General features: G+C 71.6%; 54 protein-coding genes and 1 pseudogene (1 of these 55 cut by a window edge). 31 read left to right on the top strand and 24 right to left on the bottom strand.

Going from position 1 to position 56,440, the window contains the following annotated elements; genetic code table 11:
- Positions 1 to 380 carry the 3' portion of a pyridoxamine 5'-phosphate oxidase family protein gene (locus tag AB0G28_RS03290; RefSeq protein WP_361082471.1) on the top strand. The gene continues 277 nt to the left of window position 1, outside the view, so only the last 380 of its 657 coding nucleotides appear in the window; its start codon lies off the left edge, out of view; it ends in the stop codon at positions 378 to 380.
- Here the strand turns inward: AB0G28_RS03290 and AB0G28_RS03285 are convergent.
- On the bottom strand, positions 352 to 1,761 hold the full coding sequence (locus AB0G28_RS03285; protein ID WP_361082469.1) for a HAMP domain-containing sensor histidine kinase: 1,410 nt from the start codon (positions 1,759 to 1,761) through the stop codon (positions 352 to 354). The genes AB0G28_RS03290 and AB0G28_RS03285 overlap by 29 nt on opposite strands.
- Positions 1,758 to 2,471: a response regulator transcription factor gene (locus AB0G28_RS03280; RefSeq protein WP_361082467.1), complete on the bottom strand. Its 714-nt coding sequence runs from the start codon at positions 2,469 to 2,471 to the stop codon at positions 1,758 to 1,760. The genes AB0G28_RS03285 and AB0G28_RS03280 overlap by 4 nt, the downstream gene beginning before the upstream one ends.
- A 148-nt stretch (positions 2,472 to 2,619) precedes the next feature.
- Here AB0G28_RS03280 and AB0G28_RS03275 point away from each other — a divergent pair, with 148 nt between their 5' ends.
- The 6 genes from AB0G28_RS03275 (at position 2,620) to AB0G28_RS03250 (ending at position 7,487) form a co-directional block, all read left to right on the top strand.
- Entirely contained in the window at positions 2,620 to 3,966 is a 1,347-nt protein-coding gene (locus AB0G28_RS03275; protein ID WP_361083128.1) for a ferredoxin reductase family protein, read from the top strand.
- Between the two features lie 10 nt (positions 3,967 to 3,976).
- Positions 3,977 to 4,495, top strand: coding sequence for an FMN-binding protein (locus AB0G28_RS03270; protein WP_361082465.1), 519 nt, complete (start codon positions 3,977 to 3,979; stop codon positions 4,493 to 4,495).
- Complete coding sequence (locus AB0G28_RS03265) at positions 4,492 to 5,232, top strand: FAD:protein FMN transferase (RefSeq protein WP_361082463.1); 741 nt, start codon at positions 4,492 to 4,494, stop codon at positions 5,230 to 5,232. Before AB0G28_RS03270 ends, AB0G28_RS03265 begins: the two co-directional genes overlap by 4 nt.
- A gap of 62 nt (positions 5,233 to 5,294) precedes the next feature.
- Positions 5,295 to 5,675: a VOC family protein gene (locus AB0G28_RS03260; RefSeq protein ID WP_361082461.1), complete on the top strand. Its 381-nt coding sequence runs from the start codon at positions 5,295 to 5,297 to the stop codon at positions 5,673 to 5,675.
- Positions 5,672 to 6,496 carry a class I SAM-dependent methyltransferase gene (locus tag AB0G28_RS03255; RefSeq protein ID WP_361082459.1) on the top strand — a complete coding sequence of 275 codons (825 nt, stop codon included), beginning with the start codon at positions 5,672 to 5,674 and terminating at the stop codon, positions 6,494 to 6,496. The genes AB0G28_RS03260 and AB0G28_RS03255 overlap by 4 nt, the downstream gene beginning before the upstream one ends.
- Positions 6,497 to 6,509: 13 nt before the next feature.
- Positions 6,510 to 7,487 carry an asparaginase gene (locus AB0G28_RS03250; RefSeq protein ID WP_361082457.1) on the top strand — a complete coding sequence of 326 codons (978 nt, stop codon included), beginning with the start codon at positions 6,510 to 6,512 and terminating at the stop codon, positions 7,485 to 7,487.
- Positions 7,488 to 7,551: 64 nt separating this feature from the next.
- On the opposite strand, the gene AB0G28_RS03245 is transcribed toward AB0G28_RS03250, so the two are convergent.
- The 4 genes from AB0G28_RS03245 to AB0G28_RS03230 form a co-directional block, all read right to left on the bottom strand.
- Positions 7,552 to 8,031 carry a cysteine dioxygenase family protein gene (locus tag AB0G28_RS03245; protein ID WP_361082455.1) on the bottom strand — a complete coding sequence of 160 codons (480 nt, stop codon included), beginning with the start codon at positions 8,029 to 8,031 and terminating at the stop codon, positions 7,552 to 7,554.
- 186 nt (positions 8,032 to 8,217) lie between these two features.
- A complete protein-coding gene (locus AB0G28_RS03240; protein WP_361082453.1) occupies positions 8,218 to 9,234 on the bottom strand; it encodes an NAD(P)H-dependent glycerol-3-phosphate dehydrogenase in 1,017 nt (338 codons plus the stop codon).
- Complete coding sequence (locus AB0G28_RS03235) at positions 9,234 to 9,956, bottom strand: lysophospholipid acyltransferase family protein (RefSeq protein ID WP_361082451.1); 723 nt, start codon at positions 9,954 to 9,956, stop codon at positions 9,234 to 9,236. Before AB0G28_RS03235 ends, AB0G28_RS03240 begins: the two co-directional genes overlap by 1 nt.
- A 492-nt stretch (positions 9,957 to 10,448) precedes the next feature.
- On the bottom strand, positions 10,449 to 11,378 hold the full coding sequence (locus tag AB0G28_RS03230; protein ID WP_361083126.1) for an o-succinylbenzoate synthase: 930 nt from the start codon (positions 11,376 to 11,378) through the stop codon (positions 10,449 to 10,451).
- Between the two features lie 74 nt (positions 11,379 to 11,452).
- Between AB0G28_RS03230 and AB0G28_RS03225 the strand changes: the two genes are divergently transcribed.
- Entirely contained in the window at positions 11,453 to 14,245 is a 2,793-nt protein-coding gene (locus tag AB0G28_RS03225; RefSeq protein ID WP_361082449.1) for a BTAD domain-containing putative transcriptional regulator, read from the top strand.
- Positions 14,246 to 14,352: 107 nt separating this feature from the next.
- Here AB0G28_RS03225 and AB0G28_RS03220 read toward each other — a convergent pair whose 3' ends face one another.
- Positions 14,353 to 15,198, bottom strand: coding sequence for a DUF72 domain-containing protein (locus AB0G28_RS03220; protein ID WP_361082447.1), 846 nt, complete (start codon positions 15,196 to 15,198; stop codon positions 14,353 to 14,355).
- Positions 15,199 to 15,653: 455 nt separating this feature from the next.
- Entirely contained in the window at positions 15,654 to 16,415 is a 762-nt protein-coding gene (locus AB0G28_RS03215) for a DUF4253 domain-containing protein (protein ID WP_361082445.1), read from the bottom strand.
- Positions 16,416 to 16,617: 202 nt separating this feature from the next.
- Between AB0G28_RS03215 and AB0G28_RS03210 the strand changes: the two genes are divergently transcribed.
- Positions 16,618 to 17,268: a hypothetical protein gene (locus AB0G28_RS03210; RefSeq protein ID WP_361082443.1), complete on the top strand. Its 651-nt coding sequence runs from the start codon at positions 16,618 to 16,620 to the stop codon at positions 17,266 to 17,268.
- Here the strand turns inward: AB0G28_RS03210 and AB0G28_RS03205 are convergent.
- The gene (locus AB0G28_RS03205) at positions 17,265 to 18,911 is read right to left on the bottom strand and encodes a DNA repair helicase XPB (RefSeq protein WP_361082441.1); all 1,647 of its coding nucleotides are present in this window, start codon (positions 18,909 to 18,911) and stop codon (positions 17,265 to 17,267) included. The genes AB0G28_RS03210 and AB0G28_RS03205 overlap by 4 nt on opposite strands.
- A gap of 88 nt (positions 18,912 to 18,999) precedes the next feature.
- On the opposite strand from AB0G28_RS03205, the gene AB0G28_RS03200 reads away from it, so the two are divergent.
- Positions 19,000 to 19,632, top strand: coding sequence for a hypothetical protein (locus tag AB0G28_RS03200; protein ID WP_361082439.1), 633 nt, complete (start codon positions 19,000 to 19,002; stop codon positions 19,630 to 19,632).
- Here AB0G28_RS03200 and AB0G28_RS03195 read toward each other — a convergent pair.
- Together AB0G28_RS03195 and AB0G28_RS03190 are read right to left on the bottom strand one after the other, a co-directional pair.
- The gene (locus tag AB0G28_RS03195) at positions 19,629 to 21,014 is read right to left on the bottom strand and encodes an FAD-dependent monooxygenase (RefSeq protein WP_361082437.1); all 1,386 of its coding nucleotides are present in this window, start codon (positions 21,012 to 21,014) and stop codon (positions 19,629 to 19,631) included. The genes AB0G28_RS03200 and AB0G28_RS03195 overlap by 4 nt on opposite strands.
- Before the next feature lie 58 nt (positions 21,015 to 21,072).
- Positions 21,073 to 22,038 carry an ABC transporter substrate-binding protein gene (locus tag AB0G28_RS03190; RefSeq protein WP_361082435.1) on the bottom strand — a complete coding sequence of 322 codons (966 nt, stop codon included), beginning with the start codon at positions 22,036 to 22,038 and terminating at the stop codon, positions 21,073 to 21,075.
- 187 nt (positions 22,039 to 22,225) lie between these two features.
- On the opposite strand from AB0G28_RS03190, the gene AB0G28_RS03185 reads away from it, so the two are divergent.
- The 6 genes from AB0G28_RS03185 (at position 22,226) to mdlC (ending at position 30,891) form a co-directional block, all read left to right on the top strand.
- Positions 22,226 to 24,961, top strand: a complete 2,736-nt coding sequence (locus tag AB0G28_RS03185; protein ID WP_361082433.1) for a nitrate- and nitrite sensing domain-containing protein — start codon at positions 22,226 to 22,228, stop codon at positions 24,959 to 24,961.
- A gap of 12 nt (positions 24,962 to 24,973) precedes the next feature.
- Positions 24,974 to 25,651, top strand: a complete 678-nt coding sequence (locus AB0G28_RS03180; protein ID WP_361082431.1) for a copper homeostasis protein CutC — start codon at positions 24,974 to 24,976, stop codon at positions 25,649 to 25,651.
- Between the two features lie 478 nt (positions 25,652 to 26,129).
- On the top strand, positions 26,130 to 26,381 hold the full coding sequence (locus tag AB0G28_RS03175) for a hypothetical protein (protein ID WP_361082429.1): 252 nt from the start codon (positions 26,130 to 26,132) through the stop codon (positions 26,379 to 26,381).
- Between the two features lie 43 nt (positions 26,382 to 26,424).
- Complete coding sequence (locus tag AB0G28_RS03170) at positions 26,425 to 27,378, top strand: hypothetical protein (RefSeq protein WP_361082427.1); 954 nt, start codon at positions 26,425 to 26,427, stop codon at positions 27,376 to 27,378.
- A gap of 167 nt (positions 27,379 to 27,545) precedes the next feature.
- Positions 27,546 to 29,195, top strand: a complete 1,650-nt coding sequence (locus AB0G28_RS03165) for a S53 family peptidase (RefSeq protein ID WP_361082425.1) — start codon at positions 27,546 to 27,548, stop codon at positions 29,193 to 29,195.
- 109 nt (positions 29,196 to 29,304) lie between these two features.
- Entirely contained in the window at positions 29,305 to 30,891 is a 1,587-nt protein-coding gene (gene mdlC / locus AB0G28_RS03160) for a benzoylformate decarboxylase (RefSeq protein WP_361082424.1), read from the top strand.
- 10 nt (positions 30,892 to 30,901) lie between these two features.
- Here the strand turns inward: mdlC and AB0G28_RS03155 are convergent.
- From AB0G28_RS03155 to AB0G28_RS03135, 5 genes and pseudogenes are all read right to left on the bottom strand, one after another.
- Positions 30,902 to 31,476 (bottom strand): annotated as a pseudogene (locus AB0G28_RS03155) (dihydrofolate reductase family protein).
- Between the two features lie 109 nt (positions 31,477 to 31,585).
- The gene (locus AB0G28_RS03150) at positions 31,586 to 32,446 is read right to left on the bottom strand and encodes an ABC transporter ATP-binding protein (RefSeq protein WP_361082422.1); all 861 of its coding nucleotides are present in this window, start codon (positions 32,444 to 32,446) and stop codon (positions 31,586 to 31,588) included.
- Positions 32,447 to 32,468: 22 nt separating this feature from the next.
- Positions 32,469 to 33,302, bottom strand: a complete 834-nt coding sequence (locus AB0G28_RS03145; protein WP_361082420.1) for an ABC transporter permease — start codon at positions 33,300 to 33,302, stop codon at positions 32,469 to 32,471.
- On the bottom strand, positions 33,299 to 34,069 hold the full coding sequence (locus tag AB0G28_RS03140) for an ABC transporter permease (RefSeq protein WP_361082418.1): 771 nt from the start codon (positions 34,067 to 34,069) through the stop codon (positions 33,299 to 33,301). Before AB0G28_RS03140 ends, AB0G28_RS03145 begins: the two co-directional genes overlap by 4 nt.
- A 1-nt stretch (position 34,070) precedes the next feature.
- The gene (locus tag AB0G28_RS03135) at positions 34,071 to 35,078 is read right to left on the bottom strand and encodes an ABC transporter substrate-binding protein (protein ID WP_361082416.1); all 1,008 of its coding nucleotides are present in this window, start codon (positions 35,076 to 35,078) and stop codon (positions 34,071 to 34,073) included.
- 713 nt (positions 35,079 to 35,791) lie between these two features.
- Here AB0G28_RS03135 and AB0G28_RS03130 point away from each other — a divergent pair.
- The 6 genes from AB0G28_RS03130 to AB0G28_RS03105 all read left to right on the top strand — a co-directional run bounded on the left by AB0G28_RS03130 (position 35,792) and on the right by AB0G28_RS03105 (position 42,624).
- A complete protein-coding gene (locus AB0G28_RS03130; RefSeq protein ID WP_361082414.1) occupies positions 35,792 to 38,944 on the top strand; it encodes a nitrate- and nitrite sensing domain-containing protein in 3,153 nt (1,050 codons plus the stop codon).
- A 20-nt stretch (positions 38,945 to 38,964) separates the two neighbouring features.
- Positions 38,965 to 39,426 carry a roadblock/LC7 domain-containing protein gene (locus AB0G28_RS03125; protein ID WP_091318528.1) on the top strand — a complete coding sequence of 154 codons (462 nt, stop codon included), beginning with the start codon at positions 38,965 to 38,967 and terminating at the stop codon, positions 39,424 to 39,426.
- A gap of 25 nt (positions 39,427 to 39,451) precedes the next feature.
- Positions 39,452 to 40,234, top strand: a complete 783-nt coding sequence (locus tag AB0G28_RS03120; protein WP_361082412.1) for a DUF742 domain-containing protein — start codon at positions 39,452 to 39,454, stop codon at positions 40,232 to 40,234.
- Entirely contained in the window at positions 40,215 to 40,823 is a 609-nt protein-coding gene (locus tag AB0G28_RS03115) for an ATP/GTP-binding protein (RefSeq protein WP_003085371.1), read from the top strand. Before AB0G28_RS03120 ends, AB0G28_RS03115 begins: the two co-directional genes overlap by 20 nt.
- Before the next feature lie 403 nt (positions 40,824 to 41,226).
- Positions 41,227 to 41,643 carry a roadblock/LC7 domain-containing protein gene (locus AB0G28_RS03110; protein WP_361082410.1) on the top strand — a complete coding sequence of 139 codons (417 nt, stop codon included), beginning with the start codon at positions 41,227 to 41,229 and terminating at the stop codon, positions 41,641 to 41,643.
- A 6-nt stretch (positions 41,644 to 41,649) separates the two neighbouring features.
- The gene (locus AB0G28_RS03105; protein ID WP_361082408.1) at positions 41,650 to 42,624 is read left to right on the top strand and encodes a DUF742 domain-containing protein; all 975 of its coding nucleotides are present in this window, start codon (positions 41,650 to 41,652) and stop codon (positions 42,622 to 42,624) included.
- Positions 42,625 to 42,691: 67 nt separating this feature from the next.
- Here AB0G28_RS03105 and AB0G28_RS03100 read toward each other — a convergent pair whose 3' ends face one another.
- From AB0G28_RS03100 to AB0G28_RS03090, 3 genes are read right to left on the bottom strand one after another with little or no spacing between them, the layout of a single operon-like run.
- Entirely contained in the window at positions 42,692 to 42,931 is a 240-nt protein-coding gene (locus AB0G28_RS03100; protein ID WP_361082406.1) for a hypothetical protein, read from the bottom strand.
- Entirely contained in the window at positions 42,928 to 43,278 is a 351-nt protein-coding gene (locus AB0G28_RS03095) for a hypothetical protein (RefSeq protein WP_361082404.1), read from the bottom strand. The genes AB0G28_RS03100 and AB0G28_RS03095 overlap by 4 nt, the downstream gene beginning before the upstream one ends.
- Positions 43,279 to 43,335: 57 nt before the next feature.
- On the bottom strand, positions 43,336 to 45,573 hold the full coding sequence (locus tag AB0G28_RS03090) for a helicase-associated domain-containing protein (protein WP_361082402.1): 2,238 nt from the start codon (positions 45,571 to 45,573) through the stop codon (positions 43,336 to 43,338).
- A gap of 89 nt (positions 45,574 to 45,662) precedes the next feature.
- Between AB0G28_RS03090 and AB0G28_RS03085 the strand changes: the two genes are divergently transcribed.
- Together AB0G28_RS03085 and AB0G28_RS03080 are read left to right on the top strand one after the other, a co-directional pair.
- Positions 45,663 to 45,842, top strand: coding sequence for a hypothetical protein (locus tag AB0G28_RS03085; RefSeq protein WP_033261580.1), 180 nt, complete (start codon positions 45,663 to 45,665; stop codon positions 45,840 to 45,842).
- A gap of 104 nt (positions 45,843 to 45,946) precedes the next feature.
- Entirely contained in the window at positions 45,947 to 47,335 is a 1,389-nt protein-coding gene (locus AB0G28_RS03080; protein ID WP_361082400.1) for an NAD-dependent malic enzyme, read from the top strand.
- A gap of 48 nt (positions 47,336 to 47,383) precedes the next feature.
- Here the strand turns inward: AB0G28_RS03080 and AB0G28_RS03075 are convergent, their stop codons facing one another.
- Entirely contained in the window at positions 47,384 to 47,794 is a 411-nt protein-coding gene (locus AB0G28_RS03075) for a PIN domain-containing protein (RefSeq protein WP_361082398.1), read from the bottom strand.
- Positions 47,782 to 48,048, bottom strand: coding sequence for a type II toxin-antitoxin system Phd/YefM family antitoxin (locus tag AB0G28_RS03070; RefSeq protein ID WP_361082396.1), 267 nt, complete (start codon positions 48,046 to 48,048; stop codon positions 47,782 to 47,784). Before AB0G28_RS03070 ends, AB0G28_RS03075 begins: the two co-directional genes overlap by 13 nt.
- A gap of 82 nt (positions 48,049 to 48,130) precedes the next feature.
- Here AB0G28_RS03070 and moaC point away from each other — a divergent pair, with 82 nt between their 5' ends.
- Together moaC and AB0G28_RS03060 are read left to right on the top strand one after the other, a co-directional pair.
- Positions 48,131 to 48,601, top strand: a complete 471-nt coding sequence (gene moaC / locus AB0G28_RS03065) for a cyclic pyranopterin monophosphate synthase MoaC (RefSeq protein ID WP_091318516.1) — start codon at positions 48,131 to 48,133, stop codon at positions 48,599 to 48,601.
- The gene (locus AB0G28_RS03060) at positions 48,598 to 49,527 is read left to right on the top strand and encodes a molybdenum cofactor biosynthesis protein MoaE (RefSeq protein WP_361082394.1); all 930 of its coding nucleotides are present in this window, start codon (positions 48,598 to 48,600) and stop codon (positions 49,525 to 49,527) included. The genes moaC and AB0G28_RS03060 overlap by 4 nt, the downstream gene beginning before the upstream one ends.
- Positions 49,528 to 49,669: 142 nt before the next feature.
- On the opposite strand, the gene AB0G28_RS03055 is transcribed toward AB0G28_RS03060, so the two are convergent.
- The 3 genes from AB0G28_RS03055 to moaA all read right to left on the bottom strand — a co-directional run bounded on the left by AB0G28_RS03055 (position 49,670) and on the right by moaA (position 52,569).
- The gene (locus tag AB0G28_RS03055) at positions 49,670 to 50,302 is read right to left on the bottom strand and encodes a transglycosylase family protein (RefSeq protein WP_361082392.1); all 633 of its coding nucleotides are present in this window, start codon (positions 50,300 to 50,302) and stop codon (positions 49,670 to 49,672) included.
- Positions 50,303 to 51,299: 997 nt separating this feature from the next.
- Positions 51,300 to 51,560, bottom strand: a complete 261-nt coding sequence (locus tag AB0G28_RS03050) for a MoaD/ThiS family protein (protein ID WP_361082390.1) — start codon at positions 51,558 to 51,560, stop codon at positions 51,300 to 51,302.
- Between the two features lies 1 nt (position 51,561).
- Complete coding sequence (moaA, locus tag AB0G28_RS03045; RefSeq protein ID WP_361082388.1) at positions 51,562 to 52,569, bottom strand: GTP 3',8-cyclase MoaA; 1,008 nt, start codon at positions 52,567 to 52,569, stop codon at positions 51,562 to 51,564.
- Positions 52,570 to 52,706: 137 nt separating this feature from the next.
- On the opposite strand from moaA, the gene AB0G28_RS03040 reads away from it, so the two are divergent.
- The 5 genes from AB0G28_RS03040 to AB0G28_RS03020 are packed head-to-tail and all read left to right on the top strand — an operon-like array spanning position 52,707 to position 56,332.
- Entirely contained in the window at positions 52,707 to 53,186 is a 480-nt protein-coding gene (locus AB0G28_RS03040) for a MarR family transcriptional regulator (protein ID WP_361082386.1), read from the top strand.
- Between the two features lie 33 nt (positions 53,187 to 53,219).
- Positions 53,220 to 53,621: a helix-turn-helix transcriptional regulator gene (locus AB0G28_RS03035; RefSeq protein WP_361082384.1), complete on the top strand. Its 402-nt coding sequence runs from the start codon at positions 53,220 to 53,222 to the stop codon at positions 53,619 to 53,621.
- Positions 53,621 to 54,442, top strand: coding sequence for a molybdate ABC transporter substrate-binding protein (modA, locus tag AB0G28_RS03030; RefSeq protein WP_361082382.1), 822 nt, complete (start codon positions 53,621 to 53,623; stop codon positions 54,440 to 54,442). The genes AB0G28_RS03035 and modA overlap by 1 nt, the downstream gene beginning before the upstream one ends.
- A gap of 58 nt (positions 54,443 to 54,500) precedes the next feature.
- Positions 54,501 to 55,268: an ABC transporter permease gene (locus AB0G28_RS03025; protein ID WP_361082380.1), complete on the top strand. Its 768-nt coding sequence runs from the start codon at positions 54,501 to 54,503 to the stop codon at positions 55,266 to 55,268.
- A complete protein-coding gene (locus AB0G28_RS03020) occupies positions 55,265 to 56,332 on the top strand; it encodes an ABC transporter ATP-binding protein (protein WP_361082378.1) in 1,068 nt (355 codons plus the stop codon). The genes AB0G28_RS03025 and AB0G28_RS03020 overlap by 4 nt, the downstream gene beginning before the upstream one ends.
- Positions 56,333 to 56,440 lie beyond the last annotated feature (108 nt).

Here is a 56,440-nt window from a genome sequence, read left to right as displayed (position 1 = left end):
CGGTGAACAACCACTCGATGAACTACCGCAGCGCCGTGATCTTCGGGGAGGCGAAGCCGGTCGTCGAGCGCGAAGCGAAGATGCACGGCCTGAAGGTGCTGACCGACCACCTGGCCCCCGGCTCGTGGGAGCACGCGCGCGAGGTCAACGCCAAGGAGTTCGCCGCGGTGAGCGTCCTCGCACTGGACCTGGCGGAGGCGTCGGTGAAGATGCGCGCCGAGGGCCCGGACGACGAACCGGACGACGTCGGCGCCGACAGCGCCTGGGCGGGCGTGCTGCCGGTGCGGACGGTCTTCGGCGCGCCCGAGCCGTCGGCGGACCTCTCCCCCGGCTGGACGACGCCGCCGCACGTCACCGCGCGAGCGGCAACCGCACGGTGAACGTGGTCCGGCCCGGCCGCGACTCGACGCCGACCGTGCCGCCGTGGGCCGCGACCAAGGACTGGACCACCGACAGCCCGAGCCCGGTGCCGCCGTTGCCGCGCGTGCGTGAGTCGTCGACGCGGAAGAAGCGGTCGAAGATCCGCTCCTGCGCGGAGGGCGGGATGCCGGGACCGGTGTCGGTCACCCGCACGACGGCTTCGCCACCCGAAGCGGTCACTTCGACGTTCACCGACGTCCCGGGCGGGGTGTGCACGGCCGCGTTGGCCAGCAGGTTGTCGAGCACCTGCCGCAGCCGCACCGGATCGGCGTCCACGAGCGCCGTCGAGAGCGACGACGTCAGGGGGTGGTCGGGCCGGCCGGCGGCGAACGCGTCGGCCGCGTCGCCGGCCAGCTCGGCCAGGTCGGTGCGCTCGGGCCGCAACGGCGTCTCGGCGGCCCGCGCGTCGAGCCGGGCCAGCAGGAGGAGGTCGTCGACGAGCACGCTCATCCGCGCCGTCTCCTCGCGGATCTTCGTCAGGTGCGCTTCCCGCTCTTCGGGCTCGTTCGCCGCCGCGTAGCGGAAGAGGTCGGCGTACCCGCGGATCGACGTCAGCGGGGTCCGCAGCTCGTGCGACGCGTCCGCGACGAACCGGCGCAGCCGCTCGTTCGCCTCGGTCTTGGCGGCCAGGGACGTGTCGATGTGGGCGAGCATCACGTTGAACGCCGTCCGCAGCTCTTCGACCTCGGCGCCGCCGCCGGTACCGGCCGCGCGCACCGGCAGGGCGGGGTTCGCCGTGAGGTCGTGGGAGGCGATGTCGTGCGCGGTGCCCGCCATGTCGGCCAGCGGGCGCAGGCCGCGGCTCAGCACCAGCCGTCCCACGATCACCAGCACGGCCAGCGCGAGCGCGAACGCGCCGACCTCCACCCAGATCAGCTGCCGGACCGTGCCGTCGAGGTCCTTCTGCGGCGCGGCGGACAACAGCACCGAGTCGGTGTCGACCGGGCATGCGCGCACGCGGTACGGGCCGTCGCCGGGCAGGGAGATGGTGCGGGTGACGTCGCCGCCGACCGCGTCGGCGGCGATCTTCGCCAGCTCGCCGGCATCGCCCGGCAGCTTCCCGCCGGGCTCGGGAACGGCGACGCCGCCCTGGACCTTGTAGAGCGCCGAGTACCACGAGTACACCGACTGCGGTGAGCCGTGCGTCTCGCGCAGCTGCGGCAGCTGGGTGTTCTGGCTCTTGGACAGCTGCTCGTCGAGCCGCCGGTCGAGGTAGCCGTGCATGATCCCGACCGTCGTGACGCCGACCGCCGCGAACACGACGAGCGCGAGCGCGCCGAGGCCGAGCGTGATCCGGGTGCCCAGCCGCGTGCGCTGCCAGGCCCCGTACCAGCGCCTCACCGGTGGGCCTGGCGCACGACGTACCCGACGCCGCGCACGGTGTGGATCAGCGGTTCGCCGTCACCCGCGTCGACCTTGCGCCGCAGGTGCGAGATGACCAGTTCGACCACATTGGACCGGCCGCCGAAGTCGTATTCCCAGACGTGGTCCAGGATCTGCGCCTTGGTCAGCACCGCGGGCGAGCGGCGCATGAGGTAGCGCAGCAGCTCGTACTCGGTCGGCGTCAGCTCGGCCGGGACGTCGCCGCGGCGGACCTCGCGGGTGTCCTCGTCCAGGGTCAGGTCGCCGACCCGCAGCACGGCCCCGCGCGCCTCGGCCTGGTGCGCGAGGCCCGAGCTGCGCCGCAGCACCGCCCGCAGCCGCGCCATCAGCTCTTCGACCGAAAACGGTTTCACGAGGTAGTCGTCACCCCCGCGGGTGAGCCCGGCGATCCGGTCGGCCGTCGCGTCCTTCGCCGTGAGGAAGACCACGGGCACGGCGTCGCCGTTCTCCCGCAGCCGGTCGAGCACGGTGAAGCCGTCGAGGTCGGGCAGCATCAGGTCGAGCACGACGATGTCCGGCCCGAACTCCGCGGCCCGGCTCAGCGCGGCCTGCCCGGTGCCGGCCGTGACCGCCTGCCAGCCCTCGTACCGGGCGACGGTGGCGACGAGGTCGGCGATGTGCGGCTCGTCGTCGACGACGAGCAGGCGCACGGGTTCGGAGGGCTGCACCACCCCATCTTCACCCGGCGCGGGCCCGGCGGGCGACCGGAGGGCACCGGCCGACAGGAATCCGACAGCCGGTACCCAGACTCGCCACAGGACGGGCGGCGAGGCTGACCTTCGTGAACCGAACCGAAGGGGGATCCGTGTGACCACCATGACGCAGACCGCCGAGGCCGCGCGCCCGGCGATCCGCCCCCGGATCGCCGCGAAATCCGGCCTCTTCCTTTTTCTCGGCGCCAACGTGGCCGCCGTCACCGTCCTGTTCGTCCAGGCCGGAGTCTCGCAGAACGTGCTGATCACGATCGGGAGGCTCGCCGGGATGTACGGCGCCCTGGCGATGGCGGTCCAGCTGCTGCTCGTGGCCCGGCTGCCCTGGCTGGACCGGCGGATCGGGATGGACCGGCTGACCACCTGGCACCGCTGGACCGGCTTCACGATCCTCTGGACCCTGCTGGCGCACCTGGTGTTCATCACCATGGGCTACGCGGAGGTCTCGGACAAGGGCGTCGTCGACGAGCTGGTCGAAATGGCCAACACGCTCGAAGGGATTCTGCGGGCCCTGGTCGCCTTCGCCGTGATCCTCATCGTCGGTGGTGCTTCGGCGAAGTTCGCGCGCAAGCGGCTCGCCTACGAGACGTGGCACTTCATCCACCTCTACACCTACGCCGCGATCGTGCTGGCCTTCACGCACCAGATCGCGCTGGGCCAGACGTTCGCCGGTTCGGACACGGCGAAGGCGTACTGGTGGACGCTCTGGCTCGGGGCGGGCGCCGCCGTGCTCGCCGGGCGCGTCGTGCTGCCGATGTGGCGGAACCTGCGTCACCAGCTGCGCGTCACGGCGGTGGTTTCCGAGGCCCCGGACGTCGTTTCGGTGTACATGACCGGCAAGCACCTGGACAAGATGCCGGTCAAGGCGGGCCAGTTCTTCCTGTGGCGGTTCCTCACGAAGGACCGCTGGTGGCAGGCCAACCCCTTCTCGCTGTCGGCCGCGCCGGACGGCCGCACCCTGCGGCTGACCGCGAAGGCCCTCGGCGACGCCAGCGCCGGGCTGCGCAACCTCCGGGTCGGCACCCGGGTGTTCGCCGAAGGCCCGTACGGCGCCTTCACGACGATCCACCAGCGGCGGCCCAACGCGCTGCTCGTGGCGGGCGGCGTCGGCATCACGCCGATCCGCGCGCTCCTGGAGGACATCGACGGCCACGTCGTCGTGCTGTACCGGGTGCGCACCCAGGCCGACGCGGTGCTGCTGCCGGAGCTGAACGGGCTGGCCAAGGCCCGCGGTGCCGTCGTGAGTGTCCTCACCGGACCGGACCAGGCGGTCGGCCCGCGCGGCGCGATGCTCGGGCCGGCGAACCTGCACATGATGGTGCCGGACGTGCACGAGCGGGACGTGTTCGTCTGCGGCCCGCCGGGGATGACGTCGGCGGTGCTGCGCAGCCTGCGGGAGCTGAAGGTGCCGAACGCCCAGGTCCACGCCGAACGCTTCAGCCTCGCGGCCTAGGGGGATTTCCGTGAAGAAGACCATTTTCGTCGTCGCGCTGTCGGTCGCCGGGTTCATCGCGGTCTGGCGGTTCGAGCCGGGGCCGGTGCAGAACACCGCCGCCATCGCCCAGGCGCCACCGCCCGTCACCGCGCCGTCCTTACCGTCCACATCGGCCGCACCGACGAGCGCTCCGACGACCGCTCCGGCGGCTCCGTCCACTTCGGCCGATCAGCCCGCACCGTCCACTACGGACTCTCCATCCACTCGGGACACGGCCGGCGAGACGGTGACCACGAAGGGCAGCGCGGAGTCCAGCCGGTACGGCACCGTGCAGGTCCAGGTGACGTTCACCGGCTCGCGGATCGCCGTCATCACGCTGCTGCAGGCCCCCGACGGCGGGCGGTCGCTCACCGCGCTGCCGAAGCTGCAGCAGGAGGCGATCAAGGCGCAGAGCGCCGACATCGACACGGTGACCGGCGCGACCGAGACGAGCGAGTCGTACAAGACGTCACTGCAGGCCGCGATCGACGCTAGGGGAACTCGATGACCAACCGGGTCGAACAGATCATGGGCCTGCCGATTTCCCTCGACCTGCGTGACGAAGGCGACTTCGCCGAGGTCGTCGACGACGTCTTCGCCTGGTTCCGCGAAGTCGACGCCCGGTTCAGCCCGTTCAAACAGGACAGTGAGGTCAGCCGGTACGACCGCGGCGAGCTGACGGCCGCCGAGCTGAGCGAGGACCTCCTGGAGGTGCTGGAGCTCTGCGCGTACTACGAGCAGCTCTCCGGCGGCGCGTTCCGCGCCCGGCTGCCCGGACGTGGTCTGGACCCGTGCGCGGTGGTGAAGGGCTGGGCGGTGCAGCGCGCCGCCGACATGCTGAAGGCGGAGGGCGCGACGACGTTCTGCCTCAACGCCGGCGGCGACGTCGTCACCGCCGGCGAGCCGGAGCCCGGCCGCCCGTGGCGGGTCGGGGTGCGCCACCCCGAGCAGCCCCTCGCCGTGTGCGCGGTGCTGGAGTCGCGCAACGGCGCCATCGCGACGTCGGCGGCGTACGAGCGCGGCTCGCACATCCTCGACGGCCGGTCCGGCACGCCGGCGACCGGGCTGATGAGCGTCACCGTCGTGGCCGGCGACCTGGTCACCGCGGACGCGCTGGCCACCGCGGCGTTCGCGATGGGCCCGGAGGGCATCACCTGGGCGGCCGACCGGCCGGACTGCGAGATCCTCATCGTCGACGACAGCCGCCGCGTGCACCGGACGGCGGGGCTGGCGCTGGCGTCGTAAATCGGTTCGCCCTCCGCTGATCGATAGGCCAGACTCGGCGGCACCCGTCTTCGAGGAGTGCCATGCCTTCGTCCGTCCTGCACGTTTCCGTCGACTGCGCCGACCCGTACAAGCTGTGTCAGTTCTGGAGCCAGGTGACCGGGAAGCCCATCCCGGAGGAGGACCAGCCGGGCGACGACGAGGCCGGCATCGAGCTCGACGGCGGGATCGACATGCTGTTCCTGCGCGTGCCGGAGCCGAAGACGGTGAAGAACCGGATGCACGTGTGCCTGCAGCCGGACATCCCGCGTGACGAGGAGGTCGAGCGGATCCTCGGCCTCGGCGCGACGCTGGTGAACGACCTCCGCAAGCCGGACGGCACCGGCTGGGCCGTGCTCGCCGACCCCGAAGGCAACGAGTTCTGCGTGCTGCGCAGCGCCGCCGAGCGCGCCGCGACGTCGTGACGGACTCGTTCGCCCTCAACAAGGCCAACTGGGACGAACGCGCGGTGCTGCACGCGGCGTCGCCGGACTACGACGCCACCCGGTTCGCCGCGGATCCGGCGCACCTGAGCAGCGTCGTGCGGTTCGACCGGCCGCGCCTGGGCGACCTCACCGGGCTGCGCGGGGTGCACCTGCAGTGCCACATCGGCACGGACACGGTGTCGCTGTCCCGGCTGGGCGCGGCCATGACGGGCTTGGACTTCTCGGGCACGGCGCTGGCCGAGGCCCGGCGGCTCGCCGAGGCGGCGGGCGCGTCGATCGACTTCCACGAGGCCAACGTGTACGACGCCGTCGAGGTGCTGGGCGCCGGGCGGTTCGACCTGGTCTACACCGGGATCGGGGCGCTGTGCTGGCTGCCGTCCGCCGCCCGCTGGGCGGCGGTCGTCGCCGGGCTGCTGCGGCCGGGCGGGCGGCTCTTCATCCGCGAAGGGCACCCCATGCTGTGGTCGCTCGACGACCGGACGGACCTGGCGGTGCCGCGGTATTCGTACTTCGAGCACGCCGAGCCGCTGGTCTTCGACAGCCCCGAAACGTACATCGCCGTCGAACGGCCGCTGGAGAACACCGTCACCCACGAGTGGAACCACTCGCTGGGCGAGATCATCACGGCCTTGCTGGACCACGGCCTGAGCCTGACCGGGTTCACCGAGCACGACAGCGTCCCGTGGAACGCGCTGCCCGGCCAGATGGTGCTCGACGAGGCCACTGGCGAATGGCGGCTGAAGGACACACCGTCGCGGCTCGCGGCGACGTACACGCTCCAGGCGGTCAAGACCGGCTGAATAGGGTGGCCGCATGCCCTTGATCGCCCTCGCCACCCTCGGCGGCACCATTTCGATGGCCCCGGCCGGCGCCGAAGGCGGTGCCGTCCCGCGGCTCGGCGCGGCCGACCTGCTCGGCGGGCTCGGCGACCTGCCGATGGACGTCCTGGCGGAGACGCTGGCCGGGATCGGCAGCGCGTCGCTGGACTTCGCGACGCTCCTGCGCTGCCGCGAGTGGGGCCTGCGCCAGGACGCCGACGGGTTCGTCGTCGTCCAGGGCACGGACACCCTCGAGGAGACGGCGTATTTCCTCGACCTGTGCTGGCCGTCGGAGATCCCGGTGGTGGTCACCGGGGCGATGCGCCACGCCGGCCTGTTCAGCCCGGACGGCCCGGCGAACCTGCGCAACGCGCTGACCGTCGCGGCCGATCCGCGCAGCCGCGGCCGCGGCGCGCTGGTGACGCTCGACGACGACGTCCACGCGGCGCGCTGGGTGCGGAAGGCGCATTCGAGCCGGCTCGACGCGTTCTCGTCGGCGCCCGCGGGACCGCTGGGCATGGTCGTCGAGCACGCGGTGCACTACTTCCACCCTTCGCCGCCGCGCCCGCCGGCGCTCACGGGCGTCGGCTTCGGCGGCCTGGTCCCGGTGGTCGAAGCCGGTCTGGACGACTCGGGCGCGGTGCTCTCGCACGTCGCTTCGCAGCCCGAGGTGCGCGGTGTGGTGGTCGCCGCCACCGGCGCGGGGCACGTGTCGTCCGGCACGGCCGACGTGATCGCGCGGCTGGTGCCGTCGTTGCCCGTGGTGGTCGCTTCGCGGACGGGAGCGGGCCCGACGCTGCGCTCGACGTACGGCTTCCACGGCTCGGAGTCGAGCTTGATCGCGATGGGCGCCACGATGGCGGGCTGGCTGGACGCCCGCAAGTCTCGGATCCTGCTGCACGCCCTGCTGGCTTCCGGCGCGGACCGCGAGGAGATCGAGCGCGAGTTCCGGCTGCGGGGCGACCTCGACTGACGTGTCCTGAACGACTCGTTCAGGTCGCCAGACGTCCTGAACGAGTCGTTCAGGACATCCGCGGTCAGTCCAGGACCGGGCCGCCCAGCGGGTCGAGGTGGTAGGGGCGCATCGCGCGGCCCGCGTCGCGGTAGACGTGGACCGAGATCGCCGGGTCCGGGCCGTCGTTGCGGACCTCGTGCACGTAGCCCGGCCCGAAGACCCGCGACTGCCCGGCGGAAAGGGCGTGCAGTTCGGTGACCGCGCGGCCGCCCGGTGCCCGGCGTGCGACGGCCTCGGTCAGGTGGCCGCTGACCACGGTGAAGGCGCCGCTGGCGAAGGCGTGGTCGTGCAGGTCGGTGCGCTGGCCGGGCAGCCAGCTCATCAGCCACACCTCCTGCTGCTCGTCCTTCGACACCAGCGTCGCGAAACGCTCTTCGGGGTCGTAGCGCAGCAGGTGGCGCCAGCGGTCGCGGTCGGCGGCGACCTCGAGCGCGACGCGCACCGGGTGGCGCAGCGCGGGGTTCTCGGGACGCAGCAGGGTGTTGTCCGGAACGGCGAACATGAGGGTCCTCACGGGAAGAAAAGGGTGTCGAGCTGGGCCGGGGCGGGGTTCACCGACAACAGCGACACGCGCGCACGATCGAGCGGAGGCCCATGCGGCCCCTCGACTCGGACATGACGTGCGCGAACATGCGACCAGAGTCCCAGCCGCGTCCCGCCCGGTCAAGACGTCTCACCTGACGGGAGATCAGGACCACTCGTGTTTCTGCGACCGTCCGAGCAGCTCGGCGCCGGCCTGTCGCGGGTCGACGCCCTCGTGGCAGACGCGGTGCATGGCGTCGGTGATCGGCATGTCGACACCGAGGCTCTGGGCCAGTGCCCGGATCGACGAGCACGACATGACGCCCTCGGCGACCTGCCCGCCGGCCGCCGCCTGCGCCTGCTCGAGGGTCTCGCCGCGGCCGAGGCGCTCCCCGAAGGTGCGGTTGCGCGAAAGCGGCGACGAGCAGGTCGCGACCAGGTCGCCGACCCCGGCGAGCCCGGCGAAGGTGAGCGGGTCGGCGCCGAGTTTCGCGCCGAGCCGGGCCATCTCGGCGAGGCCGCGGGTGATGAGCGTCGCCATCGTGTTCGTGCCGAGCCCGAGGCCGGCGGCCATCCCGGTGCTGAGCGCGATGACGTTCTTGCAGGCGCCGCCGAGCTCGCAGCCGACGACGTCGGTGTTGGTGTACGGGCGGAAGTAGGAGTTGGCGCAGGCGCGCTGGATGGCGACGGCGCGTTCGTGGTCGGCGCAGGCGAGCACGGAGGCGGACGGCTGCCCGGCGGCGATCTCCTTGGCCAGGTTCGGCCCGGTGACGACGACGACCTCGCCTCCGTCGATCCCGACGATCTCGGCGATCACCTCGCTCATCCGCTTGAGCGTGCCGAGCTCGACGCCCTTGGCGAGGCTGACGAGGATCGCATCGGGCGGCAGCAGGTCGCGCCACTCGGTCAGGTTCGCCCGGAGGCTCTGGCTGGGCACGGCCAGCACCACGGCTTCGGCGTTGCCGAGGGCCTTCGCGGGGTCGCTGGTGGCGGTGATGTTCTCCGGCAGGGTCACGCCGGGCAGGTAGGCGCTGTTGGTGTGCCGTTCCCGGATGTCCTCGGCGACCTGCTCCCGGCGCGCCCACATGGTGACGTCCCGGCCGGCGTCGCCGAGCACCTTCGCGAAGGCGGTGCCCCACGAGCCGGCGCCGAGCACGGTGACCCGCTGCACGTCGGCGCGCATCAGGCGGGGTCCCCCGGCTTGGCCGACGGCGGTTCCTCGTGCCGGATCTCGCCGAGCAGCCGGGTCACCTCGTCCATCATGACCTTGGTGACTTCCCGCAGCTTCGACGCGCTGCGCGTGTTGCCGCCGCGGTAGGCGGACAGGTCGATCGGGTCGCCGACGGAGTGGGTGATCGTCTTGCGCGGGAAGGGGGTGAACTTCTTCGTGTAGCCGTTGAAGACCTGGCTGGTGCCCCAGCGGGCGATCGGGATGATCGGGACGTCGTTCTGCAGCGCGAGCCGGGCGGCGCCGGTGAAGGACTCCTTCGGCCAGCCGGCGGGGTCCTTGGTGATGGTGCCCTCGGGGTAGATGACGACGATCTTGCCGTCCTCGAGAGCTTGGTGAGCGGCCTTGAGACTGTCCCCGGCGGCGGCCGACCCCCGCGAAACGGGGATCTGCCCGGACCCGGAAACGATCGGGCCGAGGATCGGCGCGCGCGTCAGGCTCTCCTTGAAGAGGAAGCGCGGAACGCGCTTCTGCCGGTGCACGAAGACGGCGTCGACGGCGGGGTCGAGATGCGAGATGTGGTTCATGACGAGCAGCGCGGGCCCCTGCCGGGGGATCTTCTCGGCCCCGACGTACACCCGCCGGGCAACGATCGCCGTCAGCGGATAGAACAGTGCGGCGGCGAGCCCCACCCAAAAGCCGCCCTTTTCACGCCGGGCCACGATCTCCTCCTCCACAGCTGACGTCCGCCCCAGATCCTGCCGCGCCGGGGTCAGGGCAGTCCAGGGAGGGTCGGTTCGGCTCCGATCACCCCCGCCGGACCTGGGCGCGGGCAGGGTCCGGCACCGCTGCCGCGGTACTCGGCGATCGAAGCTCGGCCGCGGGCCGCGCCGGCGTGGACAGCACGCCGAGCCATGACCAGCGCCCCACACAGCCCACCTCCCCCAGGGTTCCGGCGAAGTCGCTTTCAGGCGCCTCCGGGCGTGAACGGCAACGCTGAGGCATGACTGGCACACCACCCAGACCCCTCCCCGCCGCCCCGATACGAAGCCAGAACACGGCCGGTAGTGCCGGGTCAAGGCACGCTTTCCCGCCTTGACGCGGTGCTACCGGCCGTAGTCACAATTCCGGCTTCGGGGTGGTGGGCTTCCGAGCGCCACCCCGGACCACCGCAGCAGCGATCGACTTTGCCCGAACTCCGCCTGCCGGGCTTGACGCCGGGCCCGTGCTCAGCTCAGCGCGCGAACCCGGCTCAGCCGGGCTTCCCACGTGGCCCGCACCTCGGGCGACGCGGGGTAGGCGTCCGCAGGCTCCGGGGCTTGCCGCAGGACGGGCAGGTATCCGTCCACAGGGGACAGTGACTCGGTGCAGACGTCGCCTTCCAGCAACGAAATCGTGCCCAGTCCACAGGCGAATTCCAGCTCCGGGAGCGCGCCCGCCAGCGCCAGTCCCGCCGCCAGGCCGACGCTCGTCTCCACCGCCGACGACACCACGCACGGCAGCCCGCACGCCTCCGCGACCTCCAGCGCCCGCCGGACCCCGCCGAGCGGGGCGACCTTCAGGACCGCGATGTCCGCCGCGCCGGCGACCGCGACCTTCAGCGGGTCCTCCGCGCGGCGGATCGACTCGTCGGCGGCGATCCGGACGCCCACCCGGCGCCGCACCGCGGCCAGGTCCTCGATCGACGGGCATGGCTGCTCCGCGTACTCGAGTCCGCCTGCCGCCTTGTCGAGGTCCGTGATCGCCCGCACCGCCGTGTCGACGTCCCACGCCATGTTGGCGTCGACGCGGATCGCTCCGCTCGGGCCCAGCGCGTCGCGGACCGCCTCCACCCGTGCGCAGTCGTCGGCCAGGGAGACACGCGGGTCGGCGACCTTCACCTTGGCCGTGCGGCAGCCGGATGCGCGGACCAGTTCGTGGGCCTTCTCCGGCGAGACCACCGGCACCGTGGTGTTCACCTCGACCCGGTCGCGGACCGGCGACGGCCAGCCCGTCTCGCTCGCTTCCAGCGCCGCGCGCAGCCACGGCACGCTCTCGGCGTCGGAGTAGTCGGCGAACGGGCAGAACTCGCCCCAGCCCGCCGGGCCGTGGACCAGCACCCCCTCACGGACGGTGATGCCGCGGAACCGGGTGCGCAGGGGGATCGCGTAGACCTTCATCGCCACCGATCATGCCACCCTCCCGAGCGGGGTAAACGGGTGCCGAACAGCGCGTTTCCGGCCAGAATGACTCCGTGGTCCTCGATTTCCGCGTGCTGGGTCCGGCCGAGGTCACGGCCGACGGCCGCCCGGTTCCGCTCGGGGGCAGCCGGCCGCTGATCGTGCTGGCCGGGCTTCTGCTGCGCGCGAACCGGGTCGTGCCCGTCGACGAACTGGGCCGGTGGCTGTGGAACGACGACCACCGCCGTTCCAAGGGCGCGCTCCAGACGTACGTGCTGCGCCTGCGCCGGGCCCTCGGCGACCAGGTCGCGATCCGCACCGAGAGCGGCGGCTACCGGATCGAGCTCGACGACGACCTGCTCGACCTGACCCGGTTCCGCGCGCTCGCCGTTCGTGGCAAGGCCGCGGCGGACCGGGGCGAGAGCCGCCAGGCGGCCGCGTACTTCGCCGAGGCGCTCGCGCAGTGGCGCGGGCCGGCGCTGCTGAACGTCGAGTCGGACGCGCTGCACCGCGACGAAGCCGGTCAGCTGGCCGAGGAACGGCTGCGCGTTCGCGAGCAGTGGGCGGACGCGCTGCTCGAAGTCGGCGAGTACGGCACCGTCGTCCCCGAGCTGACCCGGCTGACCAGGGAGAACCCGCTGCGGGAGCGGCTGCACGAGCAGCTGATGATCGCGCTGTACCGGTCGGGCCGTCAGGCCGAGGCACTCGACGTCCACCGGCGGATCAGCCGCGTGCTGGCCGAGGAACTCGGGCTCGACCCCGGGCCGTCGCTGCAGCGCACCCGCCAGGCGATCCTCACCGGCGCCGACGACGGCGACCCCGCCCGGATGCCGCGTTACCGGCTCGGCGTCGAGCCGCAGGTGCCCCACCAGCTGCCCGCCGACCTGCGGATCTTCTCCGGGCGCGAGGACGACCTCAAGGCGTTGCACGCGCTGCTGCCGGAGGCGCTCGACGCCGGCGCGTCGACGCCGATCGCCTCCGTCGAAGGCATGGGCGGCATCGGCAAGACGGCCCTGGCCGTGCACTTCGCGCACGAGATCGCCGACCGGTTCCCCGGTGGGCAGGTCTACCTCAACCTGCGAGGCTACGGCCCAGGCGAGCCGGTCGAGCCGTTCGCGGCGCTGGAGGCCGTGCTGACCGCGCTCGGCGTGCCGTGCGAACAGATCCCCGGCGACCTCGACGGCCGCGCGGCGAGCTGGCGGACGCACACCGCGGGGCGGCGCCTGCTGATCGTGCTCGACAACGCCAACCGCACCGAGCAGGTGAGCCCGCTGCTGCCCGGGCCGGGCTGCCTGGTCGTGGTCACGAGCCGCTGGCAGCTGCGCGCGCTGGTCGCGACGCACGGCGCGCGGCGGATCGCGCTGGAGGAGCTGGGCGACGAGGACGCCGTCGCGCTGCTCGCGTCGACGATCGGCTTCGACCGGGTGGCCCGCGACCCGGAGGCGGCCGAGCGGTTCGTGCGCTACTGCGGAGGGTTGCCGCTGGCGATCCGGATCCTGGCCGTGCGCGCGGCGCAGTTCCCGGACCTGCCGCTCGACGAGTTCGTCGACGCCCCCGACCTGCTCGGTTCGTTCGACCTCGCCGACGGCGAAGGCACCAACATCCGGTCGGTGTTTTCGTACTCCTACCAGGCGTTGCAGCCGTCGACGGCGCGGCTGTTGCGGCTGCTCGGGCTGCATACCGGCGTCGACTTCACGGCGCCGGTGGCGGCCGCGGTCGCCGGCCTGGACCTGGCGGCGACGCGGCCGATGCTGGAAACACTGGCGGCCGCGCACCTGCTCGCCCAGCCGCGGCCGGCCCGGTACCAGTTCCACGACCTCATCCGGGCGTACGCCGGCGAAGCCGCTTCGCAGACCGAGCCGGCTTCAGAGCGCGAAGCCGCTCTGGATCGGCTGCTGGGCTGGTACTTGGCGTCGGCGCTGAACGCGTCACAGCGGATGCGGCCGGAGCGCTACTACCGGCTGCTGGAGCTCGACGACCTCGACGGTGGCCTGTCGTTCTCGACGTACCACGACGCGCTGGCCTGGTTCGGAGAGGAGGCCGGCAACCTGATCGCGGCGGTGCACCTGGCGTGGCGCCTCCGTCGCGACGACGTCTGCTGGAAGCTGGCCTGGCTCCTGCAGAGCTATTTCGTGACGCGCTCGCGGCTCGACGACTGGCGATCGGTGTTCGCGGTGGCGCTCGAAGCCGCGCGGGCGAGCGGCCACCGCCCGGGCGAGGCGGGGATCCTGAGCGGGCTGGGCGTGGTCAACGCCGTCGCCCGGCAGTACGCCGAGTGCCGGCGGTACCTGGAGCAGGTGCTGGCGATCCAGCGCGAGCTCGGCGCGCGAGAGGGCGAGGCGCGGGCGCAGTACAACCTGGCGATGGCGGCCCACAACCTCGACGACTACGCCTGTGCGTACGAGCACGGGATGCAGGCGCTGGAGATCGTCCGTTCGCTGGGGCTGGGGGCGTTCGAAGCGAGTGTGCTGCGGGCGCTGGGCGACATCTGCACGTCGATGGGCGACCACGAGCAGGCACTCCGGCTGGCGGACGCGGCGCTGGCGATCCTCGGCCCGGACGGCCAGCCGGTGGACAAGCGGTTCACCCAGCCGACGCGCGGCCTGGCCCTGATCGGCCTCGGCCGGCTCGACGAGGGAATCAGGTGCATCAGCGAGTCGGTGGCGATGTTCCTGGCCATGGGCGAGCAGTACGAGGCGGCGGACGTGCTGTCCCAGCTGGGCACGATCCACCTCCGCCGGGGAGACCCGGCGCTGGCGAGGGAGTGCTGGCTTCGCTCGGTGCACCTGCTGACCGAGCTGGACCACCCCGACGCGGACGACGTCCGGGCCAAGCTGGCGGCGCTGGTCGGAAGAGGGCGGCCGTGAGGTGGTGACTGTGCGGAGGCGGACCGTCCGCGTGCCGACCCCCAGCGACAGCACGCAGGCCGGTCCGGCCCGCTTGTCCACTCAAGCCGATGGCGCTCACTGTTCACTCACTGTCGCGTCGGCGGGGTCACTCCCAGCAGATCGGCGAGGCATTCGGCGTTGCGGGGCGCCTCCACTTTGACGTCGTTGTCGAAGTAGACGTGCACGTCACGGCGGCCACCGTCGTGCCAGGCCCGGATTTTGCCGGCCCACCTGCGCAGGGCTTCGTCCGAGTAGCCGCTGACGTACAGCTCCTCGTCGCCGTGGAGGCGGACGTAGGCGAAGTCCGCCGTCTGGTCTTCGAGGAACGGCCACTTGCCCGCCGTGTCGGCGACGACCAGGGCGATCCCGTGTTCCCGCAGGAGTTCCTTCGCTGCGGGCTCGGCGAAGCTCGGATGCCGGACCTCCAGGGCGTGCCGCAGCGGCCTCCGCGGCCCGGCTTCGAGGTACGGCGTTCCCTTCAGCTTGTCGTCGTGCTTCGCCGCCAGCTGGGCGGCGTCGGTCGTCGTGCGCGGCAGGAGGGCGAAGAAGCTCCCGAGCCGGTCGGGGTCGAAGGCGAGTGTCGGCGGCAGCTGCCAGAGGAACGGCCCCAGCTTCGCGCCGAGGGCGAGGACTCCGGAGGCGTAGAAGTTGGCGAGTGCGGTCTCGACGTCGCGCAGCTGCTTCATGTGCGTGATGAAGCGCCCGCCCTTCACGGCGAAGAGGAAGTCCGCCGGGGTCTCGTCGAACCACGCGCGGTACCGCTCGGGGCGTTGCAGCGAGTAGAAGGAGCCGTTGATCTCGACGGCGTTCATCCGCCGCGACAGGTACTCGAGCTCCCGTCGCTGCGCAAGCCCCGGCGGGTAGAACACCCCACGCCACGGCGGATAGCGCCACCCCGAGGTGCCGATCCGGATCTCGGCGATCGCCCTCACCGCCTTTCCGCGGTGGGTGATTCCCGCTCGCCGTCCCGGCCAAACACGGCCGCGGCGGCGGTATCCGGACCGGTGGACCGCAGGCCGGGACAGCCGGCCCAAGTTGGTGGACGCCCGTCTCAGCGGTCCTTTGGCTCGTTTGCTCATGGGCCGGCTTCCGATCTGGACGCAAACTTCATGGGAAATGGCGAGCCGCGAGGGGACGCGGCCGGTGTGGTCCATCGGGCCCGCGGTCGCGCCGGCTTGTAGGGGAGCGGTGCCACCTGGAGTGGCCGGGTGCGAGCCGCGGCCGGGCGTCCGGGGCAGGAGCGGCGCTTTGATCGCCCCCTGCGCCGCTCCTGCCCCGGACTCCCGGCGCTCGGCCGCCCGGCCGGTCTTGCCCGGTCGCATCGGCCTCGCCCCTCCGGCCCTCCGGCTCGGCCCCTGGCCCCAGCCGGCCTCGCTCAGCCATCGGTTCACGCCCAGGAGAACCGCCAGTGACGGGTCTGCACCAGCCCCGACGCGTACTCGCGCAGGTTCCCCGGCTGCGCGGCGAAGGTCGGCAGGCTGAACGCCCGGTGCTCGGCCGCGACCGTCAGGGCCCTGGCCTGGTTGCGGGGCGGCGCCGCCACCGACAGCTCGATCGTGTCGAACCCCAGCACCACCAGCGTCGCGCCGAAGCGGTCCTCCCAGCTGCGCAGCACCGCCGACAGCTCGGCCACCTGGTCCGTGCACTTCACCATGCCCGTCCAGCCCAGCAGGGCCGGGATGTCCGCCGGCCGCTCCGTCTGGACCAGGCCGAGCCGGTGCGGGGCGCGCGTTGCCAGGATCGAGCCTGTGTTGCCCGCTTCGGCCAACGGGTCGGACTTGCGCGGGCTGCGCTTGGCCAACCCCGGGAAGCGGGCGCCGAACGGACGCAGGCAAGCGCCGTCGCAGCATGAGCCGTCCCACCAGCGGGCCAGTGCTCCCGCCGCGTCCGCCGTCGCGACGCGGTGGCCTGCCGGGGCCAGCCTGCCCCGGTCGTCGATCCAGTCCTCGCCGTTCGCCGCGAACCGCTGGTCGTGGGGGATCAGCACCGGCCACAGCCCCGACCGCTCGAACTCGGCCACGCAGCCGAGGTAGCGCTCGGGCCGGGTCAGCGGCAGGTCGGACACCCACAGCCTGCCGTGCCACGACCCCGGTGGCAGGGTCTGGACCGGCGGCGCGGGCGTACCGGGGCGGAGCGGTGCGATCGTCATGGACGTCCCCTCGAACTTGTGTTCGGCTACTGCACCTCGAACAGTAGTTCGAGGGTCCGACAATTTCCAGCGTTGTAGCCGCTCATCCGTTCGAGTGAATCCGCAAATCCGCAGGTCAGAGCGCTATGGCGAACAGGTGGGGCAGAAGTTGTTCCTGTGACGATTCGCTAGGCCGAAGGAGTGGGCCGAGTACAGTGCCCGCATGGACGAGGGGGAGCTCCTGACGTGGTGCGTGGTCGCCAACGTGCTCGCCGAAACGACACACGGCGAAGCAGGCGAAGACGTCCAGCGGGGTCTGAAGCACTTCGCGCCGGGAGCGAAGGTGTGGGTGCTGCCGCCGCAGTGGGGTGACGGCGGCGAGAGCGTGGTCGTCGTCGGCCGCCATCGGGGGCGGGGCAGCGGGCGGCTCGCCCGGATGGTCGTCGGGCGGCACCACCTGGCCGAGTTCCGGGTGCGGGGTGTCTACAGCCCCGCTGTCTTCCGCGAACTGGCCCGGCCGCCGGCCGACCGGGGAGTCCGCCGCTGGGAGTCCGAAGACGAGGCACGAAAGACAGCCGGCTACTGGAACGAGGTGCGCGCCGCGGTGGCCGGAGTCCGACGGCCGCAGGCCCGGGAGCGGGTGCTCGAAACCCTCACCGTGATCGCGGACCCGAAGCCGTGGCACTCCCTGCCGCACGAGTTGAACTCGCTGGCCGGCTTGTTCGGGGATCCGGCCGAGGCCATCGGCAGCCTGCTGCGCGACGAGCGCGAAGCCGCCGCGATCGAGCATCTCCTCGCCCTGATGAGAACAGGTCGCCCGGAGGTGTCCACCGCCGCGGCCGCGGCTCGTGCGCTCCTGTCCGGAACGGGCTAGAGCGGCCGGAGCAGGTCGTCCGCGTCCACGATGTGGTAGGCGTAGCCCTGCTCCGCGAGGAACCGCTGCCGGTGTGCCGCGTACTCCGTGTCGACCGTGTCGCGCGAGACGATCGAATAGAAGTGCGCCTGCCGTCCGTCGCCCTTCGGGCGCAGGAGCCGGCCCAGTCGCTGGGCCTCCTCCTGGCGCGAGCCGAACGTGCCCGAGATCTGGATCGCCACCGAGGCCTCGGGCAGGTCGATCGAGAAGTTCGCGACCTTCGACACCACCAGCGTCTTGAGCTCGCCGCGCCGGAACTTGTCGAACAGCTCCTCGCGCTCCTTGTTGCGCGTCGCGCCCTGGATGACCGGGGCGTCGAGCTCGTCGCCGAGCATTTCCAGCTGGTCGAGGTACGCGCCGATGACCAGGGTCGGCTCGCCGGCGTGCTTCTCCACGATCGACTTGATCACCGGGGTCTTCGTCAACGCCGTCGCCGCCAGCTTGTACCGCTCGTCGGCCTCGGCCGTCGCGTACTCCAGGCGCTCCGCGTCGGTCAGCGTCACGCGGACCTCGGTGCACTCCGCCGGGGCGATCCAGCCTTGCGCCTCGATGTCGCGCCACGGCACGTCGTAGCGCTTCGGGCCGATCAGCGAGAAGACGTCGCCCTCGCGGCCGTCCTCGCGGACCAGCGTGGCCGTCAGGCCGAGGCGCCGCCGGGACTGCAGGTCCGCCGTCATCCGGAAGACCGGCGCCGGCAGCAGGTGGACCTCGTCGTAGACGACCAGGCCCCAGTCGCGCGAGTCGAACAGCTCCAGGTGCTTGTACTCGCCCTTGGTCTTGCGGGTGATCACCTGGTACGTCGCGATGGTGACCGGCCGGATCTCCTTCTTCTCGCCGGAGTACTCGCCGATCTCCTCCTCGGTCAGCGACGTCCGCGCGACCAGCTCGCGCTTCCACTGCCGCCCGGCGACCGTGTTCGTCACCAGGATCAGCGTCGTGGCCTGGGCCTTGGCCATCGCCGCCGCGCCGACCATCGTCTTCCCCGCGCCGCAGGGCAGCACGACGACACCGGAGCCGCCCGCCCAGAACGCCTCCGCCGCCTGGCGCTGGTAGTCGCGCAGCTGCCAGTCGTTCTCTTCGAGCGCGATCGGGTGCGCCTCGCCGTCGACGTACCCGGCCAGGTCCTCGGCGGGCCAGCCGACCTTCAGCAGCGCCTGCTTCAGCCGCCCGCGCTCGGACGGGTGCACGATGACCGTGTCCTCGTCGATCCGGGCACCCAGCATCGGGCTGATCTTCTTGTTCCGGACGACCTCGGCCAGCACCGCGCGGTCGGTGGTCGACATGACCAGCCCGTGCGCCGGGTGGTTGGCGATCTGCAGCCGCCCGAACCGGCCCATCACGTCGACGACGTCGATCAGCAGCGGCTGCGGTACCGGGAAGCGCGAGTACGTCGTCAGCGCGTCGACGACCTGCTCGGCGTCGTGGCCCGCGGCGCGCGCGTTCCACAACGCCAGCGGCGTGATGCGGTAGGTGTGCACGTGCTCCGGCGCCCGTTCGAGCTCGGCGAACGGCGCGATCGCGATCCGCGCGTCATCGGCCTGGGGGTGGTCGACCTCCAGGAGCACGGTCTTGTCGGACTGGACGATCAGCGGGCCATCAGTCACAACTACTGTTATACGTGCCTCGCTCCGGTCCGCTCCCGTCGCGGTCCGCCGGTGGGACGAGGTGCCGAGGGGATCTCTGGAGGGCACGTTGACCACACCACCGTCCGACGACAACCCGTTCCGGACTCCGGACTACGCCGCACCAGCCGCCCCGGCACCGCCCGCCCCGATGCCGCCGGCTCCGGGGCAGCAGGCACCGATTCCGCACTGGTTCGGCACGAAGGTGCGGGTCACGCTGTTCGCGTGCGTAGTCGCCGCGCTGGGCCTCGGCGCGCTGGGGGCACTGGCCATCAGCGGGCTCGGCCGCTACGGCACGCCATCGAACGGCGACTGCCTGTACCTGACGCACGAAACCGGCGGCAAGCTCGCCTACCACCGCGCCGGCTGCAGTTCGGACAGCGCGACGTTCAAGGTCGAGAACACCTACCACGGGGCCATCCCGTGCGCCGCCGGCGACTACGTCCGGTTCCGGCTCGGCTCCGGCGAGGGCGAGACGCTGTGCCTGGCCCTGAACGTCAGATCCGGCGAGTGCGTGCGCAACGTCGAAGACGAGACCGCGATCGACAAGCTGAGCTGCACCGATCCGGCGGCGGAGGAGCGCGTCCGGATCCTGCCCGGCTTCGGCCAGGAGGAAGACTGCACGGGCGCCGACAAGGTGCTCTCCTACGCCGGCCCGCCGTCCCGCACGGTCTGCTTGATCAGGTCGGGCGAGAACATCTAGCCGAACCACCTGGTCAGGCCGGCCGGATCGACGGTATAGCCGTCCGGCCGGACCAGCAGCAGCCGGCCGCGGTACTCGGCGTCGCCGGTGCTCGCGCGGACGAAATCGACCTGGCCGGTGAAGCCGGGCGGTGTGCCGTGGTCGCCGAGGTCGAGGAGCAGCCCGCGGCCGCTCCGCAGCAACGCCGAGAGCCGCGCCGGCCCGGACGCCGTCGCCAGGTCGAGGTCCGGGACCCGGTGCGCGCCGGGGTAGCTCAGGCCGAGGCCCGACAGCAGCCCGCTGAAGTAGTGGTTGGCGTCCGGCAGCCGCATGAGGTCGATGACGATCTCGCGCAGCGCCTCGACGTTCTCGCCGCGGTCCGGGGCCGTGAACACCCGCTGCGCCGCCGTGTGCCGCAGGACGCGCTCGGCGGCCGGGTGGCGTTCGAGGTGATAGCTGTCCAGGAGCCCGGACGGCGCCGTGCCGCGGACCGTCGCGGCCAGCTTCCAGCCGAGGTTCATCGCGTCCTGCACGCCCAGGTTGAGCCCCTGCCCGCCGAGCGGCGGGTGGATGTGCGCGGCATCGCCGGCGAACAGGACCCGGCCGTGGCGGTACTGCTCCAGTTGCCGCGTCGCGTCGTTGAACCGCGAAGCGCCGTACACCTCGCCTAGCCGCGTTTCGGCGCCGTACAGGGCCGTCAGCGCTTCGGTCACTTCGGTGTCCGACACCGGTGCGTCGCGGCCGGGCTGCTTCGCCGTGGAGCCGAACACGAACCGGTGGCCGCCGTCGCCGAGCGGGGTGAGCATCGACCAGTAGCCGTTCGCCTGCCGGGTGACCTGGCTGAAGTGCGCGGCGCGCGCCGGGACCAGGTCGGACGCCGTTGCGAGCCGGACGTGCGCGAGCGTGGCGACGTAGGTTTCCGTGCGGCCGGGGAACGGCACCCCGAGCAGTCGCCGGACGGTGCTGTGCGCGCCGTCGCAGGCCACCAGCCAGCGCGCCCGGATGCCGTCGACGGTCACGCCGTCCGCGTCGACGTCGACGGCGCTCACCTCGTGGCCGCGTCGAAGTACCGCTCCCTGCTCGAGCGCGTACGTGGCCAGCATCGCCTCGACGTCGTCCTGGGTCCGGTTGAGCACGCGTGGGTGGCGGGTCCGCCAGACGCCGTAGTCGAGCGGGACCGGCAAGCCGGCGAAGTGGCCGCTCGGGCCGTCGACCTGCTCGGCGGCCGGGTTCAGGCCGCGCATGTCGAGGAGCTCGGCGGTGCGGGGCTGGAGGCCGACCGGCCGTGGCAGCCCCGGTCCGTCGCGGCGTTCGAGGACCGTCACCCCGACTCCCGCCAAGGCGAGTTCGGCGGCGAGCATCAGGCCCGTCGGGCCGGCTCCGGCGATCAGGACGTCGGTCATCGCGCACTCCTCAAGTAGACTGAGTGCAAAAGTAGACCAAGTGCAGTTTTCGCGGTAGCTAATAACCCGCCCGGTCGGGCAGCAGGGCCTGGACGTCGAGGCGGTTGGCCAGCAGGCCGGAGTTGTGCATCAGGTCGGCGACGCGCTGGAGCCGGATGCCGTTGAGCGACGCCGGGTACGAGCCGAGCGAGATCAGCGCGGCCGTCGTCGGGTCGATGTCGGAGAACTTCGGCAGCGCGTCGCGCACGGTCGCCGGGTCCGTCGCGCTCTGCTGGGCCGTGCCCAGCGCGGTGCGGAACGCCGCGAGCGTACGCGGGTTGGCCTGCGCGAACGGCTTGGTGGACGCGTAGCCGGACAGCGGGAAGTCGAGCGTCGAACCGCGGGCGCCGTCGGCCAGGATGTGCGCGCCGAGGTCCTTCTCGGCGCGGGTGATGTACGGCTCGATCATGAGCGCCGCGTCGGCGTCGCCCGCCTGCAACGCCGGCGGCATCCGGTCGAACGGCACCGCCGTGAACTTGATCTTCGTCTCGTCCACGCCCGCCGTACCCAGCACCGAACGCGCGACGAGCGCGCCGACGTCGTCGAGCATGTTCACCGCGATCTTGGGCGCCTTCTTCCCCGTCGGCACGGTGTAGTCGGAGTCCGGCAGCGTGACCAGGGCCATCGTGTTGGGCCCGGACGTGTAGGCCTCGCCCTGCAGCTGCAACGCCGCCCCGCCGGCCGCGGCGCGGAACATGGCGATGTCGGAGGCGAAGGTGACGTCGAGGTCGCCGGAGGCCAGCTTCGCCAGCCCGTCGTCGGCGCCGAGCTCGACGAGCCGCACGTTCAGCCCCGTGGAACCGAACTTCCCGGCCGCCACGGCGATCCGCAGCGGGGCCGTGTCGATGGCGTTGCCCACTCCGACGCGGAGGGTGGTCCGCTCCAACGGCGGCGGAGCCGCGGAGCCGCCGGAAGAGAACACGCTGCAGCCCGCGGTCGCCAGAAGCGCCGCTACCAGCGGAATCGTCCGTCCGCGTCTGATCATGAACCTTCACCTACCGCGAGAATCTGGTTCTCGTGCTGGATCGTATGGTCCAGGCCCCATACGATCGCGGGCAGGGCCGTATCGTGCCAGCGCGGCTTTCGGATCTCCATGGGGCGGGCTACCGTCCAGTAGGTTCGAGGTGTCGTTCGATCCGCGGGTTCCCGCCCGCGGCGGAAAAGGAAACCAGGTGACCCGTCGCGACAAGCGTCCCCGCAAGGGCGGCGACGCGGCGGGACCACGTCCGGCCGGCGGCCGGTGGCGGCTGCGCAACTGGCGCCTCGGCACGAAGCTCTTCGCCGTCCTCCTGATCCCCGCGCTCGCCGTGATCGCGCTCGTCGGCCTGCGGATCAGCTCGGACCTGCGTGACGCCCAGCAGCTCGCCGAGTTCGCCACGCGCGGCCGCGTCGACAGCACGGTCGCCGAAGCCCTGCACGAGCTGCAGCGCGAGCGTGACCTCACCGTCCGGTTCGTCGCCCAGAACCGGCAGGGCGACACCGCCGAGCTCACCGCCCAGCGCAACCGCGTCGACCAGGCGATCGGCAAGTTCGAGCGGACCCTCGGCGACAGCAAGCCGCGGCTCGACGCGAAGGCCGCCGAAAGCCTGCAGCAGACCGACGACCGGCTGCGCGTCCTCGGCGGCCTCCGGTACTCCGCGGAGCATTCGGCGTTCCCCGCCGACGCCGTGCTGCGCTCCTACAGCGAGCTGATCTCCGGCCTGCTCGACATCAGCGACTCCGCCGCCGCCGACGTCTCCGACCCGGAACTCGCGCGGATGCGGCTGGCGGGCAACGCACTCGCCCGGATCAAGGACCAGATGTCGGTCAAGCGGGCGGTGATGGCCGAGGCGCTCGCCGCGGGCACCCTCGACCGCGACCGCACGCGTGCCCTGCTCGGCGCGGAAGCCGAGCTGGCCGCCGCACGCAGCGACTACCGCACCTTCGCGACGCCCGAACAGCAGCGCATGTTCGACGACACGGTGATCGGCCTGGTCGTCGACATCGGCAACGACATGGTCGAATCCGCGCTCACCCGCACCGAAAACGGCCAGAACCTCTCGGGTCTGGACCCGAACCAGTGGGACGTCTCGGCGACGCACACGGTGAACCTCGCCCACCAAGTGCAGCAGGCACTGCTGGTCCAGTTGCAGGAACGCACGGACGCCCTTGCGGCGCAAGCCCGCACGGCCGCGCTCTGGGACGGCGGCGTGGTGCTCGGCGTCCTGCTCGTCGCGGGCGTGCTGTCGGTCGTCATCGCGCGGTCCCTGTTGCGCCCCTTGCGAATCCTGCGCCGGACGGCTCTCGAAGTGGCCGAGCACCGGCTGCCCGCCGCCGTGCAGAACCTGCTCACCGATCCCGAGCCCGCCCCCGAAAACCTGCGGAAACGGCTCGCCGTCGCGCCGGTGCCGGTGTTCACGCGCGAAGAGCTCGGGCAGGTGGCGCGCGCGTTCGACGCCGTCCACGGCGAAGCCGTGCGGCTCGCCGGCGAACAGGCGATGCTGCGCGAGAACGTCAACGCGATGTTCGTCAACCTCTCGCAGCGCAGCCAGGACCTCGTCGAGCGGCAGCTGTCGGTGCTCGACCGGATGGAGGCCGACGAGCAGGACCCGGACACCCTGGCGGGGTTGTTCGAACTCGACCACCTCGCGACGCGGATGCGGCGCAACAGCGAGAACCTGCTGGTGCTGTCCGGTCAGGACTCGGCGCGCGAGGACGCCGGCCCGGTCTCGGCCGACGAGATCATCGGCGCCGCGCTCTCGGAGGTCGAGCACTACCAGCGCATCGAGCTCGGCCCGGCGCCGCAGGTCGCGGTCCGCGGGGAGGCCGTCAACGACCTCGTGCACGTCATTTCGGAGCTGCTGGAGAACGCGACGCGCTACTCCGGCGAAGAGCCGGTCACCGTGGCCAGCGCCGAAACCCACGACGGCGACTGGCAGATCGAGATCATCGACCACGGCGCCGGCATGCCGAAGGCCGAGATCGACCGCACCAACGCGCGCCTCGCGCACCCGCCGGACGTCGACGTCGAGGTGTCGCGCCGGATGGGCCTGTTCGTCGTCGCGACGCTGGCCACGCGCCACCGCATCGACGTGAGCCTGAGCCCGGGCGCGGAAAGCGGGCTCGTCGCGACCGTGCTGGTGCCCGCCGGCCTGATCGTCGAGCTGCCGCCGATGCCCGCGCCGCCCTCGCCCGCCGAGCCGCAGCGCACTCCCGACGTGGAACCCGAACTGCTGGCCCCGCTCGCGCCGCTCACCCCGGCGGAACCGGAACCGCCGGAGCCGGAGCCCGAAGAGCTGACGCCGCCGTCGATCGAGGCGGGCCCGCCGCGCCGGGCCCCGGTGGTGGAGCGCGAGCACCCGCCGGAATGGCCCGCCGCCGACGGCGACGTCCACCTCGACCTCGACGCGCCGACCGAGCGGATGCCCGCCTACCGCGACGTCCTGTCCCGCTGGTTCGACGCGTCCGCGGCGCCCGAGCAGCCGCGGCGGCCGGTGGAGCCGCTCCCGGTCGCCGAGGAGCCGCGGCCCGCCGAACCCCAGCCGCGGCACGCCCTCGCCACGCCACCGCCGCCACCGCCACCACCACCACCACCGCCGTCGCCGCAGCCGTCGCCCGATCCGGTGGTGGCCGAACCGAACCCGGACGACGAGGACACCGAACCGCAGCTCGCGCCCGTCGCGCCGCCCGCCGCGATCGAACCCGACTACCAGTGGCCGAGCCCGGCCGAACTGGAGCAGGAGGACGGCGCCGAGGACACCTGGCCGTTCCTGCAGACCATCGATTCCGCGGCGAGCCCGGGAGCGGTGCCGGCGCAGCGGCCGATACTCTCTCTTTCCCCGGAAGCGGTACGCGAGCGGATGACGAGCCTTCAAGGCGGCTTCCGGCGAGGGCGGCACGCGAGGGGAGACGACACCCGGAACCAGTGAAACGGATGAGGCATGAGCTCGAAGACGCCCCTGCTGGAAGTGATCGCGCTGGACGCGGCGGATGCCGAAGGCGCGCAGGCGGGCGGGGCGGACCGCCTCGAACTGGTCACGGACATGGCGCAGGACGGCCTGACGCCGTCGGTGGAAACCCTGCGTGACGTGCTGTCGGCGACCGACCTCCCGGTCCGGGTCATGCTGCGGGACAACGGTTCCTTCGCCGTCGGCGACCTCGAAGGGCTGCGCGCGGACACCGCCCGGCTGATCGACGCGGGCGCGCGCGAGTTCGTCTTCGGCTTCCTCAACGTCGACAGCGAGATCGACCTCGACGCCTGCGAGGCGCTGATCAAGGAGATCGACGGCCTTCCCTGGACGTTCCACCGCGCCATCGACCGCACCCGCGACCCGGTGCGCGCGTACGACCAGCTGGCCTCGCTCGGGTGCGACACCGTGCTCGCCGCCGGCCACCCGAACGGCGTCGCCAGCGGGCTTTCGGTGCTGCAGCGGCTCGCGCAGCGCGAGAGCGGGCCGGAGTTGCTCGTCGGCGGAGGCCTGCGTGCCCAGCAGGTGCACCTCTTGCGCGCCGGCGGCGTGCGTGGGTTCCATGTCGGCGGCGCGGTGCGGCCCGGCGGCTGGCAGGCGCCCGTCGACGCCGAAACGGTGCGCACCTGGGTGGACCTCGTCAAGAACTGATCCACAGCGGCCGGTCATACCAGTATTTCATTCCCCCGGAATCGGTCGTAAATGAAAATTCATTCGAGTCTTGCGAATGCCGGTCGATGCTCGGGTGTGCACCTGCACGTGCAATCACCGGGTTGTACTGCTTGTTGGTCTGCTTGGGGGCTGAAGCTGTGGCAGGCGCTGGCTATCGTGGTTTCGAAGTCGTGAAACAATGGCGATTTCCGCTGGTGGCACGACAGGTGACGGGTGGCGGTGGCCTGTCCCGACGAGGCCAAGAATCCTTCGCTAGCGCGGGAGGCGGCGCTGTGGGCGCGCGTATTCGGTTCGCGATCAATTCGATGAGAAGCCATCAGGAAACCAGGTCGGCGACCATCCGGTGGGTTTCGGTCGCCTGGGAACGGCTGATTCCCCGTGGGTATCGCCAGAATGCGTCCGCGGCAAGCCGAAGAGTCGAATCGTGACCGGCGAGATACCGCGTCAACGCGGAGCTGTGACAACCGGGGCTTCGCCCCGAGCCGGGGGCTCCGCCACCCGGACCCCCGACAAGCGATCCGCGACCGCTGAACCCGCCGAGGACGAGTTCGCCCGGCTGGGCCTCGGCGGCTCGCTCGCCCTCACCGGCCTCCTGGCCGCCGTGAAGATCGCGGAGACCGCCACCGGCGTGGTGCTGACCGCCACCGGGGTCCTGCCCGGTGCCCACCCCCCGAAGGAGCAGGCGCCGGCCTGGCCCGGAGGGGAATGAGCGAGGGCTGCCCACGGCGGCCCTCTACGGACGGAGGGCTGCGATGACCGGCAGTGGAGGGCGGGACGATCCGCGTGGTGCCCGCGTGGGTCTCGCCGACGTGCGGCGACTGGAAGACGCCGTCGCCGAGTTGAGGGCTCGTGACTACCGCCGTGGCGGCGGGTCCTGCAGAGAAGACATCGAAGCGCAGTTGCCGGGTGCCGTCGACCTGCTGAGCGGCACGATGCGGGAGGCCGTCATGGTCCGGCTCTGCACCGCCGTCGCCGACATGTACAACCTCGCCGGCTGGACGAACTTCGACGAAGACCACCCCGAGGCCGCGCTGGAGGCGTTCGCGCGGGCGCTGGAACTGGCCGTCGAAGGCGGCAGCAACGGCCTGCAGGCCAACATCCACTACCGCACCGGGCGGCTGCACCTGCACTACGGCGCGGTCGACGCGGCACTCGCGGAGTTCGCCCAGGGACAGGAGTCGGCGCTGCTGGCGCACTCCAAGCTGGCCCAGGCGATCCTCTCGGCGAACCAGGCGTGGGCGTGCGCGATGAAGGCCGATGTCCCGGCCGCCCTGGCGCACCTGCGCCGGGCTCGTGCCGAGTTCGCCGCCGCCGAAGGAGTCGAACCGGAACCGTGGGCGGCCTTCTTCGGGGTCACGGACCTGGCGGCGATGATCGGCACGGTGCACGCCGAACTGGCACAGGTGGTCGACGTCCGGCACGGCCGCGCCGGGATCCCGGCGCTCACCGACGCGATCGCGGGGTACGGGCCGGACATGGCCCGCAGCCGCTCCCTGACCGTGATCTGGCTGGCCACGGTGCACGCGCTGAACGGCGATCTCGACGTCGCCGCCGAAGCGGGGAGGGAGGCGATCGAGCTGGCCGGTTCGCTGCGGTCACCGAGGACGCGGCAACGGCTGCGGACGTTGTCGGCCGCGGCCCACCGGTTCCCTGGCGACTCGCGCGCCCGTGAAATCATCGAACGCGTCGGGCATTCCGGACAATAATCGGTATCTCATGGCATGGTAAACCTTTCGGAAAATGAAAATGGGATCCGTCCGAACGCCAGACAAAAGTAGGTTCCTTGGCGTGATCATGGCTTCTTATGCTTCTCGGCAACCTGCGGCGAGCATTCCGCGCAGGCCCGGTCCCCACCGCCGAGAGGAAATTCCCCATGCGCTTGCGCAAGCTCGTCGCGGCCGCTGTGCCGCTGCCTGCGTTGCTCGGCCTCGCCGTGGCCGTCCCGGCCGCCGCCGCGCCGGAACCCCTGGTCACGCTGGCTGACAACGCCGCGCCGCTGGTCAACAGCGACCGCACCGGCGACGTCGCGGCCGACCGGCCGATCACCGCCGCGCTTTCGCTGAAACTGCACAACCAGCAGGCTTTGGAAAAGTTCCTCGCCGACGTGCAGAATCCCGCTTCGCCGCAATATCACCACTTCCTGACCCCGGCGCAGTTCAATGCCCGGTTCGGTCCGACTCAAGCCGACGTCGACAAGGTCGTCTCATTCCTCGGGAAATCGGGCGCCACCGGGATCGAGGTTTCCGGAAACCGGCAGGCCATCACGTTCACCGGCTCGGCGGCGCAGCTCGAATCGGCGTTCCGCACCCGGATCGGGACCTACCACGACCGGGTTTCCGGGCGTGACTTCTTCGCCAACGACGCCGCGCCCGCCGTGCCCGCGGGTCTCTCGGACGTCGTGGGCAACGTCGTCGGCCTCGACGACCACGCCGTGCGGACGCACTCGTCGAAGCCGCTCGCCAAGCCCAACGTCGTCAAGTCCGCGACGCCGGCGGTGCTCAAAACCGCTTACGGCACCAGCAGCCTTTCGGCGACCGGCAGTGGCGTCAACGTCGGCTTCGTCGAGTTCGACGGGTACCAGAAGTCGAACATCACCAAGTACGACAGCACCTACGGGCTCTCGGCGGGCTCGGTGACGACGGTGCCGGTCAGCGGCGCGAACTACGACTCGTCGCCGGGTGACGGCCAGGTCGAGGTCGAGCTCGACATCGAGGTCGTGCACGCGGTGGCCGCCGCGGCGAACGACTACGTCTACGAGGCGCCGAACTCGAGCGCCGGCGAACTGGCGATGTACCAGAAGATCGCGTCGGACGCGACGGTCGACGTGGTCTCGATCTCTTGGGGCGCTTGCGAAGCCGCCGAGGGTTCGAGCGCGGCGAAGAGCGTCAGCAGCGCGGTCGCGACCGGCACCGCGGAGGGGATCTCGTACTTCGCCGCCGCGGGCGACGACGGCACGACCGACTGCTACCGCCAGACGGGTTCGACGGCGAAGGGTGTCGACTTCCCGGCGTCGAGCCCGAACGTGACGGGCGTCGGCGGCACGAAGCTGAACGTGACGTCGTCCAACGGCTACAGCAGCGAGTCGACCTGGAACGACGGCAACAGCGGCGGCTCGACCGGCGGTGGCATTTCGACGGTCTTCACGGCGCCTTCGTGGCAGTCCTCGCAGAGCACGACGTACCGCAAGGTGCCGGACGTCGCGGCGGACGCTTCGCCGACGTCGGGCTACTACATCTACTCGGCGGGCAGCTGGGAAACGGTCGGCGGCACGTCGGGCGCGACCCCGCTGTGGGCCGGGTTCGCGGCCCTGCAGAACCAGGTTCACGGCGGCGCGCTGGGCAACCTGAACCCGAAGTTCTACTCGATCGGCAACGGGTCCTCGTACACGACGGGCTTCCACGACGTGACGACCGGCAACAACACCCTCCACGGCACGACCGGCTTCAGCGCCGGGACCGGGTACGACCAGGTGACGGGCTGGGGTTCGTTCAAGGCGAGCGGGCTGTCGGGCCTGATCGGCTGAGTACGTGAAAACGGGCCGGGGCCGTCGCGATTCCGCGAACGGCCCCGGCTTTCGTTTCTGCGGCCGCTTGCGGGCTTTACTTCGCAAAACTAAGCGTTAGCCTGTCCGCATGATCAAGCGCACGGTGCTGGACGCCACCCGGGAACTGCTCCGCGAACTCGGCCTCACCACGGTGTTCGGCAACCCCGGCACGACCGAGGTGCCGTTCCTCACCGACTGGCCCGACGACTTCGACTACGTCCTGGGCCTGCAGGAGTCCGTCGTCGTCGCGATGGCCGACGCCTACGCGCAGGCCACGCGGGAGGCCGTGCTCGTCAACCTGCACTCCGCCGGCGGGGTCGGGCACAGCCTCGGCAGCCTCTTCACCGCTTACCGCAACCGGTCGCCGCTGATCATCGTCGCCGGGCAGCAGGTCCGGTCGCTGCTGCCGCACGAGCCCTTCCTCGGTGCCATGGATGCCGCCGAGTTCCCGAAGCCGTACGTCAAGTGGTCGATCGAGCCCGCGTCCGCCGAGGACGTTCCGGCCGCGCTGGCGCGGGCCTACCACATCGCGACGCAGGCGCCGTCCGGTCCGGTTTTCGTGTCCGTCCCCGCCGACGACTGGACCGCCCCCACCGAACGGCCCGTCGTCTCGCGGCCCCGCGTCCGCGGCTTCGCACCGGATCCCGAGGCCATCGACGAGCTCAACGCCGCGCTCGAAGCCGCCGAACGGCCGGCGATCGTCGTCGGGGGAGCCGTCGACCAGGACAGCGCCGTCCCGGAAACCGTCGCGCTCGCCGAACGCCTCAACGCCGGCGTCTGGGCCGCGCCGATGTCCTACCGCTGCTCGTTCCCCGAGAATCACCCGCTGTTCCAAGGGTTCCTGGAGCCCGAACGCGGCGCCGTCGCCGACGCGCTCGCCGCGCACGACCTCGTTCTCGTGCTCGGCGCGCCCGCCTTCACCTACCACGTCGACCGCGGGCGCGGGGACGCTCCGCTGCCGCCGCTGTTCATCCTCAGCGACGACGAACAGATCCTCGCCCGCGCCTTCGAAGGCACCGGCATCCGCGCCACGCCGAAGCTGGGCATCCGCGCGCTGCTCAACGTCGTCGAGCGGAGCACGCGGCCCGCGCCGGCGCCGCGGCCGCGGCCCGCCAAGCCCAGCGGTGCGACGCTCACCGGCGAGTTCCTCTACGCCACGCTCGCGGACCTGTTGCCGGACAACGCCTTGGTCGTCGAGGAGGCGCCGAGCCACCGCGGGATGCTGCACGAGCACCTGCCGATCACCTCGACCGGTTCCGGGTTCCTGACGATGGCCAGCGGCACGCTCGGCTACGGCATCCCGGGCGCGGTCGGCGCGGCGCTCGCCCGGCCGGACCGCAAGGTCGTCGCCGTCGTCGGCGACGGCTCGAGCATGTACGGCATCCAGGGTCTCTGGACGGCGGCGCGCGAGCAGCTGCCGGTGACGTTCGTGATCTTCGACAACTCGGAATACGCGGCCGTCCGTCTCCTCGGCGACACCCTCGGCGGCGCGAAGCTGCCGGGCACCGAGCTGGGCGGCATCGACTTCGCGGCGCTGGCGGGCAGCATGGGCTGCCAGGGGGTGACGATCACCGAGCCGTCCGGCCTGGCGGCCGGCCTCGCCGCCGCGCTCGCCGACCCGCGCCCGACGCTGGTGCACGTCCGGGTCGCGCCGACCCACGCGCTTTCGTACTGAAAGAACCGGCTCAGCCGTGCCGGGCCGGCCGGTAGGTCAGCACCTGCGTGTGGCCGTCGAAGGTCCGGGCTTCGAGCAGCTCGAGGTCGAAGTCGGCCACGCTGTCGAAGACCCGGTCCACGCCGGTCTTTCCGGTGAGCACCGGGAAGACCGTGAGCTCGATGGTGTCGACCAGGCCCGCGTTCAGCAGCGCCCGGTTGAGCGTCAGGCTTCCGTGGGAGCGCAGCGGCACGTCGGATTCGGCCTTGAGGCGCGTGACGACCTCGACGGGATCGCCGGGCTCGATGGTCGTTCCCGGCCAGTCGAGCGGCTCGGTCAGCCGGTTGGAGAGCACCGTGACCGGGGATTCGAACATCCGCGTGATCCACCCGTCGAACAGGCCGCGGTCGAAGCCCGGGCTCAGGAAGGGCGCGTTCGAGGAGTAGGTCTTGGCCCCGAGCACCATGCGCAGCGGGTCGCGGTAGGCGGCGGCGCGGTGGGCGAGGAACTCGGGCCCTGCTTGCCCCAGTAGCCGCCCCAGTCACCGCTGTGGTTGGCGAAGCCGTCGAGCGACGAGAAGATGTCGAAGGTGTACGTGGCGGTCATCGGAACTCCTCGCGGGTGGCGGGCCGCGCGTTGTGCGGCCTCACCCCTGCTACGAACACCACCGTCCCGATCCGACACCCGCCCGGGATTTCTTTCGGAATTTCCCGGGTCAGCTCCGGGTCTTGCTCTCCGTCACGTCCGTGACCTGCTCTGCCAGCTCCCATTCCGCGGCGTCGGACGCGGCCTCGGCCGCCTCGGCGGGGCTGCCGCCGTGCAGCAGACGGGCGACTTCGCCGCGCAGCGTCACGAACTCCGCCGACTCGCGCGTGGTGATCTGGTCGCGCTCGGCGGGCAGGCCGACGGGCAGGTCCGCCACGATCGACGCCGGCGACTTCGACAGCACCAGCACCCGGTCGGACAGGTAGACGCTCTCGTCGATGTCGTGCGTGACGACCAGGATCGTGCTGCCCTGCTCACGCTGCACGCGCCGGGTCAGGTCCTCCAGCTCGAACCGCGTCTGGGCGTCGACCGACGCGAACGGCTCGTCCATCAGCAGCAGCGCCGGGCGGCTGGCCAGCGCGCGGGCGATCGACACCCGCTGCTGCATGCCGCCCGAAAGCTGCCACGGGTACTTCCCGCCGACGCCGGAAAGCCCGACCTGCTCCAGTGCCTCGGCCGCCCGCTTCCGCCGTTCCGCCTTCGAAATCGACCGCCACCGCAACGGGAATTCGACGTTCTTCTGCACCGAAAGCCACGGGAACAGCGAGCGGCTGTAGTCCTGGAACACGACGGCGAGGTCGTCCGGCACGGCCGTGACGCGGTCGCCGTGCAGGCTCACCGTGCCCTCGGTCGGCGGGGTCAGCCCGGCGACGCAGCGCAGCAGCGTCGACTTCCCGCAGCCCGACGGCCCGACGATGCTGGCCAGCTGCCCGGCCTCGACGGTGAACGACAGGTCGTTCACGGCGGTGTGGGCCTTTTCGCCGCTGCCGTAGGTGTGGCTGAGGCCGGAAACTTCGAGCATGGTCGACATGGGGAGAGGCCTTTCGCGGGCGTCAGTCGCGGCCGAGGCGGGCCGGCTGCCAGGCCAGGACCCGCCGCTCCGCGGCCAGGAAGATCGTGTTGAAGACGTAGCCGAGGATGCCCAGCAGCACCAGCCACGCCCACATGGTCGGGAACTCGAAGTCCTGCTGGGCGTTCAGCAGCGACCGGCCGATGCCGTTGTACGCGCCGACCAGTTCGGAGACGACCATCAGCAGCAGGGAGATCGAAAGGCTCACCCGCAGCCCGGCGAAGATCTTCGGCGCCGCCGCGGGCAGGACGACCATGCCGAGCCAGTACGCCTTGGGCGTGCGGAACGACCGCGCCGTCTCCACCTTCACCCGGTCGACCGAGCGGACGCCGTCGACCGCGTTGAGCAGCACCGGCCACACCGCGCCGAAGATGATCGACCCGACCTGCATGCCCGAGCTCAGCCCGAACAGCACGGCGAACACCGGGATCAGGGTCGGCGGCGGGATCGAGCGGAAGAACGCGAACAGCGGGCCGACGTAGTCCATGGCCGTCGCGGACCGGCCGAGCAGCACGCCGAGCACGATGCCGACGACCGCGGCCAGCGCCCAGCCGCCGAGCATCCGGCCGAGGCTGGGGAACACGTTGTCGAACACGGCGTCGGTGAGGAACAGGTGCGACGCGGGCCCGGTGAACCAGAGCTTGGCCGCGGTGGTCGCGATCTCGGTCGGCGGCGGGAAGTACGGGCTGCCGGCGGCCCGGGCGGCGAACTCCCACCCGACCACCAGGAGCGCGAAGAGCAGCCAGTTGCGCAGGACCGCGGCGGCACCGCGCGCGGCGCGCCTGCCCACCCGGCCCGAAAGGGTCGCCGCCGTCACGCGATCGCCTCCCGGTCCACCGTGCTCCACCGGAACAGCCGCTTGCCCAGCTGTTCGAGCCCCTCGTTGATCAGGTAGCCCAGTGTCCCGGCGACCACCGTGCCGGCCAGGACCAGGTCGAACCGGACCGAACCGGTGCTGGCGACGATGATGAAGCTGCCGAGACCGAGCTGGGAACCGGCCAGGAACTCGACGCTGACGACGGCGATCAGCGCGATGGTCGCCGACAGCCGGACGCCGGTGAAGACGAACGGCGCGGTCTGCGGCAGCGCGACCGACGACAGGATGCGGAACCGGCTGGTCCCGCACGCACGGGCCGTCTCCATCAGGACCGGGTCGATCTCGCTCATGCCGTAGATCGTGTTGAACATGATCGGCCACAGCGAGGCGTAGACGGCCAGGGTGATCTTCGCTTCGGGGCCGGAGCCGATCACCAGCATCACCAGGGGAACCAGCGCGGTGACCGGGATCGGCCGGAGGAACTCCACGATCGCGGCGGTGGCCGAGCGCAGCACCGGGACGCTGCCGAGCAGGAGCCCGGCGGGGACGCCGATCGCGATCGCGACGGCGATGGAGATCAGCCAGGCCAGCATGGTCGCGACGATGTCCCGGACGAACTCGGGGTCGCCCAGCAGGTGCCCGACGGTGACCAGGACGACACTCGGCGGCGGGGTGAACGTCTTACTGACCAGGCCGACCTGGACGACTCCCTCCCAGAGCAGAAGGAAGCCCGCCAGGCCGGCCAGACCGCGGAGCAGTTTGGGCACTTTAGTTGGTCACCTGAGGGGCGATCATCGGCGCGGCGTCGACCTTGCTGGTGATGACACCCATCTGCAGCAGCAGGTCCGGGACGCGCTGGAGGCGCCGGGCGTCCAGGACGGAGCCGTAGCCGGGCAGGGTGAGCAGCTTGGCCGTGTCTTCGTCGATCTTCGCGTACTTGACCAGCAGCGGTTCGACCTTCGAGCGGTCGTTGATCGCGTCGCTGGTGGCCTTCTTCATCGCCCGCTGGAAGGCCGCGAGGGTCTTCGGGTTCGCCTGCACCCACTTCGTCGTCGAGCCGTAACCGGTCAGCGGGAAGTCCTGGCTGGCGCCGGTGTTGATGTCGATGACCGGCGTCGCGCCGACGGTCTTCGCCGCCTGCGTGAGCATCGGCTCCGGCATGTAGGCCGCGTCCACCTGGTTGTCCTTCAGCGCCGCCGCCATGTTCGGCAGCGGGATCAAGGTCCACTTGACTCCGCTGAAGTCGACGTTGTGGTCCTTCATGACGGACTTGGTGAGGATGTCGGACGCGGTGTTCATGGCCGTGATCGCGATCCGCTTGTCCTTCAGGTCGGCGACCGTCTTCACCGGCGAGGTCGGCACCGTGACGATCGCGTTGCTCTTCGCGTTGACCGACGTGCCGTCGGCGACGAGCTGGATGTCCGCGGTGCCCTTGCTCTTGGCGACGAAGAACGGCGTGTACGTCGAGAGCGCGATGTCCGCCTCACCGGAGATCGCCTTCTGCATCGACTCCTGGCCGCTCTTGGCGATGATCTGCTCGACCTCCAGGCCCTCGGCCTTGAAGTAGCCGCCGTCCTGGGCCAGCCAGAAGGGACCGAGGTCCGTGGTCGGCATGATCGAGACCTTGATCTTCGACTTCTCCAGGCCGCCCCCGTTCGACGAGGCGTTCGAGCTGTCCGAGCCGAGCGCGCTGCAGCCGCTGACGGCTGTGACGGCGGCGACGGTGAGGGCGAGCCCGAGCGCGGCGCGGCGAGTGCGAACCCGGCCACTGCTCATGGCGTTTCCAAGCAAGGCCTGCTCCTTGAAGAAAGTGACGGTTGACGAACCGATTCCGACGGAAGTGCGTGACTCATTCGCGAGAGGCACGCGGGCCACTGTAGAGAACGTGACAGCTTGCTCACAATGGGTGGAATCAGTACCGGAGAGGGTGGCGCATGTCACTCTTTCGGCCTCTGGTCTAGACCCACTGCTCCACTCGCCGTAGCGGTTCACCCAGCGTAGGGTCCACATTCCGAATCCGAGACGACCAGCTGTGTGCCGGCTGAGCGAACGCTGTGCAACATTCAGCGCGTCCTGTCGGGAGGGTTACATCTTCCCCGGCCGTTCGCTACCCTCTGCACCTGCGGGGAGGTATCAACCTCCGATGTAGTGAGAGAGAGTGCCTGGATGGCCGATCAAGTCGATCCCCGGTTTACCAGGGCACGCTGTGCTTTTCCTGAGAGAATCTTCCCCGCAGTGGCCACTGCCTGGCCGGGCTCAGCCGCCGCGCCGGTGGCCTAGGCCGAACAACAGACCGATGCGAGACCAGCGCAGGGACCCGACCGTGATGCTCGAGCTGAACCGATTCCGTCCGGTGGGACGGGGTTCAGAAATACCCGTCGAAGACGATCTTTTCACCCGTACGGGTAGCGTCTTGCGCTGGACTCCCTCCGATCGGCCGGGGTGCCGGACCGCCGGGAGCGTGCAGACGAGTGGCTGAGGAGAACGCGATGCGCCCTGGCGGGCGCTGGACCGATCAGGGTTTCACGAGCGCGAACGATGATGGTGGTGCGGCGGTGCCGAACGAAGACGCCGCGGGGGTAGGAGGGGCCCCCGCGCAGTCGCCCGGAGCGGATCCGGGACGGAAGACCGGGCTGTTCTCCGGCATGCGCGACTGGCGGCTGCGCACGAAGCTGGCCGCGGTCCTGATCATCCCGACGCTGACCGCGGCGGTGCTGGGTGCCTTGCGCGTCGTCGACGACGCGCAGCAGGCCGCCGAGTTCCAGCGCACCGCCGACCAGGTCGCGTTCGCGGTCAAGGTCACCACGGTGGTGCACGAGCTGCAGAACGAGCGCTCGCTGGCCGTCGCGCGGATCTCGTCCAACAACCCCCTGCTGCAGACCGGGCTCGACTCGCAGATCGCCAAGGTCGACCGCGAAGTCGGCGACCTGCGCGGCGCGGCGGGCACCCTCGACTACGACGACCAGGCGACCAAGGACCGCTACACCCGTGGTCTCCAGCGCCTCGACGCCCTGCGCCCGCTGCGCGCGGCGTTCAACGCCCAGAACAGCCTGCCCGACATCACGGTGCTGACCGCCTACTCGGGCATCCTCGACTCGCTCATCGAGCTCGGCCGCGAGGTCACCACCGCGGTCACCGACCGCGACGTGCTGCGCCTCGGCAACAGCACCCAGGCGATCAGCGAGGCCAAGGAGTTCACCACCCGCTCCGACACCGAGCTGCAGATCGCCGCCTACCGCGGCAACTTCCCCGGCGACCTGCTGGACCAGACGCGCGCGTCGGCCTCCAGCGCGGACGCCTCCGTCGCGGCCTTCCTCGCGAACGCCGACGACGACCAGCGCCAGCTCTACAACGACACCTACTCCGGCCCGGAGGTCGACGACCGCCGCCGGATCCAGACCGCGGCGTTCGCCAACGCCCAGCTGGGCGTGGCGCCGGTCATCGACACCACCGCGCTCGGCAAGGACAGCACGGTGTCGGCCGACAAGCTGCACGCGGTCGAGTCGAACCTGCTCGCCCAGCTCAAGACCCGCGCCGACGACCTCGCCACGGCGGCGGTCAACTCGGCCTGGGTCGGCGGTGCGGTCGTGCTCGCCGCGCTGGCCGCCGCGATCGCGCTGATGCTCGTCGTCGCCCGCCTGATGCTGCGCCCGCTGCGGGTGCTGCGGAAGAGCGCGCTGGACGTCGCCTACACGCGGCTGCCGGAAACCGTGCAGGCGATCCTGGACGACCCGGACCCGGTCGGCGCCTCGAAGAAGGCCGTCCAGCCGGTGCCCGTCACCTCCCGCGACGAGATCGGCGAGGTCGCGCGGTCGTTCGACATCGTCCACGAACAGGCCGTCAAGATGGCCGCCGAGCAGGCCCTCCTGCGCGAGAACGTCAACGGCATCTTCGTGAACCTCTCCCGGCGGTCGCAGCGGCTGGTGGAACGCCAGCTCGGCGTCATCGACCGCCTCGAGGCCGACGAGCAGGACCCGGACCACTTGGCCAGCCTGTTCGAGCTCGACCACCTCGCGACGCGGCTGCGGCGCAACGGTGAGTCCCTGCTGGTGCTCTCCGGCGCCGGCCTGGCCAAGTCCGTGCCCAAGCCGGTGCCCGCCGCCGACGTCATCGGCGCCGCGGTGTCCGAGATCGAGCAGTACGCCCGGATCGAGGTCGGCATCGTGCCCGACGTCGCCGTCCAGGGCCTCGCGATCCACGACCTCGTGCACGTCCTCGCGGAGCTGCTCGACAACGCGACCTACTTCTCCGAGCCGGAGACGAAGGTCATCGTCCGCGCGGTGGTGACCCGCCGGAAGGCGCTGGCCATCCAGGTCACCGACCACGGTGTCGGCATGACCGAGGACCGGCTGGCCGAGGTCAACGCGCGCCTGGCCGACCCGCCGGACCTGGACGTGTCGGTGACCCGGCGAATGGGTCTGTACGTGGTCTCGCGGCTGGCCAAGCGCCACGGCATCGAGGTCCGGCTGCGCGAGAACGAGGACATCGAGGGTGGCGTCATCGCCCGCGTCGTCGTCCCCGCCGAGCTGCTGACCCAGCTCCGCCCGGGCATGCAGCGGCAGACGCCGCCGCCGGCGAACCGCTCCGAGACGTCGATGTCGATGCCGAGCATCCCGCCGATCCCGGCCGCGCGCTCGGACTTCGACCAGACGCAGACGTTCGCGCAGACCCCGCCGCCGCCTTCGGTGCCGACCCCGGCGCCGCCTCCGCCTCCGCCGTCGCACGAGCCGGTGGCGAACCAGGGCGGGCTGGTCCCGCTCGACCAGCCGATCAGCCTGGACGACCTGGTCAGCGGCGGCCGCGCGGCGGGCCCGTTCCTGTCGCCGGAGCTGCCGAAGCCGGAGACGCCCGCCTGGCCGACCGCCGAGGACCTGGCGCCGCTGACGCCGTCGCAGAACGGCGAGGGTGCCAGCTCGCGGGCGAACGACACGCAGTTCGCGCCGCTGGTGCTGCCGAAGCGCGAGCCGAAGTTCGTCCCGCCCGAGGAACCGCCCCCGGCGCCGCCACCCGCTCCGGAGGTCGGCTCGGCGGCCCTCGAGGACGATGTACCCACCCGGCGGTTGCCCATCTACCAGTCGGTGCTGTCACGCTGGTTCAGTGAGGGTGACGACTCGGCTGCCGACCCGGTGCCGCCGCAGAGCGCGGGTGAAGACCCGAACCTGCCGCCGCTCACCGGCTCCGACGAGCTCGACGCGCCCGCCGCGTCCGCGTCTTCGCAGGACGAGCTGCGGCCGACCGCGGCGACCCGGCACCCGCTCCTGCCCGCCGACGACGGCTGGCACAGCGCGTCCGACGACGGCTGGCAGGCGGCGCAGTCGCTGCTGGAGTCCAAGAACGAGGAGATCACCCCGGCCGGGCTGCCCAAGCGCATCCCGAACGCCTACCTGGTGCCGGGATCGATCAGCAGCCCGAGCTCCACACCCGAGGCACCGGCGCAGAACAACTTCGCGGACGCCAGTGCGGGCATGCCCGGAACGGGTGCGATCACCCGCTCCGCGTCCGCGGCGCGGAGCCGGATGGCAAGCTTCCAGCGTGGCTACACCTCGGGGCGGCACGCCTTGAAGGAGCTCCCGGCCGAGGAGAGGCTGGAAGGCAGCGGAGTTCCGGGACGTGGCAACACCACAGACAGCAGTGAGGAGTGAAAGTGACACGGGCGGGTGCAATGCAGCCGGGTGGCGCCGCGCAGCCGAACGGGCAGGCGCATGCCAAGGCGAACAATGCCGGCAGCTTCGCTTGGCTGATCACGGATTTCGTGCACCGGGTGCCCGGCGCGGCCCACGCGGTCGTGGTGTCGGCCGACGGCCTGCTCCTGGCGGCCTCGCGTGGCTTGCCGAAGGACCGGGCGGACCAGCTGGCCGCGGTGGCGTCGGGGCTGACCAGCCTCGCGCGCGGCGCGGCCAAGGTGTTCGAGGGCGGCACGGTGGCGCAGACCGTGGTCGAGATGGCCAACGGCTTCCTCTTCCTCATGTCGGTTTCCGACGGCTCCTGCCTGGCGGTCCTGGGATCGCCGGAGAGTGACATCGGCCTGGTCGTCTACGAGATGACCCTGCTGGTGGAGCGGGTCGGCCAGCAGCTGACCCCGGAGATGCGGGCGCAACTGCAGGGTGCGGCCGTCCGCCGCTGAGGACGTGGGAACCGAGGAGAGATCCGTGGACGACGGGCGCTTGAGGGGTGATGGGCGGCTCGGTGACGACTTCTCCGGCGGGTGGTCCGACCAACCGGACGACGGCCGGGAGGACTGGCAGTCGTTCCGGGAACGCGTCGACCGTGAGTGGCGGGCACGGCGGGTGCAGGCCTCCGACAGCGACCCCGTACGGGAACCACCGAACTGGCTGACCGACAGCAATGCCGGGCAGGAACCGCTCCGGCCGATCGACGCCGGGGGCGGCGAGTACCGCGACCGCCTGCTCGGCGGGCCGGGCTCGGAGCTGTTCGGCGGCGCGAGCGGGCCGCTGTACGACGCGCGCGACTTCGCCGCGTACAGCACCGAGCGCGACTTCTCGTCGGGTCCGGACTCCGGTGAGTTCGCGGCGGCCCTGCCGCAGCAGGCTCACCAGGAGTACGTGGACGCGCCGCCGCCCACCGAGATGGAGACGTCCGGGCTGGTCCGGCCGTACTTCCGGACCCGCGGGCGGACGAAGGCGACCCTCGACCTGGCCATCGAAGCGCTGATCTCGACCAGCGAACAGGGCCGGATGCTCGACCGGGTCCGGGTGCCCGAGCACCGGTCGATCTGCGACCTGTGCCTCGACACCAGGTCGGTGGCCGAGGTGGCGGCGCTGCTGCGCCTGCCGCTCGGCGTGGTGCGCGTGTTGATTGGTGACGTGGCGGGCCTCGGGCTGGTGCTGGTGCACTCCAGCAGCCCGACCGTGGGCGACCGCCCGAGTATCGAGTTCATGGAAAGGGTGCTCAGTGGGCTTCGGAGAATTTGACTCCGACGCGAACGCGCCGCAGGTGACGGGTCCGACCTCGTCGGCCAAGATCGTGGTCGCCGGCGGGTTCGGTTCGGGGAAGACAACGCTGGTCGGGGCGATCTCCGAGATCGACCCGCTGACCACCGAGGCCATGATGACCGAGGCCAGCGTCGGGCACGACGACACCTCGGCCACGCCCAACAAGACCACCACCACCGTGGCGATGGACTTCGGGCGCATCTCGCTGGACTCGGACCTGGTGCTGTACGTGTTCGGCACCCCGGGTCAGCACCGGTTCTGGTTCATGTGGGACGACCTCGCGGTCGGCGCCATCGGCGCGGTCGTGCTGGTGGACACGCGGCGGCTCGCCGACGCGTTCCCCTCGATCGACTTCTTCGAGAACCGGAAGCTGCCCTACGTCGTGGCCATCAACTGTTTCGACCGGCTGCTGCACCACCAGATCGAGGACGTCCGGCACGCGCTCACCATCGCGCCGTCGGTCCCGATCATGGCGTGCGACGCGCGTGAGCGCGAATCCGCCAAGCAGGTGCTGATCTCGGTCGTCCAGCACGCGATCGCGCACGATACGGCCCTGCGCGCGGGCTGAGGGTATGCCCGCCCGGACCGGATGCGGCCGTTGGAGTGAACTCCACGTGCTTCACCCACTTCGGGGAGTGCTGCCGCCGTCCGGAGGAGGAGGCCGCCGCGCCGGTTCGGTACCGTCGGAGGTGGCGCCTCCGGTCCGGACCACCGGCACCTCGGCTGACCTGCGCGGAAACCCCGCGGGTCAGCGGCGGTGCCGACGCCGGGGAGTGACCCCCGGACGGGGGGAGCGGCCTGGCCCGGCGCGGATCGGGCCGTGGTGCACACGTAGGGTGCGCAGCGGCCGTGCGGTGGCGGACTCGACACCACCGGCGGTGCGCATACGCTTTACCGTGGTGTCGCCGACCGGCCGTGCCGGACGCTCCGGGGTGCGGCGCGCGGCGCCGCACGAGCGAGGAGGAGCAAGAGTGACGGCTTCCGGCCAGGGTGGTTTCGGCTGGCTCATCACGGACTTCGTCCGCCGGGTACCCGGCGCCGCGCACGCCGTTCTGGTGTCCGCGGACGGGTTGCTCCTGGCGCCGTCGGAAGGGCTGCCCCAGGAACGCGCCGAACAGCTGTCCGCGGTGGCGTCCGGCCTGATCAGCCTGACCCAGGGCGCCGCGCGCTGCTTCGAGGCGGGCGGGGTCAACCAGACCGTGGTGGAGATGGAGCGCGGCTACTTGTTCCTGATGTCCGTTTCGGACGGTTCGTCGCTGGCGGTGCTGGCCGCGCCGACGTGCGACATCGGCACGGTCGCCTACGAGATGACCCTGCTCGTCGAGCGGGTGGGGCAGCAACTGACGCCCGAGCTGCGCGCGCAGCTGCAGGGCGGCGTGCGTGGGTAGGGCGAGATGAGGATTTCGGGATTCGACGATCCGGACTCCAGCGGCTGGGACGCACTGCACCGCGGCACCGAGCGCGAGGGTTTCGATTCGCCCAGCAAGTTCGACATGTCGACGCTGTCGATGATCATGCCGAAGCGCAAGCCGTCGCGGCCGAAGCCGGACGCGCAGGGCTACACCGACGAGGACACCCGGGTGTGGGGTTCCGACGTCGAGGACGACGACGGCTACGACCCCGTCGAGCCGGAGTGGCAGGACGAGGAGCGGTACGAACCGGAGCCGCCGCCGCTGGAGCCGGCGTGGACCCCGCCGCGGGGTGCCCGCCAGCCCGCGCCGCCGCGGCCCGTGGCGCCCCGGCCACCCGCCCCGCGCCCACCTCGGCCGCCGGCTCCCCGGCCGCCACTGTCGGGACCAGCACTGTCGGGACCAGCACTGTCGGGTCCGCATCCCCAGGTGCAGCAGCCGCCGACGGGACCCCACCCCCAGGCGCCGCTGACGGGGCCCCAGCCGCAGGCGCCTTCGTGGGGTCCGCCGCCGGCCGACTGGACACCGCCGCCGGACCCGGAGACGCGCTGGATCCCGCACCCGGAACCGTGGGACGAACCGGCCTGGAACGAACCGGCCCGCGTGGCACCCGTCGGCTCGCCGGGTTCCCGGGTCCGCCCGTACACCCGCACGGGCGGGCGCACGCGGTCCGAGCACAACCTGGCGCTGGAGGCGCTGGTCTCGACGTCCGACGACGGGCGCCGCTACCGCGGGGTCCGCTCGGTCGAACACCGCCGGATCTGCGACCTGTGCCTGGACACGCGGTCGGTCGCCGAGATCGCCGCGCACCTGCGGCTGCCCCTCGGCGTGGTGAAGGTGCTGGTCGGCGACATGGCCGACATCGGGCTCGTCCTGATCCACCAGACCGAGCTCATCCTCGGGGACCGTTCGTCCCGCGAGTTCATGGAACGCGTCCTGGCCGGCCTGCGCGCCCTCTAGCCCCAAGTCCGTGAAGGCCTCCTTCCCGGCCTTAAAGGCCGGGAAGGAGGCCTTCACGGCTTTCGGCTCAGGCGGCGGCTAGGTCGAGCGTCAGGGTGTTGCCCGGGCCGCTGATCACGGCGTTGATCACCGGCGTCGCCGAGCCGCAGTCCGAGAAGGCGCCGAGCGGGTAGGTCGAGGTCAGGCGGCCGCCGTTGCCGGCGGCGAAGTCGTCCGACGGCAGTTCGGTCGTGATCGGCTCGGCCGTGCCGCACGCCTCGCCGACGTCGTACGGCGTGCCGTTGACCCGGACGTCGGAGAGCGTCACCGGCCAGGTCGCCGAGCCGGAGAAGCCGCCGAACACCGAGCCTTCGGCGTGGCCGGGGCCGAACGTGACGGTCCCGCTGACCCTGCCGAGACCCGGGACCGACCGGTGACCTGCACCGGCGGCAGCGTGATCGTCCCGTAAAACGTGTACGGACCGACAAGCGTGTACATGTCGAACTGCCCCGGCCCGAGATCGAGGTCGGCGTGCGGTTTCGCGATGTGCGTGGTCCCGCTGACGGAGTACTTCGAGTAGACCGGCGGCCCCGCCGCGTCGGCCGCCCCGGCGAACCCGATCCCGCTCAGCGCCGTCGCCGCCGCCAGCGCCGTCACGCGCGTTCCCCACTTCATGCACCAGGCTTACCACTTGCGTGGGTGGTTCGGCGGCGATTCACCGAATCCGGTGGCTCAGTCCTCGACGATCGCCGCCGAGGTGATGCGGTGCAGCGAATAGCGCTCGTTGTTCTCGCCTTCGAGGACGCCGCCGCCGACACGCACCGGCCGGACCACGCGCTGGCTGGCCGTGCCGCGGGAGTCGACGAAACCGATCCACACCTCGCGGCGTTCGAGGGTCGCCCGCGACAGCAGCTCCAGCGTCGCCGACGTGTCCGCGCCCCCGCCGACCGGCGCGCGGACCGCCGAGCCGCGGCGCCGGGCCGAGGCCGCGTCGCCCGCACGCAGGTTCGAGACGATCCGGACCGCCTGATCCTCCGTCAGCACCGCCTGCTCACCCGGGCTCCGGCGCGCGGCGCGCGCTTTCGCCGGCAGGCGGCGGCCGCCGGGCCGGATGTCGACCACCTTGCCGTCCGGGCCTTCCGCGGCCGGCGCGAACCCGGCCCCGCGCAGCCCGGCCAGGACCTCGTGCAGCGGGTCCGGGCTGATCACGACGGTCGGGGCGATCAGCCGCAGGGCGTGCTCCGCGGCGACCGGGTGGGCCAGCACCTCGGCCAGCAACGCCTCGTCGTCGCACCGCAGGAACGACGCCGCGGCCCCGCCACGCAGCCGCCCGTGCCGCCGGGCGACGTCGTCGACGAGGTAGCTCAGCCCCTGCGGCACCGGCGTCGCCGACTTCGCCTTGAACAGCGCGTGCAGCTCGTCGGCCGTGCGCCCGGTGTCCAGCGCGCGCCGGACCGAGTTCTCGGTGATCCGGTAGACCGTCGCGTGCCCGGCCGACTCGACGTCGGCGACCGCGGCCATCTCGGCCGCCAGCTCCGGTTCCAGCGGGCCCGGCGCGACGACCGTCAGGTCCGCCTGCAGCAGGACGTGGTCCACCGGCGCGGGCAGCGCGTCCAGGATCGCCTCGACCGCGCCCGGCCGGTCGTCGGCGAGCAGCGCCCGCGTCGCCGTCGTGACGCCGCCGAGCCCGACGAGCCCCAGCGCGCTCGCTTCGGCCATCGTCCACCGGACGGTCTCGTCCCGCAGCCGCCCGCCCCGGCGCGGGGCCCGCCAGGCCAGCACCGCGACGAGCTCGTCGACGCTCTTCACCCCGGCGCCCGCCGGGAGGTCGGCCAGCGTGGCCAGGACCCGGCGCCGCGCGACCGGCGCCAGCGGGCGGCGCAGGTCCTCCGACAGCGGCGCGATCGGCTTGTCCTTGGCGTCGCGGCCACCGGCCATCCCGGGCAGGCGAGGCAGCTCCAGCCACGCCTGGGCGAGCGTCATCCACCGCTGCGCGGTCGGCGACGCGAGCCACGAGTCGGTCAGCGTCGTCGGCACCCACTCGGGCACGGTCGTCTCGCTGTCCGCGACGAGCCCGGCGCCGACGACCAGCTCGGCCAGCAGCGTTGCCTGCGTCTCGTCGATCTCCAGGTCCTTGGCGAGCTTCTTCAGCTCCCGCACGCCGAGCCCGCCCGACTTGAGCACCGGCGGCGGCGCGGCCGACCACGCGCGCAGGAGAGCTTCGGTGCGGCGCAGGAACTCCATCGCCTCGCCGGCCGCCGCTTCGTCCACAGTGGACGGCTGGTGCCGGTGGAGCGGCAGCTCGGGCTCGGTGAGCGTCCCGGGCGCGAACGCTCCGCCGCGGACGGCGATGCCGAGTTCGCGCGGCAGCTCGACGGTCTGGTCGTCGCGCCGCAGCAGCAGCCCGCGGGCGAGCAGCTTCTGCACCGGCGTCTGGGCCTTGTCGAGCGAGAGGTCCAGACCGGCATCGCGGGTGCGGCCGATCGGCGGCCCGGCGGCGAGGGCGTTGAGCACGCCGCGCTCGTCGTCGGACAGTTCGGCGAGCCGCGCTTCGAGGTCTTCGCCGGCGAGTGAAGGCGAAGAAGCGCCCAGCCCGGCCGGGAACGGCCCGAGCGCCTCGCGGGCCGCGGGTGGCACGCGCAGGGCGTCGTCCGGACCCCAGGCCAGCGCTCGCGCGCGCAGCACGGCCAGCGGCGCGGCGATGCCGGTTCCGACGAGCCCGGCGACGTCGTCGGCCGGTACCGGGTCGCGGTCCGCGCCGGCCAGCAGGCACGCTTCGAGCACGGCCAGGGTGAAGGTGTCGAGGTCCTCGCAGGCGCGCGCGACCGAGCCCGGCGTGCCGGCCCGGGTGGCCAGCACCGTGCTGTCGGAGGGCGGAGGCGTGGACAGGTCGCGCCGCGTGCGGAGCAGCTCGGTGAGCGCGGCGTCGGACTCCGCTCGCAGCCAGTCCGCCAAAGAGGTCGCGGGCATAGAAGACCAGGATACCGGGCGGTTGCGACCAGCTGCCCGGCCTCAGGCAGACTGTTCGCGTAAGTCCGAGTAAGGCTGTGGAGGACGTTGTGGCCAAGGGTGAGAAGAAGCACAAGGGCGTCGACCCGACCTGGCCGGGCGAGGACGGCGAGCACCCCGTGACCGAGCTCGCGTCGGACCGCCAGGGCGCGCTGTCGCCGTTCGGCGACATCACCTTCCCGCTCGACACGGTGCCCTACGTGCACCCGGAGACCGAGATCAACCGCTGAGGCTGTTGTTACTGGTCAGTACCGGTATCGGGCCCTCGTGAGGGCGGTCACGGGAGTAGGTTTTCTTCCGTCCCAGCCCACCTTTCCCATGCGGGGGTAGTGCCATGCCGGTTCCCGGTCCCGGATATTCGATCACCGTCCGGGTGGAGGCCCCGGCCTCGTCCAGCGCCGCCGGCGACCTGACCACTGCCGTCGGCCGCGTCGGCGGCGTGCTGACCGCGTTCGACGTCGTCGAGTCCCACCCGGACTCGATCGTGGTCGACATCAGCGCCAACGCGCTGTCGGAGAACCACGCGAACGACATCACCCAGACGCTGGACTCGCTGCCCGGCGTCAAGGTCCGCAAGGTCTCCGACCGGACGTTCCTGATCCACCTCGGCGGCAAGATCGAGGTCACGCCCAAGGTCGCGCTCCGCAACCGTGACGACCTCTCCCGCGCCTACACCCCGGGCGTCGCCCGTGTCTGCCAGGCGATCGCGGCGAACCCCGAGGACGCGCGCCGGCTGACTATCAAGCGCAACACGGTCGCGGTGCTGACGGACGGCTCCGCGGTGCTCGGCCTCGGCAACATCGGCCCGGCCGCCGCGCTGCCGGTGATGGAGGGCAAGGCGGCGCTGTTCAAGAAGTTCGCCGACGTCGACGCGTGGCCGGTGTGCCTGGACACCCAGGACACCGAAGAGATCATCATGATCGCGAAGGCGCTGGCCCCGGTGTACGCGGGCATCAACCTCGAGGACATCGCCGCGCCGCGCTGCTTCGAGATCGAGAAGCGCCTGCGCGAGCAGCTGGACATCCCGGTGTTCCACGACGACCAGCACGGCACGGCGATCGTGGTCGTGGCCGCGTTGCGCAACGCCCTGCGCGTGGTCGGGAAGAACATCGAGGACTGCAAGATCGTGGTCAGCGGCGTCGGCGCGGCCGGTTCGGCGATCATCCGCCTGCTGCTGCAGAAGAATCCGGCCGACATCGTCGCGGCGGACATCGACGGCATCGTCCACTCGGCCCGCGGCAACCTCGACGACAACCTGACCTGGATCGCGTCGCACACGAACAAGGAGCAGGTCAGCGGCACCCTGCACGAGGCGTTGGCGGGCGCGGACGTGTTCATCGGCGTGTCGGCGCCCAACCTGTTCGGCGCCGACCAGGTGGCGACGATGAACAAGGACGCGGTGGTCTTCGCGCTGGCGAACCCGGACCCGGAAATCGACCCGCTGGAAGCGCAGAAGCACGCCGCGGTCGTCGCGACGGGCCGCAGCGACTTCCCGAACCAGATCAACAACGTCCTGGCGTTCCCAGGCGTGTTCCGCGGCCTGCTGGACGCGCACGCGCACAACATCGACGACAAGATGCTGCTGGCGGCGGCGGACGCGATCGCCGACGTCGTGGACAACGGCAAGCTGAACGCGTCGTTCATCGTGCCGAGCGTGTTCGACACGGCGGTGGCACCGGCGGTCGCCGAGGCGGTGCGGAAGGCCGTGCTTGCGGAACGCTGAGTCGTCCTTGCGGCGGCCTTCCCGGCAACGGGCTCGGCCGCCGCGAACTCAGCGAACCCGTTCCAGCAGGCGAACCTCCACATCGGGCAGATCGTCGAACCGGGCCCGGCCGTCCGTGGTCACCAGCGTCCGGCCCGTGGCCCGGGCGGTGGCCGCGATGATCAGGTCGTGCGCTCCGCGGGCCTGACCCGTCCGTTGCAAGTGCGCCAGCAACTCCGCGTGGTGCTCGACGACACTCGCCGAGTACTCGACCACCGGGGTGACGGCCAGGAAGTCGGCCAAGAACGCATCGTGCGCCGCCCGGCGGGCCGGGTTCGGGTCGAGCAACAGGCCCACCCGGTACTCGGTGATCGCCAGAGCCGGCACGGCGACGTCGTCGTCCTCGCCGATCGCCCCCTCGGGCAGCCGCTGCCGCGCGGCATCGATGAGGATCCCCGTGTCGAGGATCAGTCGCGCCACGGGTCGCCGTCCAGCTCGGCGGACGCCGTCTCACGCACCTTGGCCACGTTCTCCTCGAACCGCTCGTCGGCCGGGAGCTTTCCGGCCCAGCGGTGGAACACCGCGCACACCTCGGTGCCGTTCGCCCGCGGCGCGGGCACGATCATGGCGACCCGCTTGCCGTTGCGGGTGACGACGATCGTCTCGCCCTTCTCCGCTTCGTCGAGCACCGCGGAGAACGAGCGGGAGGCTTCGGAGGCGCTCAGTTCCAACACCGGATCAGACTATCACATTCAGAAGGTCTGAATCGCGGGTGGCGGCGACCCGCCCGGCGGCATCCGGAAGTAGCCTCGGCTTGTGAGTGAACTCAGCCACGTCGACGAAACCGGCGCCGCCCGGATGGTCGACGTCTCCGGCAAGACCGCCACCGCGCGCACCGCCCTCGCGGCCGGGACCGTGCGGACCACCGCCGAAGTGCTGCGGCTGCTGGCCACCGATGGCCTCCCGAAGGGCGACGCGCTGGCCACCGCGCGGATCGCCGGGATCATGGGCGCCAAGCGGGTGCCCGAGCTGATCCCGCTGTGCCACCAGATCGCGCTGTCCGGGGTCAAGGTCGAGTTCGCCCTCGGCGAGGCCGAGGTCGGCATCCGCGCGACGGCCAAGACCACCGACGTCACCGGCGTCGAGATGGAGGCGCTGACCGCGGTGGCCGTCGCCGGGCTGACGCTGCACGACATGATCAAGGCCGTCGACCCGGCGGCGACGCTGGACGAGGTCCGCCTGCTCCGCAAGGACGGCGGCAAGACCGGAACCTGGGAGCGGCCGTGAAGGGCACCGCGCGCGTCATCGTGGCGTCCAACCGCGCCGCGAAGGGCGTCTACGAAGACAAGACCGGCCCGGTGATCGCCGCCTGGCTGGCGGACCGCGGGTACGACGTGCCCGCCCCGGTCGTCGTCGAGGACGGCGACCCGGTGGGGGTGGCGCTGCGGGCCGCGCTGGCCGACGGCGTCGCCGTCGTGCTCACCACGGGCGGCACCGGCATCTCGCCGACCGACCGCACCCCGGACGTCACCCGCGCGCTGCTGGACCACGAGCTGCCGGGCGTCGCGGACGCGATCCGCGCGGCCGGGCTGCCGAAGGTGCCGACAGCGGTGCTGTCGCGCGGTGTCGCGGGCGTGGCGGGGCGGACCCTGGTCGTGAACCTCCCGGGCTCCAGCGGCGGCGTGAAGGACGGCCTGGGCGTGCTCGACGGCGTCCTGGACCACGCGGTCGACCAGCTGGCCGGCGGCGACCACCCGCGGCCGGCCGCGGCCGGGACAGCCGGGCCCGCCGTGCGCGTGGCGCGGGCGCTGGTGACCGAGGACGTGCTGTCGGTCGAGGAGCACGCCCGGCTGGTCGAGGACGACGCCGCGGGCGCGGTGGTGACGTTCGCCGGGGTGGTCCGCGACCACGACGGCGGCAAGGGCGTGCGCGACCTGACCTACGAGGGCCACCCGAGCGCGGGCCAGGTGATCGCGGACGTCGTCGCGGACCTGTCGGCGCGCTGGAGCGGCGTCCGCGCGGTGGCCGTGAGCCACCGGCTGGGGCCGCTGACGATCGGCGACGTCGCGCTCGCGTGCGCCGTGGCGGCGGAGCACCGCGGTCAGGCGTTTTCGGCGTGTGCCGAGCTGGTCGACGAGGTGAAGGCGCGGCTGCCGGTCTGGAAGCACCAGCACTTCACCGACGGCACCGACGAGTGGGTCAACTCGCCCTGACACCGCCTGAAACGCTCTGAACGCCTCTGTGGCGGGAGCAGGAGGCGCAAACACACCAAGCCCTCCACCGCCCGGGGGATTGGCGGTGGAGGGCTTGTGGCGTCACGGCTCGAGGCCGGACTCACGCATCACTGCGCGATCGTCACTTGGTGGCGATCTTCTGCCCGACGAGGATCAGGTCCGCGTTCGGGATGTACTTCGCGTTCAGCTCCTGCAGCTTCTGGTAGCCGCCCTGGACGTTGAACTGCTTGGCGATCTTGGACAGGGTGTCGCCCGCCACGACGGTGTAGTCACCGTTCGGGTTGGAGCTGCTCACGCCGGTCGCCGCCGGGGCCACCGGGGCCGCCGCCTGCTTCGGGGCGGTGCTCTTCTTCGGGGTCACCTTCTTGACGGTGGACTTGCCGGTGGCCTTGGGGGCCGACGAGCCGCTGCCGCCCTTCTTGCCGCAGACCGGCCACGCGCCGATGCCCTGGCCCTGCAGGACGCGCTCGGCCACGGCGATCTGCTCCTCGCGGGAAGCGTTCGCCGCGCTGCCGGTACCGCCGTAGGCCTTCCAGGTGCTCTGCGTGAACTGCAGGCCGCCGTAGTAGCCGTTGCCGGTGTTGGTGCTCCAGTTGCCGCTGCTTTCACACTGCGCGATGGCGTCCCAGTTGGTCGCCGACGCGGGGGTCGCGGCGATCGCGATGGGCGCGCCGACCGCGATGCCCGCGATGGCGACGCGAGCGACGGTGCGGGTGGCAGCGGACATCTTGCGGTGCTTGCCTCGGTAAGACATTTGGTCGCTTCTCGGTTTCCCAGCGCCTACGAACCGGTGTGCGGGTCAGGATCGGGGTCCTGGCGCCGGCCATCCCAGGCCGGCAGACGAGTCCGACGCACGGCGCGTCTTCGTCGTCCCCTCGTCCCTGTCCGGAAATGCTTTCGCTCGGGGTATGGGTCCGGGGATCCGTCGGACAGGGCTAGGCGCTTCGGATTCCCGGTCTTGCGTCGGTCGGTCGGGGCCAACCGAAAAGCGACGGTACGTAACGATGGCCGTGATCGGAAATTATTCGGGGCGTGACCTACGTCACAGTAACGACACGCAACCCCGGTCGATTGGCTTGTTTGCGCTGGTCAGCGGGCCGTTATCTGGCCGTTTCCTGCTCGAGATAAAACACGGATCGTGAGGCTTGCGTCACGTGTTTTGCGCAGCGAATGGGCCATTCGCGCGAGCCCGTTCTCGATTGAAGCGCGCATCTTATGACCACTCGCGGCCGCACGCCAGACTTGACAATGCTGCCTCATGTACCTCAGGAGTCACATCAGTCCCACCTGTTCGTGGGGTTTGACGTCACCCTCGGGGCGTCGTGATCGGCCGGCCCGGCCGGTCCGGGCGACACACCGCGACGGACCAGGCGAAACGGGTCACCGGGTGGTGTCGCGACCGACCGGCTCAGCTTGCCGCGAACAGCCGGATTCGCCGATGCGCCACGCCGGGGCGGCCCGAAACGGCGTCGCCGAGCGGTCGGCTGCCGTGCCCGAGCGGTCGCCGGAATACAGGGAAGGCGAACTCCGGACGCCTCCGCCGGGTGGACCACACCCTTGCAAGCTTCGGCCCAAGCGAGCCCGCGTGATCAGGGAGTCGACACGCGTGATCAGAGGGTCGACACGCGTGAATGGAGGGTCGACACGACGCGCCGGCCGGCCGGTGCCGTGTCGACCCTTGAATCACGCGTGTCGGCTCTTCAATCACGGGTGTCGACTGTTCCGGCACGTGAGCCGGCCGTCCGGGGTGGTCAGCCGCCGGCGAACGGGGGGAGGACGTCGAGTTCCGCGCCGTCCGGCAGGGGGCGGGTCAGGTCGCGGACCGCGATGCCGTCGAGCAGGTAGCTCGCCGCGTCCAGGACCCGCGGCAGGGAAGCGGGGTGGAGCCGTCGAAGCTCGGCCACCGCGTCGGCGACCGATGCGCCCGCGGGCAGCTGGACCTTCTCCTCCTCCGCGCCCGCCGCGGCGCGGGCCGCGGCGAAGTACCGCACCACGATGGTCAGGGTCGCCATCTCAACCGCCGATCGCGCTCATCGGCCGGATCGGCTGCGCGAACCCGGCGTCGTTGATCTCGTGTCCCGCGAGCTTGCCCCACATCGTCGCCCGCCAGGCGTCCGCGATCTCTTCGTCGCGCGCGCCCGCGCGCGCGAGAGAGCGCAGGTCCGTCTCGTCGTTGCTGAACAGGCAGGAGCGCACCGCGCCATCCGCGGTCAGCCGCGTCCGCTCGCACGCCGAGCAGAACGGCCGGGTCACCGACGCGATCACGCCGACGTCGCCGGGGCCGCCGTCGACCAGCCAGCGCTCGGCCGGCGCGCCACCGCGCGCCTCCGAGGCCGGTGTCAGGTCGAACGAGGCCGAAAGCATCGAGAGGATCTCGGCCGCGGTGATCATCTCGCCGCGGTTCCAGCCGTGCTGGGCGTCCAGCGGCATCTGCTCGATGAACCGCAGGTGGTAACCCTCGGCGAGGCAGAACTTCAGCAGCGGCACGGCTTCGGTCTCGTTGAGGCCGCGGATCAGCACGGCGTTGACCTTCACCGGCGCCATCCCGGCGTCCCGCGCCGCGGCCAGTCCGGCCACGACGTGCGAGAGCCGGTCGCGGCGGGTGATCTCGACGAACGTCTCGGGGTCGACGGTGTCGAGCGAGACGTTGATCCGGTTCAGCCCCGCCGCCGCGAGCCCGGCCGCGCGCTTGGCGAGGCCGATCCCGTTGGTGGTCATGGACAACCGCGGCCGCGGCGACAACGCCGTGATCCGCGCGACGAGGTCTTCGAGACCCGGCCGCAGCAGCGGTTCGCCGCCGGTGAGCCGGATGTCGGTGACGCCGAGCATCTCGACGGCGATCCGCATCAGCCGGACCAGCTCGTCGTCGGTCAGCACCTGCTCGCCCGGCATCCAGTCGAGGCCTTCCGCGGGCATGCAGTAGGTGCACCGGAGATTGCACCGATCCGTCAGGGAAACCCGGAGATCGGTGGCCACCCGGCCGAAGGTGTCGATGAGGTGCGGGTTCTCGGGCCGGGGCACGCGAGACGAGCCTCGTGTACCGGGGACGCGAGGAAACCCGAGATCCACTGCTGTCATTACGCCCAGGGTAGCTCTCCGAACGCCCGCTAGGATACTTTGCGCAGCGAGTAGTTCAGCGGCCGAACCAACGAGGACTTGTGACGGAAAAGACTTACCCGGTCACCGACGAGGAACTCTTCCGCTTCGCGGAATTGGGTCGCCGGACCAGTACGTTCACCGTCCTGCGGCACGTCCGGATCGCCGAGCAGATGGGCCTGTCCGGCACCGACCACAAGACGTTCGACCTGGTCGACCAGTCGGGCGGGCCGCTCACCGCCGGCCGGATCGCCGAGCTGACGGGCCTGTCCACGGGCGCGGTCACCGGCGTCATCGACCGGCTGGAGAAGGTCGGGCTGGTCCGCCGCGTCCGCGATCCCGAGGACCGGCGGAAGGTTCTCGTCGAGGTCGTGCCGCGGGCGGCCGAACGCTTCGCCCCGCTCTTCGAGTCGGCCTTCGGGGTCCTCCGCGACCTGCTCGCGCAGTTCTCCCCGGCCGAGCGAAAAGTGATCGAGCGTTATCAGAATGTCATCCTCGAACAGCTGCGCGCCGAAGTCATGGACAATTCGCGCCCCGCGTAGCTTTTCCTCAACTGCGGAGATAATGTCTGCGGCATGCCGCAATTTCGGTTGTCCGAGGCCGCGCGCCTGCTCGGGGTCAGCGACGACACCGTGCGCCGCTGGGTGCGCGCGGGCCAGCTGACCGCCACCGACGACGCCGCCGGCCGCAAGGTCGTCGACGGCGCCCAGCTGGCCGGGTTCGCCCGCGCCCAGGCGTCGGGTCCCGACGACCCCTCGACGGTCGGCCGCTCGGCCCGCAATAGGTTCGTGGGGCTGGTCACCGAGGTCATCGCCGACAAGGTGATGGCCCAGGTGGAACTGCAGTGCGGGGCGCACCGCGTGGTGTCCCTGATGAGTACCGAAGCCGTCCGCGAGCTGGGCCTGCGCCCCGGCGTGCTCGCGGTCGCGGTGGTCAAAGCGACCACTGTCGTGGTGGAAACACCGGAAGGACATTGATGAAGAAGCTTGCTCTCGCCGTTGCGGGCGTTGCCGCCGTCGCCCTGTTCGCGGGCGCGTGCAGCAGCTCGGACGAGCCCAGCACGAAGACCGACGCAGCGTCGGTCACCGCGCCCGCGCCCAAGGGGGCCGGGAACGCCGGTGGCGGCGGCACGCTGACCGTGTTCGCCGCCGCGTCGCTCACCGAGTCGTTCACCGCGCTCGGCAAGGAGTTCGAGGCCCAGCACTCCGGCGTCTCCGTGAAGTTCAGCTTCGCGGGCTCGTCCGGCCTGGTCCAGCAGCTGACCAACGGCGCGAAGGCCGACGTCTTCGCCTCGGCCGACCAGGCCAACATGGACAAGGCCGTCCAGGCCGGCGTGATCGACGGCCAGCCGACGGTGTTCGCCACCAACAAGCTCGCCATCGCCGTCGCGCCGGGCAATCCCAAGGGCATCAAGTCCTTCGCCGACCTCAACAAGCCCGGCCTGAACGTCATCACCTGCGCCCCGCAGGTGCCGTGCGGTGCGGCCACGAAGAAGGTCGAGACGGCCACCGGCGTCACGCTCAAGCCGAAGAGCGAGGAGCAGGACGTCAAGCAGGTGCTGAACAAGGTCGCGTCCGGCGACGCCGACGCGGGCCTGGTCTACGTCACCGACACCACCTCGGCCGCGGGCAAGGTCGACAAGGTCGACTTCCCCGAGGCGGCCCAGGCGATCAACAGCTACCCGATCGCCGCGGTCAAGGGCGGCCAGGCCGATCTGGCGAAGCAGTTCGAGCAGTTCGTGCTCGGCACCGAGGGCAAGAACGAGCTGACGAAGGTCGGGTTCGGCCCTGCGCAGTAGGCGTTCCGCGAGTGGCCGGCCGGGGCAGTCCCCGGCCGGCCACTCGCGCGTTCCGCGGGTGCTCGCCGTCCCCGCGGCCCTCGCGCTGGCGCTGGTCGTGCTGCCGGTCGTCGGGCTGCTGGTCCGCACCGACCTCACACGGCTGCCGTCGCTGATCGTCACGCCGTCGTCGTGGCACGCGCTGCGGCTGTCGCTGATCACGGCGGCACTGTCCACTCTGGCCTGCGTGCTGCTCGGCGTGCCGCTGGCCGTCGTGCTCGCGCGAGCCCGGTTCCGCGGGGTCCGGCTGCTGCGGCCGATCGTGCTGCTGCCGCTGGTGCTGCCGCCGGTGGTCGGCGGTCTCGCGCTGCTCTACCTGCTCGGCCGCAAGGGCTTTCTCGGCATCCTCATCACCGCCCTGACCGGCGAGTCCGTGCCGTTCACGACGACGGCGGTGGTGATCGCGCAGACGTTCGTCGCGATGCCGTTCCTCGTGGTCAGCCTCGAAGGCGCGCTCCGGAACACCGGCGACCGCTACGAGCAGGTCGCCGCGACGCTCGGCGCGCGCCCGTGGACCGTCTTCCGCCGGGTCACGCTGCCGCTGCTGCTGCCCGCGCTCGGCTCCGGCGTCGTGCTCAGCTTCGCCCGTGCGCTGGGGGAGTTCGGCGCCACGATCACCTTCGCGGGCAGCCTCGAAGACGTCACCCGGACCCTGCCGCTCGAGGTCTACACGCAGGCCGAAGTGGACGTCGACAGTGCGGTGGCGCTTGCGTTGCTGCTGATCGTCGTGGCGATCGTCGTCATCGCCGTAGCGCGGCCGCGCTCGTGGGAAGGCGGTCTCCGGTGAGCCTCGCCGCCCGGATCGACGCCGTCCGCGGCTCGTTCCACCTCGAAGTGGACCTCGACGTGCCCGCCGGGAGCGTGCTGGCGCTGCTCGGCCCGAACGGCTCCGGCAAGTCGACGGTCCTGGGCTGCCTCGCGGGGCTGGTCACGCCGAAGTCGGCGGAGATCACGGTGGCCGGGCGCGCGCTGGCCGGCGTGCCGCCGCACCGCCGTGGCATCGGGCTGCTCTCGCAGGACGCGCTGCTCTTCCCGCACCTGTCCGCAGTGGACAATGTCGCGTTCTCGCCGCGCTCGACCGGCGCCGGCCGCCGGGCGGCGCGGGAGCGCGCCTTCTACTGGCTGGCCGAAGTGGACGCCGTTTCGCTGGCCGACCGGCGGCCGGGGCAGCTGTCCGGCGGCCAGGCCCAGCGGGTCGCGATCGCCAGGGCCCTGGCCGCCGAACCGGACCTGCTGCTGCTCGACGAGCCGTTCGCCGCCCTCGACGTCGACGCCGCCCCGGCGATCCGCGGCCTGCTGAGGCGGGTGCTCAGGACCGGGCCGACGACCGTGCTCGTCACGCACGACCCGCTGGACGCGCTCGCGCTCGCCGACCACGTCGCGGTGATGAACGACGGCCGCGTCGTCGAACGCGGCCCGACGCGGGAAGTGCTTTCGGCGCCCCGGACGGCGTTCACCGCACGGATCGCCGGGCTCAACCTCGTCGCCGGGACCGCGGGCCCCGAAGGCTTGCGGACGGCGTCCGGTTCGGTGGTGGCGGGCATCCCGGCCGCCGACGTGGTGCTGGGCGAGCCCGCGGTGGCGGTGTTCCCGCCGAACGCCGTCGCCGTCTACCCGCACGACGGCGACCACCGCGGCAGCCCGCGCAACACGACCGACGCCGTCGTCGCGGCCCTGGAGCCGCACGGGCCGGTGATCCGCGTCCGGGCCGAGGGCGACGGCTGGGCCCACGGCCTTACCGCCGACCTCACCCCGGCCGCCGTCGCCGAGCTCGCGCTGGAGCCCGGCTCGGCGGTGACGCTGTCGGTGAAGGCCGCGACCGTGGCGATCCACCCGGCCGCGGCCTCCTGACCCAAGCGCCCCAATGTGGCGTTGGTTGCGTCCAACGCACCCAATGTGGCGGGGGGGGGGGGGGGACCCCCCCACCCCCCCCTGGTGGGGACGGGTGGCCGGGGGGGC

This window comes from Amycolatopsis sp. NPDC021455 (genome assembly GCF_040640995.1).
Lineage (GTDB): Bacteria > Actinomycetota > Actinomycetes > Mycobacteriales > Pseudonocardiaceae > Amycolatopsis.
This window is presented reverse-complemented; position numbering and strand designations above follow the sequence as displayed.

Bases quoted from the DNA above. Each gene is read 5' to 3' on its own strand.
- AB0G28_RS03275 (WP_361083128.1), top strand. From the start codon at position 2,620: ATGACGCAGACCGCCGAGGCCGCGCGCCCGGCGATCCGCCCCCGGATC.
- AB0G28_RS03265 (WP_361082463.1), top strand. From the start codon at position 4,492: ATGACCAACCGGGTCGAACAGATCATGGGCCTGCCGATTTCCCTCGAC.
- AB0G28_RS03260 (WP_361082461.1), top strand. From the start codon at position 5,295: ATGCCTTCGTCCGTCCTGCACGTTTCCGTCGACTGCGCCGACCCGTAC.
- AB0G28_RS03250 (WP_361082457.1), top strand. From the start codon at position 6,510: ATGCCCTTGATCGCCCTCGCCACCCTCGGCGGCACCATTTCGATGGCC.
- AB0G28_RS03245 (WP_361082455.1), bottom strand. From the start codon at position 8,031: ATGTTCGCCGTTCCGGACAACACCCTGCTGCGTCCCGAGAACCCCGCG.
- AB0G28_RS03240 (WP_361082453.1), bottom strand. From the start codon at position 9,234: ATGCGCGCCGACGTGCAGCGGGTCACCGTGCTCGGCGCCGGCTCGTGG.
- AB0G28_RS03230 (WP_361083126.1), bottom strand. From the start codon at position 11,378: ATGAAGGTCTACGCGATCCCCCTGCGCACCCGGTTCCGCGGCATCACC.
- AB0G28_RS03215 (WP_361082445.1), bottom strand. From the start codon at position 16,415: ATGACGATCGCACCGCTCCGCCCCGGTACGCCCGCGCCGCCGGTCCAG.
- AB0G28_RS03210 (WP_361082443.1), top strand. From the start codon at position 16,618: ATGGACGAGGGGGAGCTCCTGACGTGGTGCGTGGTCGCCAACGTGCTC.
- AB0G28_RS03195 (WP_361082437.1), bottom strand. From the start codon at position 21,014: ATGACCGACGTCCTGATCGCCGGAGCCGGCCCGACGGGCCTGATGCTC.
- AB0G28_RS03190 (WP_361082435.1), bottom strand. From the start codon at position 22,038: ATGATCAGACGCGGACGGACGATTCCGCTGGTAGCGGCGCTTCTGGCG.
- AB0G28_RS03180 (WP_361082431.1), top strand. From the start codon at position 24,974: ATGAGCTCGAAGACGCCCCTGCTGGAAGTGATCGCGCTGGACGCGGCG.
- AB0G28_RS03170 (WP_361082427.1), top strand. From the start codon at position 26,425: ATGACCGGCAGTGGAGGGCGGGACGATCCGCGTGGTGCCCGCGTGGGT.
- AB0G28_RS03165 (WP_361082425.1), top strand. From the start codon at position 27,546: ATGCGCTTGCGCAAGCTCGTCGCGGCCGCTGTGCCGCTGCCTGCGTTG.
- mdlC (WP_361082424.1), top strand. From the start codon at position 29,305: ATGATCAAGCGCACGGTGCTGGACGCCACCCGGGAACTGCTCCGCGAA.
- AB0G28_RS03150 (WP_361082422.1), bottom strand. From the start codon at position 32,446: ATGTCGACCATGCTCGAAGTTTCCGGCCTCAGCCACACCTACGGCAGC.
- AB0G28_RS03135 (WP_361082416.1), bottom strand. From the start codon at position 35,078: ATGAGCAGTGGCCGGGTTCGCACTCGCCGCGCCGCGCTCGGGCTCGCC.
- AB0G28_RS03130 (WP_361082414.1), top strand. From the start codon at position 35,792: ATGCGCCCTGGCGGGCGCTGGACCGATCAGGGTTTCACGAGCGCGAAC.
- AB0G28_RS03125 (WP_091318528.1), top strand. From the start codon at position 38,965: ATGCAGCCGGGTGGCGCCGCGCAGCCGAACGGGCAGGCGCATGCCAAG.
- AB0G28_RS03105 (WP_361082408.1), top strand. From the start codon at position 41,650: ATGAGGATTTCGGGATTCGACGATCCGGACTCCAGCGGCTGGGACGCA.
- AB0G28_RS03095 (WP_361082404.1), bottom strand. From the start codon at position 43,278: ATGAAGTGGGGAACGCGCGTGACGGCGCTGGCGGCGGCGACGGCGCTG.
- AB0G28_RS03090 (WP_361082402.1), bottom strand. From the start codon at position 45,573: ATGCCCGCGACCTCTTTGGCGGACTGGCTGCGAGCGGAGTCCGACGCC.
- AB0G28_RS03080 (WP_361082400.1), top strand. From the start codon at position 45,947: ATGCCGGTTCCCGGTCCCGGATATTCGATCACCGTCCGGGTGGAGGCC.
- AB0G28_RS03055 (WP_361082392.1), bottom strand. From the start codon at position 50,302: ATGTCTTACCGAGGCAAGCACCGCAAGATGTCCGCTGCCACCCGCACC.
- AB0G28_RS03050 (WP_361082390.1), bottom strand. From the start codon at position 51,560: ATGGCGACCCTGACCATCGTGGTGCGGTACTTCGCCGCGGCCCGCGCC.
- AB0G28_RS03035 (WP_361082384.1), top strand. From the start codon at position 53,220: ATGCCGCAATTTCGGTTGTCCGAGGCCGCGCGCCTGCTCGGGGTCAGC.
- modA (WP_361082382.1), top strand. From the start codon at position 53,621: ATGAAGAAGCTTGCTCTCGCCGTTGCGGGCGTTGCCGCCGTCGCCCTG.